Genomic DNA, 57,671 nt, shown 5'->3' on the forward strand with positions numbered 1-57,671 from the left:
GGCTACCTCGTTGGGCTCGAAACTGTCGGCCCGGGCCATCTGCCACATCCGCGAGTAGAACTCGCCGTTCACTTCGCCGGTCAGCAACTCCCCCGGCTTGAGGAACACGTGCAGCTGCGAGAACAGCTTGATCTCGGTCGCCGACATGCGTCGCACCAGATGCTTGGCCGACAACTGCGACGGATGCTCGAGGCCGGCGGCGGCGAGCATTTCCGCCAGGGCCTTGAGGGTGTTGCGGTGGAAGTTGTAAACCCGTTGGGCCTTGTCCGGCACCACCAGCGCGCGCTGGCGCAGGGTGTCCTGGGTGGCGACGCCGGTCGGGCATTTGTTGGTGTGGCAGCTCTGCGACTGGATGCAACCGATGGCGAACATGAAGCCGCGTGCCGAGTTGGCCCAATCGGCACCGATGGCCAGCACGCTGGCGATGTCGAAGGCGCTGACGATCTTGCCGCTGGCGCCGAGTTTGATCTTGTCCCGCAGGTTCAGGCCCACCAGGGTGTTGTGGACGAAAAGCAGGCCCTCGCGCATCGGCACCCCGATGTGGTCGGTGAACTCCACGGGCGCGGCACCGGTACCGCCTTCCTTGCCATCGACCACGATGAAGTCCGGGAGGATGCCCGTTTCCAGCATGGCCTTGGCAATGCCCATGAACTCCCACGGATGGCCGAGGCAGAACTTGAAGCCCACCGGTTTACCGCCGGACAACTCACGCAGTTGTGCGATGAAATGCATCATTTCGATCGGCGTCGAAAACGCCGTGTGGCGCGAGGGTGACACGCAATCCTCGCCCATCAGGATGCCGCGGGTTTCGGCGATTTCCCTGGTGACCTTGTGCTTGGGCAGGATGCCGCCGTGGCCGGGCTTGGCGCCCTGGCTCATTTTGATTTCGATCATCCGCACCTGTGGTGTGCGGGCTTGCGCGGCGAAGCGTTCCGGGTCGAAGCGACCGTCGCTGGTGCGGCAGCCGAAGTAACCGCTGCCCAGTTCCCAGGTCAGGTCGCCGCCGTGTTCCCGGTGATAGGGACTGATACTGCCTTCGCCGGTGTCATGGGCGAAATTGCCCAGCTTGGCGCCCTGGTTCAACGCGCGGATGGCGTTGGCACTGAGGGAACCGAAACTCATGGCCGAGATATTGAACACCGACGCCGAATATGGCTGGGTGCACTGCGGGCCGCCGACGGTGACGCGGAAACTGCTCGGGTCGCTCAATGGCGCCGGGCGCATGGAGTGGCCGATGAACTCGAAACCCGACTGATACACGTCGATCAGTGTGCCGAAGGGTTTGTCGGCGGTTTCGTTTTTGGCCCGGGAATAAACCAGCGAGCGCTGGGCCCGGGAGAAGGGCAGGGCGTCGCTGTCGGATTCGAGCAGGTACTGGCGGATTTCCGGGCGGATGCCTTCGACCAGATAACGGATATTGCCGAGGATCGGGTAATTGCGCCGCACCGCATGGGGGCTTTGCAGCAGATCGAACAGGCCGATCAGGCTGAGGACGCCGGTGACGGCGGTGATCGGCCAGAGCCAGTCATAGTCAAGAAAGGGCAGGCTGGCGAGGGTGAAGATCACGCAGACGGCAAAGAAGGCGTAGCGGCTCAGGAGTGACAGGCTCATACGGTTTCCTTGAGTTTTAAGGATCGCAGCCTTCGGCAGCTCCTACAGGGGAATGCGATCCATGTAGGAGCTGCCGAAGGCTGCGATCTTTTCAGGCATTTTGTGCCTGGAGAAAAATCGAAAACAGCTCGGACTGGGATTTGATCCCCAGCTTGCTGTACATGTGTTTCTTGTGGACTTTCACGGTTTCGACAGAGATTTCCAGCTTACGGGCGATTTCTTTGCTGGAGCAACCGCTGAGCATCAAACGCCCGACATCCAGCTCCCGTGCCGTCAACTGTGCGCCCTTGAGCTGCTGCACCGAAGCCTCCAGTTGCACCCGCCAGTCGGCTTGCGGCGGTGCGGGAGCGAGGGCCACCACTTCGTTGATTTCATAGGGTAGACGCTGGCGCAACAGGCCGAGCACCCATGGCTGGATCAACGACAACAAGGCGATCTGCTGGCCGCTGAAGCGCTGCGTGCTGCCCAGGGACAGGCACAGCGTGCGGTCGCCTTCGAGCTGACAATTGAACTGGATTTCGTCGGCCACCACATTCAGACGAAAGTAGCGCTGGTAATACTCGGTCAGCTCGAAGTGCTCCGGGGCCACTTCCGACAGGCGATACAGCCCGGTGCGCGACTGCTCGCGGCAGGCGATGTAGAAGGGGTCGAGCAGGTACAGGCCGCGCAGGTAATCCTGGAACAACTGGTCGGGGCTGCCGTCCTCGCCGGGGCATTCGGCGAACACCTGCGGGCGCTGATCGGCGCTGAAAAGCAGGGCCACCCAGCTGTCGAAGGGCACGTACTGATCCAGCAAACGGACAAGCTGGGTCCAGAAATTGGGCTTGTCCAGGGCGTCGATCAGTTGCCCCACCGAGCGGTGCCAGGCGATGTCGTCCAACGAGAGTGTCATGCATCTACCCCTATCGTGTTACCCCAGCGGCGTGATTCCCCGCCCGGTTGCTTGCTGCGCATACTGGCGCACAGACACCGACCGGGCAATCTTTCTGCCGCCCGGCCCCTGACAAGGAATACCCATGAAGGTCGAACTCGCCCAATTGGCAGGCCGTGACAACGACACGGCCTACAACCTCGAACGCACCCTGGCGGCCATCGCCGCATGCGCAGCCGACACGCAGCTGATCCTGTTCCCCGAAGGTCATTTGATGGGCTTCCCTTCGGCTGAGTCCGTGGCCGATGTCGCCGAATCGCTGGACGGTCCGTCCGTCAGCGCGGTAATCGCCGCCGCCCGCGAACGCAATATCGCGGTGGCCATCGGCATGGCCGAAAAAGACAACGGTCGCTTCTACAACACCACGCTGCTGATCACCCCTGAAGGCATCGCGCTGAAGTACCGCAAGACCCACCTGTGGGCCTCGGATCGCGGTGTGTACGAGGCGGGTGATCGCTACGCCACCTGCCTGTGGAACGGCGTGCGCGTGGGCCTGCTGATTTGCTACGACATCGAATTCCCCGAAAGCGCCCGCGCCCTGGCGCAACTGGGCGCTGAGTTGTTGATCGTCACCAACGGCAACATGGACCCCTACGGCCCGACCCACCGCACCGCCATCATGGCCCGCGCCCAGGAAAACCAGGCGTTTGCGCTGATGGTCAACCGGGTGGAAGAGGGGGATGGCGGTTTGTTGTTTGCCGGCGGCAGTGCGCTGGTTGATCCGCTGGGCACGCTGCTGTTCGAGGCCGGGCGCGAGGAAGGGCAGTTTGCGGTTGAACTGGACCTGAAGCGGTTGACGGCGGCGCGTCAGGATTATCGGTACCTGGACGATCAGCGGCTGAAGTTGCCGGGGGAGGTGGTTGAGCATGCTTGCGGATTGCGCGAGCTGCTGATTCCCAGGGGCTGAAGATCAAGAGATCGCAGCCTTCGGCAGCTCCTACAGGGGAATGCGATCCATGTAGGAGCTGCCGCAGGCTGCGATCTTTTAACAACCGCGAAAAACCCGGCTCTGCCATAAATCCAATAAAATTCGGAGTAGTCGCTCATGGCTCGTTTGCAACGCACCCTGTCTCTGGGGTCGGTGGTGCTGTTTGGCATCGCCTACATGACGCCGATCATTGTGCTCGGCACCTTTGGCATCCTCGCTCAATCCACCGCCGGCATGGTACCGGCCGCGTACCTCGCGGCGCTGGTGGCGATGTTCTTCACCGCCATGAGCTACGGTCGCATGGCCTCAGCCTTCCCGGTGGCCGGCTCGGCCTACAGCTATGTGCGCAAGGCCATCAGCCCGAAACTCGGGTTCATCGCCGGGTGGGCCGTACTGCTCGATTATCTGTTTTTGCCGATGGCGATCTGGCTGATCGGCGCGGCCTACCTCAACTCCGCGTTCCCGGCCGTGCCGCAGTGGATATGGGTACTGGCATTCATCGGCATCACCAGTGCGATCAACATCGTCGGCCTGAAACTGGCCAACGGCATCAACGCCCTGCTGATGCTGGTGCAGTTCCTGGTGCTGATCGCCTTCGTCGCGCTGTGCGTGCATTACGTCGGTGGTGATGCGAGCACGCCGTTGTGGTCGATCAAGCCCTTCTTCAATGGCGACATGCAGATGCCGTTGATCATGAGCGGTGCGGCCATCGCCTGTTACTCGTTCCTCGGCTTCGACGCGGTCAGTACCCTGACTGAAGAAACCCGCGATCCACGCCGTACCATCCCTCGGGCAATCATGTTGATCACTCTGATCGGCGGGCTGATTTTCGTCGGCGTGTCGTACTTCGTGCAGATCGCTCATCCGTCGTTCCAGTTCGAGAGTGTCGACTCGGCGGCCTACGAAATTGCCCGCAACATAGGCGGTGACCTGTTCGTCTCGATCTTCCTGATCGGCCTGATCGTCGGCCAATTTGCTTCGGGCCTGTCGGCCCAGGCCAGCGGTTCGCGGTTGCTGTACGCCATGGGCCGCGACGGCGTGCTGCCGAAGTCGTTTTTCGGCACCCTGCACGAACGCTTCGGCACGCCGATCAACAGCATTCTGCTGTGCGCAGTGGTGGCGTTGCTGGCACTGAAACTGGACGTCACCACCTCGACCTCGTTCATCAACTTCGGTGCGTTCCTGGCGTTCAGCCTTGTCAACCTGTCGGTGATCTTCCATTACTGGATCGGTGGTGACACAAAAGGCCTGCGCGAATTCGTGCTGTTCCTGCTGTTCCCGTTCATCGGTCTGGCAGCGGATTTGTGGTTGATGGTCAGCCTCGATCACCTGGCGGTGTATCTGGGGTTGAGCTGGCTGGCGATTGGCGTGGTGTACCTGGCGGTCTTGACCGGCGGTTTCCGTCGGCAGCCGCCGGAGATGGATTTCCAGGAAGCGCTCTGAGGCACCGTCAGGTTGCCGCTCGGGTCTGGCGCAGCGGCAGTTGTACGCGGAACGTCGTTCCGCTCCCCAACTCGCTGCTCACCGAAATGTCACCACCGTGTTTTTTCACAATGCCATAGGACAGGGACAGGCCCAGCCCTGTCCCTTGGCCCACCGGTTTAGTGGTGAAGAACGGATCGAAGATTTTTTGCAGGGTGTCGGGCGCGATGCCTGATCCTGTATCGGCGATTTCGATCCATGCCGTCTCGCCCTGTGTCCCTGTGCGAAGGGTGATGGTGCCGCGTTCGGGGCCCATGGCCTGCGCGGCGTTGACCACGAGGTTCATGATGACCTGGTTGATTTGCGATGGCAGGCATTCGATTTCCGGCAGTACCTGATAGTCCTTGACTACATCGGCCTTGTACTTGAGTTCGCTGGCGACGATGTTCAGTGTCGACTCGATGCCCTGTTGCAGATTGGCCCATTGCCATTCCTGATTGTTGTCGATCCGGGAGAAGTCTTTCAGGTCCCTGACGATCTGCCCGACCCGGTTGATTCCCTCCTTCGATTCCTTGATCAACAGCGGCACGTCCTCGCGCAGGTATTCAAGTTCGATCTGCTCGCGCATATGCTCCAGTTGCAACGCTGTCTGGCTGCCCGCCAGGACCTGTTCCGCACTGTAATAGGCGTCGAGCATGGTCAGCAATTTCTGAAAGTATCCGTCCAGGGTGCCAAGGTTGGAGGAGATGAACCCGATGGGATTGTTGATCTCATGCGCGACACCGGCCGCCAGTTGGCCCAGCGAAGCGAGCTTTTCCGATTGCACCAATTGGCCTTCCAGTTGCTTGCGCTCGTCGATTTCCCGCCGCAAGGCCTCGCTGGCCTGCTTGAACTGGGTTGTGCGCTGATCCACCAGGTGTTCCAGGTGATGCATCTGCAGCGAGGCCCGTTCAGTCATTTCCCATTTGGTCAGCAGGGTGTTGGCCATTTGCTGGACTTCGATGTTGTCGAAGGGTTTTTTCAAGATCAGCAGCCGGTCATGGGCATTCAGGCGATTGAGCAGGTCGTCCCAGGAGTAATCGGAGTATGCGGTACAGACCACCACCTGCAATTGCGGATCCTGCTGCCACAGGTGCTCGATGGTTTTCGCCCCGTCCCAGCCGTCGGGCATACGCATGTCGACAAACGCCAGCGCGTAGGGGCGTTGTTCCTGCAGTGCCCGGTTGAGTTTACCCAGGCCTTCTTCGCCACCATAGGCCGAATCCAGTTCGAACATCGGGCGCTTGGTTTTGGCCTGTTCGCCAAACAGTGCCGCCTCCATTTCGTCGAGTTCTGCCGAGTGAGCCTGGGGCGGGACGAGGATCTTGCGAAAGTCGTCGTGGATCGACGGCATGTCGTCGATCAACAGGATGCGGCGGTTCGAGAGCTCACTCATGCGTTCTCCGTTACGGCGATCAGCGGTATCTGCAAGGTAAACAACGCGCCCAGGCCCGGGCCGTCACTGTGGGCGGTGAGGTGTCCGTTCATCTCGATGGCTGCCAGCGCGCAGCTGTGCAGGCCGAAACCATGACCTTCCTTGCGGGTGGTGAAGCCGTGGGCAAAGATCCGCGTCATGTTTTCCGGGGCGATACCTTCGCCATCATCCCTGACGCTGATTTCCAGGAAAGCGTTGTCGACGACTCGCACACCGAGGGTCATTTCCCTTGACCTGTTGTCGAGATCGGACATGGCGTACTTGGCATTGCTGATCAGGTTGATCAGGATCAGCAACAAGCGGTGCTTGTCCCCCATCACCTGAGGCACCTCGCTGTATTCCCTGATTACCGTGACGTGATGCCGGGTCAGCGCCCCGGCATTCATGCGCAGGGCGTCTTCGAGCAGTTCGCTGATGTACAGCGGTTCGGTCATGCTGTTGGCCCCGGCATAGGATTGCTGGGTGGCAACGATGTCCTTGATGTGGTCGACGCTCTTGCTCATCAGCCCCAGTTCGTCGGCCATCTCCTGCTGTTCCTGGGCGATGGCGCCGACCAGTTGATTGAGATAACCGGGCAGTAGCTTGCCCTTGTCGTCCTCGGTCAGGAAATGGCCAAGGTCGTCCAGATGCCCGTTTATCAGTTGCATTGCCTTGCCCAGTCCGAGGGTCTTGCTGTTGCGAAGCTTTCGCGCAATCAGGTCGGCAGAGATATTCACGCTATTGAGCACGTTGCCGACGTTGTGCAGCACGTTGGTCGCAATCTCGGCCATGCCGGCCTGGCGCGCGCTGTCGAGCAGTTCGCTCTGGGCATTCCTGAGCTCGCGGGTACGTTCCTCAACCCGCTGTTCGAGCACGTCGTTGGCGGTTTGCAGAGCGTTGTTGACCCGGTTGATCTCGGCGAAGCTGCGGATCAGGCGAAATGCCAGCCACATCAGCAGCAACACCAGCAGGCCGGAAAACACCAGCAGGTAGAAATGGTATTTATTGCCGATTTTCTCGACCCGTTGCTGATCCTGGTTGAGCATGTTGGTGATGTCGTCCAGACGATCCGCCACGGGAATCGCTTCGATGTCTTCGAGCATACCGTTGACAAGCGGCTGCTCGCGCAAGATCAGGGCGACGTGTTTGCTGAGGATCCCGATCGGGGCATGAAATTCCCCAGGCAAGCGTTGCATGTTCACCGCCAGTTTGCTCAGCCCCAGTTGAATGTCGGCGGCTTTTTCGGCGGAGGTGACCTGGGCGAACTCCAGGGCACTGAGCAACAGGTCATAGGTATCGGTGGCGATGTTTTGCACCTGCAGCTTGTCGAGGTCAGGCAGGTCGGACAGTTGCGCCTGGATGTCGTCCTCGGCAGTGGGCAGGAAGGCCAGCGAGTTGCGCAACAAGGCGTTGTGCGACTTGAACTGCTCTACCAGGCGGGTCTTTTCCTGCATCGCCTGCAGAAAAGCCTTGTGTGCATCGTTCCATTGCCGTGATTCATGGCGCCCATGACCTGACTGCATGGTGTCGAAGCGCTCCCATAGCCGGTTCATCTCGGTCATTGGCGAAACCAGAGGGTCGTAGTTATACGAAATCGCTACCCGGGACTTGAGGATCTCGTTTTCCCATTGGGCGTCCTGCTGTTTCATCAGACGGATCAGATCCCGGGATTCCGAATAGGTCGCGGTCTTTTCCGAGTTGGAATTGAAGTATAGAAATATCAGGATCGAGGCGAGGAGCACGGCAACGAGCCCAAGCAACAGCAGGCTGACGCGGCGTGAAAGCTTTATCATGGCTTGCCCTTCCATTCGCCGGTCAGGGTCTTGAGAAACTGCACAATCAGCGCTTTGTCCTCAGCGCTCGGCATGCGCCCCAACTGATACTGGAACATCACGTCCACGGCTCTTTCGAGGGTGGGCGCCGAGCCGTCGTGAAAGTAGGGGGCGGTCAGCTCGACATTGCGCAGGCTTGGGACCTTGAACACCGAGCGGTCCGCTTCGTCACCGGTAATGTTGAACCGTCCCTGGTCGGTGACGGTGGGGTTGCCGCGATCGGCGATGTAATCACCGAACACCCCGAATTTCTGGAACATGTTGCCACCAATGTTCGCGCCCTGATGGCAGGCGATGCAGCCGTAATCCTTGAAGCGCTGATAGCCGTATTTCTCCTCGAGGCTCAGGATGTCCGTATCGCCCAGCAGGTATTGGTCGAAACGGGATCCGGGGGTCAGCAAAGTACGCTCGTAGCTGGCCAGGGCGCTCTGTATGTTGGCTTTGGTCACTGCATTCGGGTACGCCGCGCTGAAGCCTGCGCGGTAGTCTGCATCTTCGGTAATCCGCTGGACGATGGTGTTCCAGTCACTGCCCATTTCGTGGGGACTGGTAATGACGACGTTGCTTTGCGCCTCGAGCGTTTCGACGCGGCCGTCCCAGAATTGGCGGAAGTTGAGGCTGGCGTTTAACACCGTCGGTGTGTTGATCGATACCGGTTGTCCATCGAAGCCGAGGGAAAATGCGCGGGTATCGGCTCCGTTCTTCTGCAGTTGATGACAACTGGCGCATGACAGGGTGTTGTTGATCGACAGGCGCGGGTCACTGAAGAGTTTGCGACCGAGTTCAACCTGGCCGGGGTGCTGTTTCGGTAACTCGGGCAAAGGTTTGAGCGGTTCGTCCAGCGGCGCGGCACCCGCAACGGCACAGAGTGCATAAAGCAGGAACGCAGGCGCGTAATACACAAGAGGCATTGGCAATGGTCTGCCGAGCTTGCCGCCGGACCGACGTTTCTGGCTGTTCATGAGTCTTCTCGCTGTTCTGGCAGGCCGGTGGCCAGCAGTCGTGCAAAATCATCTGCCGGCAAGGCTTTGCTGAAGTAGTAACCCTGACCTTCCTCACATCGATGCGCCTTGAGAAATGCCAGTTGCTGCCCGGTCTCGACGCCCTCGGCGATGACACTCAGGTCGAGGCTCTTGCCCAGTCTGATAATCGCGCCGACCAAGGCTGCGTGGTTGTTGTCATTACTCAGGCCACGAATGAACGACTGATCGATTTTCAGCACATCGATGGGGAACCGGCGCAGATAGCTCAAGCTGGAATAGCCGGTTCCGAAGTCATCGATGGCCAGCCGCACCCCCCGCATCTTCAGCCGGTTCAACGCGATCATGGTCGCGTCGACGTTTTGCATCAGTACACCTTCAGTGATTTCCAACTCCAGCAGGCTTGGGGGCATTCCCGTGCGTTCGAGCACCTGTTCGATACCATCGACGAAATCACGCTGGCGAAAGTCGAGGGGCGATGTATTGACCGACATGCGGATCGCCGGGAGTCCGGCCGCTTGCCAGAGTCGTGCCTGGCGACAGGCCTCGGTCAATACCCACTTGCTCAGTGGCACGATCAGGCCGCTGTCTTCGGCCACGGGGATGAACTCGGAAGGATAGACCAGGCCATGCCCGGGTTTTTGCCAGCGCACCAGCGCCTCGGCACCAACCACCCGGCTGCTGTCCAGGTCGATTTTCGGCTGATAGTGCAGGACCAATTCGTGCCGTTGCAGGGCCTGACGAATCCCCGACTCGATGGTGTGCTGTTCCCGGGCGCGCTGGTTCATGGCTTCGATGAAAAAACCGATGTCGTTCGGGCCGCTTTCCTTGATGTTGCGCATGGCGGTTTCGGCTTTTTTTATCAGGTCGATGGCATCGAGTCCGTCATCGGGGTAAACGCTGATGCCCAGGCTCGCGGTGACGCTGACGTCATGGCCGGCGATTATTTGCGGGGTGCGGATGGCGCTCAGCAACTTTTCGGCGATACCACGGGTTTGCAGAGGGTGTTTGATATCGCTGAGGATCACCACGAATTCGTCGGAGCCATAGCGAAAGACCGAGTCGGACTCCCGCACGCACTTGAGCAGTTGTTGCCCGACCTGTTTGAGCATTTCGTCCCCGGCTGGGTGGCCCAGTGCGTTGTTGATGCGCTTGAATCGATCCAGACCGAGAAACATCACCACCAGATGCTTGGCATGGCGTCGGGAAACGGCCAGCGACTGGTTCAGGCGATCACCCAGCAAAGTGCTGTTGGGCAGCCCTGTGAGGGCGTCGTACTGCAACAGTTGCGACACCTTGAGCAGTTCGTGTACCCGTGCCTCGATGGTTTGTTCAAGGCTCAACAACTTCAGCGCCGCGTCCTGTGCCAGTTGCCATTTCCAGGTCAGGGCGTTGGCCATCTGGCGGATTTCCAGGGTGTCGAAAGGTTTTTTCAGAATCAGCAACTGATCACCGAACTCCAATCGTTCGGCCATGGCCTCCCAGCTGTAGTCGGTATAGGCGGTGCACAAGGCAATTTGCAGGTTCGGGTCGGCATTCCACAGGTGTTCAATGGTTTCCAGGCCATCCCAGCCGGGCGGCATACGCATGTCGATAAACGCCAGGGCATAGGGGCGGCCATCGGCCAGTGCGCACTCGACCAATTCCAGGGCTTCCTTGCCCTGATAGGCGGAGTCGAGCTGGAAGGTGAGGCGCGGTGAACGCCGAGTCCCGAACAGTGAGTGTTCGAGACTGTTCAGAACCGCCTCGCCGCCGGTGTCCGGGGTGAGGATTTTGCGAAAGTCATCATGGATCGCCGGCGTATCGTCGATGATGAGAATCCGTCGGTTGGTCTGGGGGAAAAGTGTTGTCATCCCTCATCCTCCAGGGAGGACAGGGGAGCCATGTTCCCGTCCTTGAGCAACCTGGTCGCTTGTTCAGGGCTCACGGCCTCGCTGAAGTAGAGGCCTTGCGCATTTGGCAGGGGGGCGGTTGCCGCTGGCGTGTGAGGCTGATCCGACGGCTGGAGGCCTTCGGTGATGATGCCGATGCCAAGATCCCGGGCGAAGTTGACGATTGCCCGAAGTGTGTTGGCGCCAGCTGCATCCTGGGTCGCGCCGTCGATAAAGGATTGGTTGAGCTTCAGGTGATTGACCCGGTAGGTTCTCAGGTAATCGAATGATGAGTACTCGGTGCCGAAATCATCGATGGCGATTTTTACCCCCAACTCCCGCAGGCGTGGCAGTACATCGTTTTGGGTCCACTTGGTTTGCGCCAGGGTCGCTTCGGTCACGTCGAAACGCAGGTCCCAGGGCGCGAGTTCCCAGCGCGCGGTGGAGCGCAGCACGTCGTAGATGAGCTCGGGACCACTCTTGAGTTGCGCCAGGGACAATTTGATCGCCATTACCGGTGGCGCCATTCCCTCGTTACGCCACAGGTGCATCTGCCGGCAGGCCTGATCCAGCACCCAGCGCCCGAGAGGGATGATGGCGCCGGTCTTTTCCGCGACGGGGACGAAGGCTGAGGCCGGCAGCACGCCGCGTCGGGGGTGGCACCAGCGCACTTGCGCTGCCATGCCCAGGATCCTGTCGCTGTGCATATCCACTTCCGGTACGTAATGCAGCGCCAGTTCATCGTTTTCGATGGCCGTCATCAAGTCATTGGCGATGGTTATGCGCTCGGCCACCTCCTGAGTGATCTCCTGCGAGTGGAAGTGATACTGATTGCGGCCCATTTCCTTGGCGCGGTACAGCGCCATGTCGGCCTGACTCAGCAGGCTGTCGGCGTCGAGACAGGCGACGCTGTAGCTACTGATACCGATGCTGACCGAAAGCCGCAGGGCATTGCCGGCGAGGTTATACGGCGTCAGCAGCGAATCGCGGATATTGGCCGCCATGGCGGCGGACTGGGTCGGGTCGCTGACGTCCAGTTGCAGGATCGCGAACTCGTCCCCGCCCAGACGTGCCGCCACATCGTTTTCCCGCACGCCGGATTTGATTCGCCGGGCTACTTCCTGCAACAGCAGGTCACCCACCGGGTGGCCGAGGGTGTCGTTGATCCGCTTGAAGTGATCCAGGTCCAGATAAAATACCGCGAATGCCGCTGCGCCTCGACGTGCGGCAGCAAAGGCCTGATGCAGACGTTCGATCAGGGTGGCGCGATTGGCCAGTCCGGTGAGCCCGTCCGTGCGGGCGAGCAGGGCCATTTTTTCTTCTGCCAGCCGACGCTCGGTAATGTCGAGAATGATCCCCTCGACTTCCAGCAGGCGACCGTCATGGTCGCGTACGGGAATGTAGCGGTTCTCCACCCAGCGCCATGCACCCTGGCCGGTGCGCAGGCGAAACTCGATCGAGGCGCCCAGCGCATGCCGGTCCAGCACCCGGGCCATGGCCGTATCGACACTGGCCTGATCTTCCGGGTGGATCAGTTGTTGGGACCAGTTGGCCGAACTCAGCAAGTCGGCAGCAATGTGACCGTAACGTGTGATGTTATGGGAAATGTACATCAGCGGAAACGACGGCTCGCCACGCAACCGGTAAAGGATGGTCGGGCTGTTCTGCACGATGATGTTGGCGTCGGACAATTCCCGGGTACGTTCCTGAACCGCTTGTTCCAGCAGGTTCATCTGGAGCGCGGCGTCTTCGGTCATCTGCCATTTGACCGTTAGGGCGCTGGCCATCTGGCGTATTTCGATCGCATCGAAGGGCTTCTTCAGAATCAACAGGCGGTCGTTCAGCGCCAGTCGCTGGTCGATGTCCTCCCAGGAGTAGTCTGAGTAGGCGGTGCACAGCGCCACCTGCAGTTTGGGATCGATCTGCCACAACCGTTCGATGGTTTCCAGGCCATCCCAGCCTGGCGGCATTCGCATGTCGATGAATGCCATGGCGTAGGGGTGATCGCTCGCCAGGGCGGCTTCGAGTTTGTCCAGGGCTTCGCGACCCTGGAACGCCGAGTCCAGCTCAAAGTGTTGAGCCTGCGCGGTGGACTGGGTGCCGAACAGGAGGCTTTCGGTTTGTCCCAGGCTGTCATCTTCGACAATGGCCGGGCTGAGTATCTTGGCGAAATCGGCATGAATCGACGCGGTGTCGTCGACAATGAGTACACGGCGATTGATGCGCCTCTGCCTGGTGTTCATGGCGCGGTATACGCAGGAATACACGCATTCATTATCGGGAGCATCCTTTTCCCTCGTCACATGCCTGCTCGCAGGCCAGTTGTACAGTCCATTGCGCTGAGCATAGTTGCCATTGGCCACTTTGCCCGTGGAACTCAAAAACAATAATTAGCGCGAGCGATGCGCAAAATCATCTAGCCTGTCATTCAAGCGTAGGCAGGAAGGACGGTAGTCCTACGCAGCCTGTCACAGTCAATGACTCGCTTGAGACCATGCCATGGAAGAGCAATCCGTACCGATATTGAACAATCGCCCCAAAATTTTGCTGGTCGATGATGAGGAGTCGATCCTCAACAGTCTGCGGCGCCTGTTGCGCGGCCAGCCTTACGAGGTGCTGCTGGCCACCAGTGGTGCCCAGGCGCTGGAAGTCATGGCGTTGCAGCCAGTGGATCTGGTGATGAGCGATGCACGCATGCCCAATATGGACGGCGCTACGTTGCTGGCCCACATCCGACAGGGCTATCCGGCGACCACGCGGATCATGCTCACCGGTTATGCCGACCCCTCGGCGATCATCAAAGCCATCAATGAGGGGCAGATCCACCACTACATCAGCAAACCCTGGAATGACGACGAAATGCTCCTGATCCTGCGCCAGGCCCTGGACCACCAGCATTCGGAGCGTGAGCGCCAGCGCCTGGAACAATTGACCCGGGTGCAGAACGACCAGCTCAAGTTGCTCAACAGCACACTGGAAAAACACGTCGCAGCCCGCACCGCCGAATTGCAGCAGACCGCCGACATGCTCGACCTGGCTTACGAGGAGCTCAAGCATAGTTATGTCACCGGCACTGAAGTGTTCTCGTTGCTGGCCAATCTGCGCCTGCCACCGGCCAAGCAGACCAATCGGCAGGTCATCGAACTGGTGCGCGGCTACTGCATGGAACACGGGCTGGACGAAGCTGCCAACCGCGACCTGACCATGGCGGCCGCTCTGTACAACATCGGCAAGCTGAGCTGGTCCGACAGCATGATGGTCACCCCTTCGGATCTGCTCAGGCACACTGAACGCGACCGCTATCGTGGTTATCCGAAGCAGAGCGAATCGCTGCTGATGTCCCTGGACCCGATGAGGGACGCGGCGCGGTTGATCCTGCACCATCAGGAACGCTGGGACGGCAGCGGTTTCCCCGACCGGCTCAAGGGCAACGCCATTCCGTTCGGATCGCGATTGCTGAAGCTGGCGGTCGACTTTGTCGAGTTGCAACGAGGATTGATTCTCGAACGACAGATGAACAGCGACGAAGCGCTGCTCTACCTGCGCCAGTATGCCGGACGGCTTTATGATCCTGACCTGCTCGAAGATTTCATTAAGGTATGCATCTCATTCCTGAGCGATATCACCCTGGCCGATCCGCAGGTCAAGGTCCTGACCACCCGGGAACTGACGGCCGGGATGATGCTGGCGCGCAATCTCAACGCCGATAACGGCATGCTCCTGCTCAATGCCGGCAAGGTGTTGAACGACCTGCTGGTGGAAAAACTGATCGCGTTCGAAGCCATGGAAGGCGGCAAGTACAGGATTTTCGTGAAGGTCCCGGAGGATACGCCGCAGCCACTTCAGGTCAAGGCATGACGGCGGACGGCCTGACATGGGATCCTTGTGGTTTCCATCAGGATCCATGGTTGACACATGACATCTGCATCCGCTGTTTCTCCGCGCATTATCCAGATCGCCGCCGCCCTGTTGATCGGCCCTGACGGCCGCACGCTGCTGGTGCGCAAGCGCGGTACCACGGCGTTCATGCAGCCGGGCGGCAAGATCGAGCCTCACGAGCTGCCGGTTCATGCGCTGGCCCGGGAGCTGGAAGAAGAGCTGGGTCTGGACATCGACCCGGCGCAGGCCGTTTACCTCGGTCACTTTTCGGCACCGGCGGCCAACGAACCGGGTTTTGTCGTGCACGCCGAGCTCTTTCAACTGAACATTGATTCGGATGTCACTCCGGCGGCGGAGATCGAAGAGGTGATCTGGATTGACCCGGTGACCGACGGCGGTGTCGTTCTGGCGCCATTGACACGGGACCTGATCCTGCCGTTTTATCGAGCATCGCTGACCGCGATCGCCTGATCATCACGCAAAGGACCTCGCCCATGATCCCGCTTCAAGACCTGCTGATTTTTGCCGCTGCCGCGTTGCTGATGGTACTGACGCCGGGGCCGAACATGATCTACCTGATCTCCCGTTCGATCTGCCAGGGGCGCAAGGCCGGGGTGATCTCCTTGCTCGGCGTGGTCGCGGGTTTTTTCGTGCACCTGTTTGCTGCGGCCGCCGGTTTGACCGCGGTGTTCCTGGCGGTGCCGATGGCCTATGAGGTGTTGAAGTGGGCCGGTGCGCTGTACCTGTTGTGGCTGGCCTGGCAGGCGGTCAAACCCGGTGCGCGCTCGCCGTTCGAGGCGCAGCAGTTGCCCCCGGATTCGTCGCGCAAGCTGATCACCATGGGTTTTTTGACCAGTGCCCTGAACCCGAAAATCGCCGTGTTCTATCTGTCGGTTTTTCCGCAGTTCATCACGCCGGAGCACGGTTCGGTGTTCAGCCAGAGCCTCATCCTCGGCCTGACCCAGATCAGCGTCAGTTTCTGCGTCAACCTGCTGATCGCCATGTTTGCCGCGGGGATCGCCTCGTGGTTCGTCAACAATCCGACCTGGCTGGCGATGCAGCGCTATTTCATGGGTTTCGTGTTGTCGGCACTGGCGCTGCGGCTGATGCTTGAGCAAAAACGGATGACCTGAGCATGTGGATCGAGCGACTGGATGCCAGCCATGCCCTGGACTATCGGGCACTGATGCTCGAAGCCTACGACCTGCACCCGCAGGCCTTCACCTCGAGTGTGCGCGAGCGGGCGGCGATGCCGCTGGGCTGGTGGGAGTCGCGCCTGACGAGCAAGCTGGATGTGGTGCTCGGGGCGTTCGAGGACGGCCGGTTGGCCGGCATTGTCGGCCTCGCCTTCGAGCCTCGGGAGAAGGCCCGGCACAAGGTGACGCTGTTTGGCATGTACGTGACCGCCGGGGTCCGCCAGCGTGGGCTCGGTTATGAACTGGTTCAGGCGGCACTGACCGAGGCGCAGCACCATGGAGGTTTGCGCCTGATCCAGTTGACCGTCACCGCCGGCAATGATGCCGCGTTCAACCTCTACCGGCGCTGCGGTTTCGTCCAGTTCGGCCTGGAACCGATGGCCGTGCGGGTGGGGGAGGATTACTTCGACAAGATCCACATGTGGCGCGAAATATAAGGGTCACCGGGATCCCTGTGGGAGCGGGCTTGCTCGCGAAAGCGGTGTGTCAGGCAACATCAATCTTGAATGTTATGCCGCTTTCGCGAGCAAGCCCGCTCCCACATTTGATCGCATTTCAGCGAACTGCACTAACGCCGTCGAGCGTTGAAAACGACGTGTCTTTGGCCGTCAGCAAGAAGTCGCGCATGTACGGTGCATCGAGCATGTCGGCGCGGATCGCCGCATACAGCGTGGCGAACAAACCCTTCTCACCCAGCCGCTTGCCTTTCACATAACCCCGCGAACTGTATTCATGCAGCGCCCAATGGGGCATGCCGCACACGCCACGACCGCTGGCCACCAGCTGCATCATCATTACCGTCAGTTCCGAGGTGCGGACCTGGGCCGGTTCGATGTCGGCGGGTTCCAGGAAGCGGGTGAAGATGTCCAGCCGGTCCCGTTCCACCGGGTAGGTGATCAGGGTTTCCGGGAGCAAGTCTTCGGGGACGATATAGGCCTTGCCGGCCAGGCGGTGCTGGTTGGCCACCGCGAGCATCGCTTCATAGGTGAACAGCGGTACATAGGTGATCCCGGCCAGATCCAGCGGATCGGAGGTCACCACCAGGTCCAGGTCGCCACGGGCCAGGGCCGGCAGCGGGGCGAAGGAAAAACCCGAGGCCAGGTCCAGCTCGACTTCCGGCCAGGCATCGCGGAACTGGTCGATGGTCGGCATCAGCCACTGGAAGCAACTGTGGCATTCGATGGCCATGTGCAGACGACCGGCGGTGCCCCCGGCCAGGCGGCTGATGTCGCGTTCGGCGGCGCGCAGCAATGGCAAGGTGGCGTCGGCCAATTGCAGCAGGCGCAAACCTGCGCTGGTGAAGCGCACCGGTTTGGTCTTGCGCACGAACAACGGCATGCCCATGCGCTCTTCCAGCTCCTTGAACTGGTGAGACAGGGCCGACTGGGTCAGGTGCAGGCGATCGGCCGCATCCACCAGGCTGTCGGCTTCGCGCAAGGCGTGCAGGGTCTTGAGGTGACGGATTTCAAGCACCGGAGGCTCCATGAGTAAAACTTGTAGATAAGCCGAAAAGATTGAGTTTGTCTCATGTTGATGTCGCTGTCCACGACGGGGCACATTGCGTGCCCCGTCGTTGTCATTTTACAGCGTGGAAAAGTGCTTGTTGCCCAGCGGTTTGCCGATGTCGCCGCGCCAGATCGCGTCGACCGTACCGCCACTGGCGGCCACGGCCTGCTGCCATTTCAGGCCGAGGTTGCGTTGTTCCGGCAGTTTCAGATGGCCTTTGACGAAATCACCGAATGCCGGCTGGGCCGAGGTGTAGTGGAAGTGCGCGTACCACAGGGTTTGCGCCGGTTCGCTGCGCAGGTCGCGCACCTCGTACTCCTGCAGGAAATCCCGTCGTCCGTCGGCGCGTTTGCCCAGGTCGCGCAAGCCACCTTCCTTGCGGATATCCACCCTCCGTTGTTCAACCAAATAGTCCAGATAGCCTTCGGTCGGGGTTTTGCTGCTCATGCTTTGATTGATGCGCAAGGTACGCCCCGTGCTCAACATCTCATCCGCGCGCTTGCGCAGTTGCAGCGCTACGGCATCGGTGGGCGACAAGCGTTCGATGGCCTTGGCACGCATGGTCAGCTCCGTGGCCTCGCTGCCCATCATGTGCTCAAGGTCGACCGGGAGCATGTCCTGCCGCGCATAGCCTTCGACTTTGCGGGTGTAGGCGTTTGCCGCCTCCAGCCTGTTCCTGGCTTCTGCCAGTAGCGGCCCGATATCGGTCGGCAGTTCCGGCTGCACGGAACCCGTTGGCTCGCTGAGGCGATATTTACCGCTGGAGCGCGGCAGCCAGGTTTCCGTGTGGCCATCGACCCCTTCGATGGTGATGCGCTTTTGTCGGGTGACGGCGTCGGTGCTGGCGATGCCGATCAGCAATTGGTTGTCCTCGGTCTCGAACAGTTGCTGTCCGGGCCGGCCTTCTTTGGGCACCACAGAAGGTCGCGTCTTGATGGCCCGGCGTGCAAAATCTTCAACCTTGTCCAGGTTGTCCAGAAACGCGGTGACCTGTTCCAGGTCCAGATGCTGCGGATAGCCGAGGGTCCAGGCGCCCAGCTGACGCCGGAACTCGGTATAGGTGGCCCGGCAGTCTTCGAGGACTTTACTGCGCTGGCTGACGCTGGCGCTCACCTGGGGTAGCTGATGTTGCGTCAGCAGCGCGCGGCCGACCTTGTTGCGGGCTGCTTTCAACTGCAATTGGAAGTACGTCCAGGACAGGTCGGTCACCGCGTCATAACGGGTGATGATTTCCAGGGTGTGCGCCGTTTTCAGGTAGTAGTGATTGGCCTCGCTGAGTTTCTCATTCACGTTCGTCATGGCCTTCGCAATCTCCTTTTTTTGCGTCGGGTTAGTGATGCGGCGGTTCCAGCGATTGGCTTCCTCGACCGTCGTATGCAGCTGATCGAAATCTTTGAGAAAGTTTTTGCGGATCTCCTTGCGTTGCGCCATGAACTGCAAGTGCGCGGCGGTATCGGTAATCGCTGTGGCATCTGACCGGGCGATCAGCTGATCGATACGATTGAGGTGTTCCACCAGCCGTTCCTTGGCCAGGCCGATCCGCCGCACCGAACGGTCGACGATGATCCAGGCGCAGCGACTTTGGATGCCTTCGATCTGCACGCGTTTGCGGCCATGGCTATACAGCATCAGCTCATCGAGATTCAGGTATTGGGCCTGGGCAAGGTCGATATCGTTCGCGCAGGCGACATCGGCACGGGAGCGAAGGGCTGGGCGCTGCTGGAGTTCGAGGCCGAAATAGTGCTCAAGCAGAGTGTTGCTGCTGCGGGTCTGGGTATCGAGCCGTAGCGTGTAGGCGTCGGCGGTATTGGTCAGGGTCAATTGCCGGCGCAAGGCGCGGTCGGTCCACCAGCGCGGCAGCCAACGGCGAATGGCGGCAGGCCAGAGTGGGTCAAGCCCGTCGGCCATGTGTCCGAGCACCGCGCCACCGCCCACGCCCCCCCCTTCGATCACGGTGCCGTACACGGCGTAGTGGGTGTTCCAGTGGCCTGACTCATCGAGGGCGACTGGCTGTTTGTAGGTCCGGCTGCTGGTGCCGCTCAAACGCCAACGGGGTGGTTCGCCTTCCAGCTCGATGCGATAGATTCGTCCCTGGCTGAGCATGAAGTCGCCGTCGGCGTGGCGATACACGTTGCGATAAATGCCTTCGCTGCCCGGTTGCAGGCCCGCGAGGGAAATCGGTTTTTCATATTCATAACCCTTGAAGCACTCCAGCGACCGCCGCGCCTGGGGTTGCGTCGATAGCTGCAGGGCTCGCGGACTTTTTCCCAGCGCCCGCCACTGACGACTGCGCGTGGCGACGCGGGCAGTAGCAGGGGTGGCAGTGGTGCCGGGGAGAATGTCCATGGCCGCGTCGATCAGTGACAACAGCACCGCCTCCACCTCGGCCAGGCCATGGCCGACTTCACCGCGCAGGAAGGCCGCCACCGCCAGGTTGGCGCTGTTCCAGGCGTCGTACAGGGCGATGGTCGTACCGACGAAGGGCAGCATGCCCACGGCCATTTTCAGGTAGTTGAACATTGCGCCGGACTTCAAGGCGACCTGCTCCAGGTACAACGCATCATTGGAGCGCGACGTCGCCCGATGGGCCTCCAGCAAACGGCCCATGTGTACATTCAGCAGATGCACCGCCAGGGAGGTGCTGGCTGGCCAGGGCGTACCGACGCCGATCAGCCCGTCGAAGTTTTTCAATAGGGCCTGGTTGATCCGACTGACGTGCTGGGCGACATCGCCCGTCAAGGCCCGGCCGGCCAGGTAGTTGACCATCGAGCTGCGCAGGCAATCGTTGAACAGTCGCATCCGTGCCTGTTCAAGGCTGTCGAACTGGCGCAGATAAACGCCGTCGGGGCTGTCGGGCAGATACAGCAGGGTCAGGCCGCTGACGTGCTCCACGATAAAGGTGACGCCGGTTAATGTGCTCGGTCCCTCGGCGTGGGTGTCCTTGCCGCCCACGGTCAGGTGCGCGGGCAGCAACTCGATGCGCTTGCCGTCGCTGGCAAAGGCTTCACGGCTGTTGGCGTCGATGGCGATTTCCAGCACTTGCCGGCCGTTGGCATCGATGTCCTTTGCCAGCTCGGCGAATTCGCCTTGCAGGCGAAGCATCAGGCGCCACGGCTCACTCAGGCATTCGCGCCGATATTCATTAGCGAACGTCGATGCCGTCGAGGTGCCGAGGAACGTCTCGCGGATCAGCCTTTCATATTGCCCGGCCAGATCCAGCTCGGTGACCAGCTTGCGCAGCCAGGACGTCGTGATGGCGCTGTTCAGCTTCTGCTGTTGTGCGGCGTCGGCACCGCTGACCTCGACCTGCATGAATGACAGTCGCCACCACATTTCCTGATCGATGTTGCCCAGCGCCAGCTCACCCAGGGACAGCTTGCTGCGCTGCTCGCTGGCGAACAGCACATTTTGCTGGGGGGTGCCCGGAGCTGCACCTTCAATGACTACTTTGCGCCAGCTGGTTGAGTCCGGAACGTCGAGTAGCACCTGCACCGCTTGAGTGAGGCCGAACTCCTCGCGCAGCCGGGCGTCGACAGCCTTGATGGCGAAGGCCTCCCGTGGCGGCAGTTCACGTTCGAGCCACGCGTGGGAGCGCTGCATCGCGGCGATCCAGGATTTGAGCAGTGTCTTGAGCCGGTCACGCCGCACGGCGGGCAGTTCGCGATGCCACGACGGCAATTGAGCGGCCAGCGCACTGCTCTGGTTTTGCTCGACGATGCGTGCGTACACCCAGCCCCGGGCGGCGGATGGGGGGACGGTCAGGCAGGCGAGGGTCTGCTCACGCAGTTTTTCCAGTTCGGCCGCACGCTGGATGGTACGAAGCGGAACTGGATTGGCTGCGATGATCCGGGCCGCTTGTTGTTCACAGCTGTGGAGCTGGATTTGCAAGGCGTATTTAAACGGCGAGCCGCTCAGCGGCCAAACGTGCACTGCCAGGGCAGGGTCGTTGACCGGGCGTTTGAACAACGATTGTTCCAGCAGCTGTCGAGAGGCAAACCGTTGCAGTCCACCGAAGCGTCCGGGCCAGTAGAGCAACAGGCTGTCGCTCGAATGGTCCAGCAGCGCCGAGGGTTTGGCAAACAGCAGAACGCCGTCCAGTTCTTCGGTTTGCGTGCGGCGGGTGTCGCCTTCGGTATCGGTTGCCGACAGTTCCAGCCGCGCGACCACCAGGTCGGCCGCTCGGGGCTGGTCGGGGGCATCCAGCACACTGATGAGCCATTGATGCTCTTCACTGTTGATCTGATTCAGGCTCAATTGCAGTTCGGCTTCGGCGCGCAAACCGTCCTGGCGTGCCTGGAGCAGGTCGGCGTAATGCGTCCCCGGTTGGTGGCGCAGTTCCAGCCATTTGAGGCCTTCGGCGCTGTCCAGCAGCGCCGTCGCGGCGGCGTTGCTGGCCTGCTCGGCAGCGTTGAGGCTCTCGAGTTGCTGGTGCAGGCGTTGCAGGCGTGGATCCTTGGCATCACCCGCAAAGTCATCGCCGAGCAGACGCTCCAGGGCTGTGCGTTGTTGTGCCAGCGCGCGGTGCCGCACACCCAAGGGAATATCGGGACTGAGCTGGCCGAACAGGGACGCGTTGTCGTCTGTCTCCACCCGTGGCAGGTCGGGTGGCGCGGCCAGCACGGCAGCATTGCCGGGCCGGTCCGCGGGGGCGATGGACAAGCGGGACAACAGGGCTTCGGCGCCGGTGTGCAGCACAGCCTTGTCGAGGACGGTGTAACCGACGCTGCCCTTGTCCATCGACAGTGGGGGCTGGTCGAACCGCTGTGGTTGATGCTCGGTCAACCAGCGCTCCAGTTCAATCCGGCTTTGAAAGGTCATCCAGACGGATGAGTGCGAAGGCAGGTACAACAGCTGAGCGACCGGTTGATCGGTATCCCGGGTGATGACCAGCGCGCCCGACAGTGGGGTAGACAGGCCGTTGTCATCGTTGAGATTCAACTGTTCGACGTACACCGGGTGCTGGTCCGGCGTTGGTGTTGGCGCTGGCGGGTCGATGAGCGCCAGTAACGTTTTGATCTGCCCGGCATCGAGTATGCCTTGGGCAAACGCCCATTGGCTCGACACCTCGAAATGCTGGCGATACAAGCGGACGGCTTGTTCCCGACGCGAGCGATCGGTGCCGAGCGCACGGGCGCTCCACCAGGCGGTGTCGAGCCGGGTTTGCGAGCTTTGCGCCATGAGGCTGAGCCACTGCTCGCAGCATTCTTCCCAGCGTGCCGAGGCGCTCAGGCTCAGGCCCTGGTCCGGGTTGGCGGGCAATGGGTAGATGAGGCCGAAATCGGCCGTAAGGGGGGTGGTTTCGTCAACCATGACGATGAGTCTCCAGAAGGCCGGGCCGTGCCGGCGGTGCGGGCATTAGGCGGCAGTCGACAGGAGGAGGGGCGGTACATAGTTATCGCCAAACCGGGTGTGACGCCGGATGACCGCCCGGCGCTCTTCATCAAACTGTCATGGAACTGTGGCAGCGCGCTTGAACAAACTTCATCAGACTCGCGCTCTACTGGGGTTCTGCGTTTTGGTGTTTTTCCATGGGTGCTGCATTCTTTTCACGAATCTTGTTTCTGGCCGCATTGTTGTTCGGCCTGCCGTCCCTGGCGGCCTCGCGTTGTGACGTCAATGTTCCGACCGAGCGGGTGGATCTGGCCCAGGTAAGCCTGGCGTACCAGAGCATCGGTCGTACGTCGGATCCGGCATTGCTGTTGGTGATGGGGCTGGGCGGGCAGTTGATCCACTGGCCGGACGAGGTGGTGGTCGCCCTGTGTCAGCAGGGGTTCCGGGTGATTCGCTATGACAATCGCGATGTCGGCCTGTCGACCTGGCGGCAAGCACCGGCCGAAGCCAACCTGACGTTCGAAGTGCTGCGCTACAAACTCGGATTGCCGGTGTCGTCGCCGTACTCGCTGACCGACATGGCCGACGATGGCCTGGGCTTGATGGATGCCTTGCACATCGATCAATTTCACGTGTTGGGCGCGAGCATGGGCGGGATGATCGCCCAGCACATGGCGGCCATGGCCCCGCAGCGGGTCGAGAGCCTGACCCTGATCATGACCAGCTCCGGGGCCGAAGGCTTGCCGGCCCCGAGTGCGGCGCTGGTGCAATTGCTGGCGCGACGTGGCGCACCGAACCGCGAGGTGGCCCTGGAGCAACAGGCCGACTTGCTGGCGGCGCTGGGCAGCCCGATGGTCACCGATGATCGTCAGGTGCTGCTGCATCAGGCGGCGCAGTCCTATGACCGGGCGTTCAATCCCGAGGGGGTAAAACGCCAGATCATGGCCATTCTCGCCGAGCCGAGCCGGGTCGCGCTGCTCAACCGGTTGCGGGTGCCGGCGCTGGTGGTGCATGGCACGGCCGACCCCTTGCTGCCGGTGATGCACGGGGTGCATCTGGCGGCGCATCTGCGGGGCAGTCAGTTGGTCTTGATTCCGGGCCTGGCCCATCGTTTCCAGGAGGCGTTCAAGGCGCCGTTGCTGGGGGCGGTGTTGCCGTACTTGCGCGAGCACCGTGAAGACACTTCGCACTGGGCGCAGATCGAGCCTGTGGCCGATCACAATCTCCTCTAACCCCCGATTCCCTGTAGGAGCTGCCGAAGGCTGCGATCTTTTGATTTTCAAGATCAAAAGATCGCAGCCTTCGGCAGCTCCTACAGGGGGGGGGGGCGATCAGGTTTGGCTCAATGGCTCAGGCCGTATTTTTTCACTTTGTCGAACAGCGTGGTCTTGGCCATGCCCAGTTCCTGGCTGGCCTGGGTCAGGTTGCCGCCGCTGCGTAGCAAGGCATCGCTGAGCAGATTGCGTTCGAAGGCTTCCACCGCTTCGGCAAACGCCAGGCCTTGATTGCTGCCGCCGGCACCGGTTTTCTTGAACGCCGGCAGGCCCAGGGCAAAGCGCTCGGCAACGTTGCGCAGCTCACGCACGTTGCCCGGCCAGTCGTGGCTCATCAGGTTTGAAACGGTCTGGTTGTCCAGCTCCGGTACCGCGCGGTCGAAGCGCAGGGACGATTGCTGCAGAAAGTGTTCGAACAGTTGCAGGATGTCCTCGCGGCGCTCGCGCAGCGGCGGCAGTTCCAGGGTCACCACGTTGAGGCGGTAATACAGGTCGCTGCGGAATTCGCCGGCCTTGCTCGACTCGACGAGGTCGGACTTGGTCGCCGCGATGACGCGGCAATCCACCGCCACGCTCTGGTTCGAACCGAGGCGTTCGAGGGTGCGTTCCTGCAATACCCGCAGCAGCTTGATCTGCAAGGGCAGGGGCATGCTTTCCACTTCGTCGAGGAACAGCGTGCCGCCGTCGGCGTGTTCGATCTTGCCGATCCGTCGTTTGCCCGCACCGGTAAAGGCGTTGGCTTCGTGGCCGAAGATTTCGCTTTCGAAGAGGTTCTCCGGCAGGCCGCCGCAGTTCAAGGCGACGAACTGCTTGGTGTGCCGCCGACTGAAATCATGCAGGCAGCGCGCGACCAGTTCCTTGCCGGTGCCGGTCTCGCCTTCGATCAGCACGTTGGCCGACGTATCGGCGACGTTGGCGATCAGTTCCCGCAGGTTCTGCATGGCCGGCGAGCGACCGATAATCCGCCCTTCGAGGGAGTCGCGCTCGGCCAGTTGCCGGCGCAGCGACGACACTTCCCGCGCCAGGCTGCGTTGCTCGAGGGCGCGGCGAGCCACGTCCACCAGGCGCTCCGGGGAGAACGGTTTTTCCATGAAGTCGTAGGCGCCTTTCTGCATCGCCCCGACGGCCATGGAGATGTCGCCGTGGCCGGTGATCAGCACCACCGGCAGGCTGCGGTCGCGCTCCTTGAGCCGGGTCAGCAACTCCAGGCCATCGATGCCCGGCAGGCGAATGTCGCTGACGACGATGCCGGCGAAGTTGTCGCCGACCCGTTCCAGGGCTTCTTCGGCGCTGCCCACCCCGATGCAGGGAATGTCTTCCAGGGTCAGCGCCTGCTGGCAGCCGAGCAGCACATGGGGGTCGTCTTCGACGATCAATACACTAAGGTCGTTGTTCATATTGGCTCGGCGGAAGTGGGGCTTACCAACGGTAAACTGAGGACGAATGCGGTACCACCGCTGGCCGGGTGCTCGACACCCAGGTGACCGCCGGTGGCGGCGGCCAGGCTGGCGGAAAGGGTCAGACCAAGGCCCAGGCCCTGTTCGCCGGGTTTGGTGGTGAAGAAGGGTTCGAACAGGTGCTTGCGCGCTTCGGCGTCGATGCCGTGGCCATTGTCACGTACGCGCAGCCGGTATTTGCCATCGAAGGTTTCGCCTTCGAGCCACAATTCCGGCAGCGGCTGCGCTTGCATCGCATCCAGGGCGTTGCCGATGAGGTTGACCAGAATCTGCTCCAGGCGGGTCTGGTCGATTTGCACCTGCACAGCGTCAAAATGGCGGTGCAATTGCAAAGGCGTATTTTCCACCCGCGCGCCGTGCAATTGCAGGGCCGCGTCCACCGCTTTGCCAAGGCAGGCCTGCCCCTTGTCGTCACCGCGGCGGGCGAACGAGCGCAGGCTGGCGGTGATGCGGCCCATGCGGTCGATCAGTTCATTGATGGTCTTGAGGTTGGTGCTGGCGACGTCGAGCTGGCCGCGTTCGAGGAAGCGCACGGTATTGCCGGACAAGGTGCGCAGCGCCGCCAGCGGCTGGTTCAGTTCGTGGGCGATGCTGGTGGACATCTGGCCGATGGCCGCGAGTTTTCCGGCCTGTACCAGTTCGTCCTGGGCGCGGCGCAAGGTCTCTTCGGCGTGCCGGCGTTCGCGGATCTGCCCCTTGAGCCGCTCGTTGCTGGCGCGCAGGTCGGTGGTGCGTTCGGTAATCCGACGCTCCAGCTGGTTGTTGGCTTCCTGCAAGGCTTCCCGGGCCGCGAGGCGGGTGGCGATCACCTTGCGCCGCTCGTTCCAGGCGATCAACAGGAAGGCGCAGAGGGCAAACGCCACGGCCACCAGAATCCCCTGGTTGATCGCTTCGCGGCGCAGGTCCTGGAGCGGCGTGAGCAGGGTGAAATTCCACGGCGTATCGCTCAAGGGCCGGGTTTGCGACAGGTAGCTGATGTTTTCATCGTCGGACACCAGTTCACTGTTGGCCGGGAACGTGAGTTTCTCCACGCCTTCGGATAGGGTTTCCCGGGCCACCGGCTGCAGTTCGTTGAGCGGGAACCAGTAGTACTGCAGGCTGCGGGCAAGTTTTTCCTTGGTGTCTTCGCTCAGCGGCACCACCGATTTCAAGCGTCGGGCCGGATCGCTGGAGAGAATGATGATGCCGTTCTCGTCGCTGACGAAGGCTTCCAGCCGCGCGCGCTGCCAGCGCTCTTCCATGGCTTCCAGGCGCACCTTGACCACCGCGACGCCGATGATCTTGCCGTGTTCTTCCAGGCCATGGGCCAGGTAGTAACCGGGTTCGCCGTTGGTGCTGCCGATGCCGTAGAAACGCCCCGGCTGACCGCGCACGGCGTTCTGGAAATAGGCGCGAAAGGACAGGTCTTCACCCAGGTAACTGTCGACATCGCGCCAGTTGCTGGTGGCCATGACGCGGCCGGTGGTGTCCATCACGTAGATGGCCCGACTGCGGCTGCGCCGGTTCAGGCCTTCGAGGTAATCGTTGACCGTTTGCCGGTGTTCCGGGGTCGGGTCGGCCAGCAACTGCGAAACACTGGTTTCGAGCTCAAGCAGGCTGGGCAGGTAAGTGTATTTGCTGATTTCGCTTTCGACGGCGCGGGCGTGCAGTTCCAGCTGACGCTGGCCGTTTTCGCTGAGGTTGCGAATGCCATAGTGCTCACTGATCCAGAAGCCGATGTAGCCCAGGCCGATCATCATGGCGATGATCAGTGGCGGCAGGAACAAATGACGAACCAGACGGGGTTTCACGGCGAGTGATGGCGACGCTGCGCGATAAATATTAGGGTCGCATTTCATCACAGATGCCTTGGGTCAACCACCACTACCGCCTTGACGCGTCCTTGTAGGAGCTGCCGCAGGCTGCGATCTTTTTGATCTTGATCTTTTGTGACCGGACGATCGCCAGAATCAAAAGCAAGATCAAAAGATCGCAGCCTGCGGCAGCTCCTACAGGGGCGGCGGTGTGGCTTTAGTGCTGCAGAATCTTGTTGAGGAAGTGCTGCGTACGCTCGGCACGGTGGCTGATGTCGCCGAAGAACTCTTCTTTCTTGCAGTCTTCGATGATCTTGCCGGCGTCCATGAAGATCACCCGGTCGGCCACTTTACGGGCGAAGCCCATTTCGTGGGTCACGCACATCATAGTCATGCCTTCGTGGGCCAGTTGCACCATCACGTCGAGCACTTCGTTGACCATTTCCGGGTCCAGCGCCGAGGTCGGTTCGTCGAACAGCATGACGATCGGGTCCATCGCCAGCGCACGGGCAATCGCCACGCGCTGCTGCTGACCGCCGGACAGTTGGCCAGGATGCTTGTGGGCGTGAGCCGAGAGGCCGACGCGCTCGAGCAGTTGCAGGCCTTTCTTGGTGGCTTCTTCCTTGCTGCGGCCCAATACCTTGATCTGCGCGATGGTCAGGTTTTCGGTGATGGTCAGGTGCGGGAACAGCTCGAAGTGCTGGAACACCATGCCCACGCGCGAACGCAGCTTCGGCAGGTTGGTCTTCGGGTCGGCGATGGAGGTGCCGTCGACCACGATGTCACCCTTCTGGAAGGGTTCCAGGGCGTTGACGCACTTGATCAGGGTCGACTTGCCGGAACCGGATGGCCCGCACACCACGATCACTTCGCCTTTTTTGACCTCGGTGCTGCAATCAGTCAGAACCTGGAAGTCCCCATACCACTTGTTGATGCTTTTGATAGAGATCATACGGCGAACCTTTTTTGCAGACGCTTGACCAGCTGCGAGGCGGCAAAGCTGATGATGAAGTACACGAGACCCGCGAAAATCAGGAACTCATTGGAGCGGCCAATGATGTCGCCACTGGCGCGCGAAGCATTGAGGAAGTCCACCAGGCCGACGGCGTAGACCAGCGAGGTGTCCTGAAACAGGATGATGCTCTGCTGCAGCAACAGCGGCGTCATCTTGCGGAACGCCTGCGGCAGGATGATCAGGCGCATCATCTGGCCGTAAGACATGCCCAGGGCTTGGGCTGCGCCCATCTGGCCCTTTGGAATCGACTGCACACCGGCGCGGACGATTTCGCAGAAGTACGCCGCTTCGAACATCATGAACGCCACGATGCACGAGGCGAACGCGCCGATCGGCGTGTCTTCGCCGGTGATCCAGCGCAACACGAACGGCACCGCCAGGTAGAACCAGGTGATCACCAGCAGCAACGGGATCGAGCGGAAGTAGTTGACGTAGGCGCCGGCCAGGTTCGACAGCAGTTTGCCGTGGGACAGGCGGCACAACGCCAGGATGGTGCCGAGGATGATCCCGCCGACCACGCCCATGGCCATCAGCTTGAGGGTCATGAGCATGCCGTTCCACAGGCCCGGCAGGGACGGGATGATGCCCGAGAAGTCGAATTCCATCATTTACCCCCTACGGAGATCAGGCCCGGTACGGCGACTTTCTTCTCGACCAGGCGCATCAGCAACATCAGGCTCATGTTCAAGGTGAAGTAGATCAGCGTGGCCAGGGTAAAGGCTTCGAACAGGTTGGCGGAGAACTCGGCGGTCTGTTTGGTCTGCGCAAGCAACTCCATCAAGCCGATCAGCGAGGCCACGGAGGTGTTCTTGAAGACGTTCAGGAACTCCGAGGTAAGCGGCGGAATGATGATCCGGTAAGCCTGGGGCAGCAGCACATTCCAGTAGATCTGCGGCAGCTTGAAACCCATGGCGCGGGCCGCGGATTCCTGGCCTTTGGGCAGGGCCTGGATGCCGGTGCGCACCTGTTCGCAGACCCGGGCGGTGGTGAACAGGCCCAGGCACACGACGACGCTGAGGAAGGCCGAGGTGGTCGGGTTCAGATCCTGCTTGTACCACTCTTGCAGGTCCGCCGGCAGCAGGTCGGGTACCAGGAAGTACCAGATGAACAGCTGAACCAGCAGCGGCACGTTACGGAAGAGTTCGACGTAGCAGGTGGCGATGCCCGATACGATGCGGTTCGGCACGGTACGCATGACGCCCAGGATCGAGCCCAGTGTCAGGGCGATGATCCAGGCCGCGATGGCGATGCCGATGGTCCAGCCCAGACCGGACACGTACCAGTCGAAATAGGTCTCGCTGCCCACGCCGGTGGACTTGAAGAACACGCCCCAGTCCCAGTTGTAATTCATTAGGGTCTCCCCTCGGATTCGATCGATGTACAAATGCCCGCTTGGGGGAAGCTCCGTTCCCGCCTGTCCTTGGGGGACAGGCACACGCGCTCGGCTCGACAGCCACCGGTTCGAGTGTTTCCAGAAATGCCAGCAGGGAGTGCATTCCCCTGAAAGGGCTACGGCCCTTTCAGGGGATAAGGTTAGTCAGAAATCAGGACTTCTTGTCGTCAGCCGCTTTATCAGTCGGATTGGCGATCAGGGCCTTGAGCTCGTCGCTCATCGGGAAGTTCAGGTTCAGGCCTTTTGGCGGGATTGGCTGCATGAACCATTTATCGTAGATCTTGTTGATCTCGCCCGATGCGTAGGTGGCCTTGATGGCGTCATCTACAGCCTTTTTGAAAGGCTCGTCGCCCTTGCGCACCATGCAGCCGTAGATTTCGTAGGACTGTGGAGTGCCGGTCACGGCCCAGTCGCTGGCCTTCTTGGCCTTGGCCGCTTCACCGGCCAGCAGGGCGTCGTCCATCATGAAGGCTACAGCGCGGCCGGTTTCCAGCATCTGGAACGACTCGCCGTGGTCTTTGGCGGAAATGACGTTCATGCCCATCTGCTTGTCGGCGTTCATCGCCTTGAGGATGCGCTCGGACGTGGTGCCGGCGGTGGTCACGACGTTCTTGCCGGCCAGGTCAGGGAAATCCTTGTACTTGGAGTCTGCCTTGGACAGCAGGCGAGTACCGATTTCGAAGATGCCGACGGAGAAGTCGACCTGCTGCTGACGCTCGACGTTGTTGGTGGTGGAACCGCACTCGAGGTCCACGGTGCCGTTCTGCACCAGCGGGATACGGGTTTGCGAAGTCACCAGGTTGTATTTCACCTGGAGGTTCGGCATGTCGAGGTCCTTTTTCAGGGCTTCGACGACTTTCAGCTGGATGTCGTGGGAGTAGCCGACCGGTTTGCCGGTAGCATCCGCAATATAGGAAAACGGAATGGAAGCGTCGCGATGGCCCAGGGTGATGGTGCCGGACTCTTTGATCTTCTTCAGGGTGCCGGTGAGTTCGGCGGCGAAAACCGGAGTGCTGATCAGAGCGGCAGCAATGGCTGCGCCCAGGATATGGGGAACGATGCGCATCAAATTTTCCTCGACTTTGTTTTTTTTATGGAGCCAGTTCATCGGCCCTTTTGTGCTGCAAAACACCTGAGCGCTACGATGAGTGAGCGCAAAGGACATTCGTCGAAGAAGTGTAGAGCATGACTCGTGCCAGACCAGCCGCTATTAGTCAAAGTGTTGATTTATAAGGAAATTAAGTTTTTATTGCGCTGAAGTATCAGTGAAATGATCCGGTTAACCGAACCGACCAACAGGTCGCGTTCGGAAAACCGAATGGTGGCAGGGTGCTACCTGATCATCAGGTGTACTTGCGCTTGTCCGGCGCTGGCGGGAAGTACTGGTACAACCAGGTTTCACTCAGCGTGCGGTCGTTGGTGCGGATGAACAGGCGCAGCTCGACGGGCTCCACGCTGTCATTGGTCGGGTACCAGTCAAACAGGACACGGTAACCCTTGATGTCATCGAGCTTGAGCACGCTGAAATCCTTGACCTCGCCATTCGAGCAAGTGACCACCGGCTCGATGCCCGCGCCCTCGGGCAGGCGGTCCAGACCGCCGCCGGTGAAGTCCACGGCAAAACGACGGGCCCAGACGGGCGGGTAATGCTCGCCCGGCGCCCAGCCTTCGGTGAAACCGCCCATCCCGGAACGGGTGGCGTTGACCCGCGCCAGCGGCGTGCCGACCGGTGGCAACGCGCTCCAGTAGAGCTTGTAGCCGTAGTTCAGCGAATCGCCGGCAGCCACCGGTTTCTTCGGAGTCCAGAAGGCGACGATGTTGTCCATGGTCTCGCCGGTGGTAGGGATTTCCAGCAGATCGACGGAGCCTTCGCCCCATGCGGTGGTCGGTTCGACCCACAGGCTCGGGCGGCGGCTGTACCAGTCGACGGTGTCCTGATAGCTGGCGAACTCGTGGTCGGTCTGCACCAGGCCGAAACCTTTCGGGTCCTTGTCGGCGAAGGCATTGAATTGCAGGGTCGCCGGGTTGTTCAGCGGGCGGCAGATCCACTCGCCGTTGCCGCGCCACATGGCCAGGCGGTCGGAGTCGTGGATTTGCGGGTGAATGGTGTCGCACATGCGGCGTTCGTGGGTACCGCAGCTGAACATGCTGGTCATCGGTGCGATACCCAGTTGATCGATGGCGGTACGGGCGTTGACGTGGGCATCGACCTCCATCACCACGCGCTCGGCCTGGCAGTCGATATCAAAGCGGTAGGCACCGGTGGCGCTCGGCGAGTCGAGCAGGGCGTAGACCACGAAGCGGGTGCTGTCCTTGTCCGGTGTCTCGAACCAGAACTTGGTGAAGTCGGGGAATTCTTCGCGCTTCTTGGCGTAGGTGTCGATGGCCAGGCCGCGGGCCGACAAGCCGTACTGGCCGGTGGCGTCCACCGCACGGAAATAACTGGCGCCAAGGAAGGACACGACGTCGTGCTTGTCCAGCTCCGGGGCCTTGAACAACTTGAAGCCGGAGAAACCCAGGTCGCCCTTGAGCTGTGCGGTGTCGACCGTGGTGTTTTCATAGTTGAACAGCGACGGGCGGAAATGCACCTCGCGGGCCATCCGGGTTTTCGGGTCGACGCTGTACATGCGCACCGGCTGCTTGAAGCCCATGCCGACGTGGAAGAACTGCACGTCCAGTTGGCCCTTGAGTTCTTTCCACAACGAATGATTGCCGTCGTAGCGGATCGCATTGAAGTTCTGCGGCGTCATGGTCGCCAGGGTCGGCGGCAACTGTTGCTTGGTGTCCTGGTAGCGATTGCTGGCGAGCTGTTTGGCCTGGAGCTTCAGCGCCTCGAAATCGAATGCGCTGGCCTCGCCATCAGCGGTGTCGCCGCTGGCGGCCCAGGCTTGGGCGGCCAACAGACCCGTGGCGGACAAACCGGTGTAGGCCGCGATGGCCATGGAGGCTTTGAGCAAGTTCCTGCGGTGCATAAATACAACCTGTCGTGAGCAATCCCGCGCCGTTCCTGGCACGTGCTGGATCAGAAAATACGGTTCGGACATGCCTTCGGCCAAACGCAACGGACTGTAGAACAGATGCCCGACAGCTTAAACCGTTCGATTGCAGAGCAAAATTGATTGATGGCACAGCGCCGGTTCGGCAATGAAACAAGACATGTCGGGAAACAATTCCGACAGGGGTTTCTGATTTACAGGGCATTTCTGCTTTTTTCGACTAATTACTCTAAAAACCGCTTTTCAGCGCCCGGAAAATTTCTATTCTGTGCACATGACCGGTTTATGCCCTTCGGACCGGTGCGGTTCAGCGGGCACCCAGCGGCTGCTGAAAAAGGGATAGGGCGATGCGGTTTTTGCAGTTTTCTTTGACGTATAGAGAAGGACATCGTCCATGTCGAAAGTACAAGGCATCACCGAAATGTTGGGAATCTTTCCATGCCTGGCCATCGGGCGACGCAGGCGCCGGCTTAATAACGAGGAAATGAAACTGGTGGAGCGGTATAGGGAGTTGTCGGAGAGCGACAGGATCGCGATGAGGTATCTGGTGGATGCGATGAGGAGTGTTTCGCGGTTTTGAAGCAGGGTGGGTTACCGTGAGAGCCATTTGGCTTTTACGGTAGCCAGATCCATCAACTTGCTGTGGCGAGGGAGCTTGCTCCCGCTGGGTCGCGCAGCGGCCCTCGCTTTACCTTCAAAACGAGGACTGCTTCGCAGTCCAGCGGGAGCAAGCTCCCTCGCCACAGGTCATGTATTCAAGCCCTAAAAGTCGAAGAAGGTCGCTGTCCGTGCATCAGCTCAGGCACATCACGCCACTTCACCCAGGCCTGTTGTTGCCAGTGCAGCAGCGGCACAGTGACGCCGGCCCAATGCACCGAACTCAGGCTCGGGCGGTTTTCCACAGGTGTGGCGCTGGTTTCCCGCATCATGGGTATGACTTCGTTGCTCAACCACTGGCGCAGGTTGCGGTTTTCCGGGACGAAGTGGTGAACCAGCAAGGCGTACATGCCTGATTCGCTGACCATCAGTGTTTCAACCGTTTTGCCGTCCTTGAGCAGACACACGCTGCGACGTTGGTCGGGATCGAGTTTCAGGGTCAGGCGTTCATTGAGTGGTTTGCCCATCAAGCGACCCAGATCCTGGGCGCAGAACCAGGCTTGGTTGTTTTGCATGAAAGCATGGAGGAAGCGGTTGTGACGGGTGAAGACTTTAGGGATGAAGCAGGAAGGAATTTCAGTCGGATGTGATGTGTGCTTGTGCATTTTTCGACTCCATGTTGAAAAAGGAGCCGCCACTAATCCTTCGACAGATTTGGGTGGCGGACCGTGCGGCGTTCGAAGTCGGAACATTCTCGATCAACATGGAAGCCGAGAGGCCCGCGCCACACGGCCCGCCATAACGCGAAACTGAAAGGCAAAAAAATGCCCCAGCTCATATGGGGGCGCGGATGCGCCATGTTGATAAGTTCCGGCTTCGACTCCGGGCCGCTGATTTGGCAGCGACGGAATGAAGCCTATCGGTCAGGCGCTCGCGGCGCCAAGTCTACTCTGGCGACGCCTGCTGTAGGAATCGGCGCCGCTATCCGAAGGTGCGATCTGTAGGATTTTTCTGTTTTTACATTGGCTGCAGAGAAGCGGCACCTGAAGCGCGTTTTTTCCTTTATGTATTCGAGTCCAGCAAACGAACTGCAGGTTTTTTCCATGCTGATCGAATTCTCGGTTTCCAATTACCGTTCGTTCCGTGACAAGCAAACCTTGTCCATGGCGGCGACTCCTCTCCTGAGCAAAACGCGTAATACATTCAAGCCGCCCTGCGCAGAAAAGCTCCCCGACCTGTTGAAGGTGGCTGCGATTTACGGCCCAAATGCTTCCGGCAAGTCTTCATTGGTCCGCGCGATGGGGGTCGTCGGGCGCTTGCTTGCCATGGAAACCAATCCAAGCGACGCGTTGCTATCGGTTTCGCCTTTTCGTTTTGATCGCGCGTTGAAGGATGCGCCCAGCGTATTTGAATACAACTTCATTCAAGGAGGGCAGCGCTATCGGTTTGTGCTGGGGTTAACTGGGCAGCGGATCGTCAAAGAGCAGTTGCTCTCTTATCCAGGAGGGAACGAAACGCTTCTGTATGACCGCCAATTCGACGCCGAAGGGGAGCGTTATGTTTTCGGGACGGCGCTGGAGGGCGGGAAAGAAGTGCATGGCGCCTGGCGGCGTCTGACGAGCCCAAAAATGCTCTTCCTCGCGCAGGCCGTGAAGAACAGCAATGAAGAAATGACTCAGTTGCGAATGCCGTTCAGTTGGTTCCAAACCGGACTTCTCGTGGTCGAGCAGAACAGCATGATGGAGCTGTCGACGGCGTCGATCCGATTTCTTCAGATGGTGTCGAGCCATACGAACGATCTTCGGGACTTTCTCAAGGCATTGGACATTCCGGTCTCTATCATTGAGCTCAATTCAGACGAGGTCGATGCCGTTCAGAACAATAAAGAACCTACCTTGAAGGAGATCTTCGCTGCGGTTCAAAAGAACAAGGTGACCCTCACACATTCCAGTCATTTAGGTGCTGCGGAGTTTGATTTTTCGGAGGAGTCGTGCGGTACAAAGAACCTGATTGGCTTTTGGTTGCCCTGGTTCATGATGAATCAAGCGGGGGGTAGCGGAGTGCTTTGTGTCGATGAACTCAACAGCAGCCTTCATCCCGACATCGTCGCTGACTTGATCGACAAGCATCTGGACAGTGGCCTCAATACCCAGCTGATTTTTACAACGCACGACACTCATCTGATGAACGAAAAGATTTTGCGGCGGGATCAGTTCTGGATTACCGAACGTGATGCCAATGGCGCGACCAGTTTGTTTTCCATTCACGATTTTGAGGGGGGCGAAAGTGAGGATGTCGAGAAGCGCTACTTTGAAGGCCGTTATCGCGGGCTACCGTTGATAAGGCAGGGCTGAGCAATGGTGAGTTCAGGCAAGTTATTTGATCGCAGGATTTCACGGTACAAGCCTCAACCTAAAGTGTTGGTGCTCTGTGAAGACAGCAAGTCAGGAAAACGCTATCTGGAGGAGGCTGCCTTTTATTTTCGGGCCAAGGCCCAAGTGGAAATTGCTCACTGCGGCGTCACACATCCGAGTGGCATTGTTGAGCGAGCAATCAGCCGGCAGAAGTACTTCGACAAAGTGTTTTGTGTATTGGATCGCGATACACACCTTTGCTTTCAGCGTGCATTGAATGTTGCGCAGCCTCATCCAAAGATCAAAGTCATTGCATCGTATCCCTGTTTTGAGTTTTGGCTACTGCTGCACTTTGGTTTCAACCGAAAGCCCTTCAGAGCTGTCGGGAAACATTCCCCTGGTGAGTTGGTGAGCAAGAGTTTGCGAGAAAAGCCAACCATGGAAAAATATGAGAAGGGCAAAGACATCAACTACTTTGCCCAGCTGTTGGGAGCGCCGTTCCAAACGGCAAGAATCTTGGCACCGAAGATCCTTGAGGACGTTGCCATCAGCGGCGAGCCAAACCCCAGCACCGAAATCCACTTGCTGATGGATGAATTCGAAAGCCTCTCCAAGCCGCAACCGATTTAACATCAAGCCCTGCCCGCATCGCTGTGGGCAGGGTGCTCAATCAGCCCACTTCCCCCCACCGCCCTATACGCCGCGTCCGAGTTGGCGATGCTCACCCGTCCAACCGGCTGACGGGCCAGGTTCATCAGTTTTTCGTTTTCGTCGGCATCGTCGTACAGGCTTTTGGAGAAGTACGCGTAGCCGTGTGACCAGCGGTTGACGGTGATGGCGAGGATGTCGGTTTCGCGGTTGAAGCCGCCAGGGCCGAGCATGCGTTGCAGTTGGTCACGCAGTTGCGTTTCCAGTTGCTCGAACGAAAAGTCGCGGCGGGTGATATCCATATTCAATCCTTGTTGATTCTTCAGATCGCCCCGGCACCACAACGGCACCGGGGCGAATGCCGTTACCGGCTGACTTTCCACGCATCGCCCGCCGGGGCGGTGCCGTGGTCATACGGCTTGGCGATCCACATGTAGAGCAGGCCCAGGCCAATCACGATGGCCGTGCTCAGTACCATGGCGTAGTTGATGTACCACGCGGCATCCGGTGTCCGTGGCCAGGCCATGTTGATAATGGCCCCGACACCATAGACCAGTGCGCCGATGTTCACCGCCCAGCCCCAGGCGCCGAGGGTGAATTTGCCGCTTGGTTTCCAGCCCTTCATGCGGGCGTACAGGGCCGCGAGCACGATCATCTGGAACGCCAGGTAGATGCCGATGGCCGCGAAGCTGACGATGGTGGCGACCGCATCCTGCAGGAAGAAACCGAGGATGATGATCAGCGCCGGCAGGACACCGGAGACGAACAGTGCGGCAACCGGAACCTGCGTCGTAGGGGAAATCTTCTTCAGCAGTCGGCTGCCGATGACCATTTCGTCACGGGCGTAGGAATACAGCAGGCGACTGGCCGCCGCTTGCAGACTGATGACGCAGGAGATGAAGGAAATCATCACCACGCCCATCACCACTTTCGAACCTACCGGCCCGAACGCGTTGTTGAGGATGGTGCTGACCGGGTCCTTGTCGGTGCCATTGATCACCGCTTGCATGTCCGGCACGGCCAGGATCAGCGCCAGGCAGGCGAACATCGCCGCGATGCCGCCGATGTAGATGGTCATGCGCATCGCCACCGGGATCTGCTTGCTCGGGTTCGGGGTTTCTTCGGCCACGTCGCCGCAGGCCTCGAAACCGTAGTACAGGAACATCCCCGCCAGTGAAGCGGTGAGGAAGGCCGGCAGGTACGAGCCGTCGACGCTGATATCGAAGGTGTTGAACAGCACGCTGATCGATTGATGACGCTCGAAGATCAGCAGGTAAACGCCCACGATGACTGCACCGACCAGTTCGCACAGGAAACCGAACATGGCGATGCGCGCCAGCACTTTGGTGCCGCTGAGGTTGACCAGGGTGGCGAACAGCGTCAGCACCAAGGCAATGACAATGTTGGTGTTGTTGTTCGGTTCAAAACCCATCATCGCGGCCAGGTACGGGCCGGCACCCACGGCAACCGCCGCGATGGTCACGCACAGGGCGATGGAGTAGATCCAGCCGACCATCCACGCCCAGCGCTTGCCCACCAGACGGCGGGCCCATGGGTACACGCCGCCGGAAATCGGGAACTGCGAAACCACTTCGCCGAAGATCAGGCACACCAGCAACTGGCCGCAACCGACCAGCAGATAAGCCCAGAACATCGGTGGCCCGCCCGCGGCCAGGCACAGGCCGAACAGGGTATAAACCCCGACGACCGGGGACAGGTAGGTGAAGCCCAGGGCGAAGTTTTCCCACAGGCTCATGCTGCGATTGAAGTTGGAGGTGTAACCCAGTTTGCGCAGTTGCTCGGCATCGCTGTCGGCAAGGACTGCAGAGAGATCGGGTGATGCACTCATGTGTGATTGCTCCGGAAAATCGGCAGATTTCGGATGTCCGAAACCGTGGCGGGGCCTTGAGGGCACCGCCAGGATCGGTGGTTATTGTTTTTTGGTGTTGCGGTGAATCCTTGATGTAAATCGCCGACATCATCCTTGTGTCTGCTGAAAAGATCGCAGCCTGCGGCAGCTCCTACAGGGTGTACGGCGCTCTTTGTAGGAGCTGCCGCAGGCTGCGATCTTTTCGCTGTTAATGCTTGAACATCACATGCCGCACAACGGTGTAATCCTCCAACCCATACATCGACATGTCCTTGCCATACCCGGACAACTTCTGCCCGCCATGGGGCATTTCGCTGACCAGCATGAAGTGCGTGTTGACCCAGGTGCAGCCGTACTGCAAGCGCGCCGACATCCGATGGGCGCGGCCGACATCGGCGGTCCACACGGAGGAGGCCAGGCCGTAGTCCGAATCGTTGGCCCAGCCCAGCACCTGCGCTTCATCGCTGAATTTGGTCACCGACACCACCGGCCCGAACACTTCGCGACGGACGATCTCGTCGTCCTGCTGGGCATCGGCCAGCACGGTCGGTTCGAAGAAGAAGCCATTGCCCTCGACAGCCTTGCCGCCAGTGATCAGGCGAATGTGCGGCTGGGCGATGGCGCGTTCGACGAAGCTGGCCACGCGGTCGCGATGTTGTGCGGTGATCAGCGGGCCGAGTTCGGTCGACGGATCGTCCTGCAAGCCGTACTTGATGCTGCTGACGGCGGCGCCGAGTTTCTCGACGAATTTCTCGTAGATGCCTGCCTGCGCGTAGATGCGGCAGGCGGCGGTGCAGTCCTGGCCGGCATTGTAGAAACCGAAGGTGCGGATGCCTTCGACGGCGGCGTCGATGTCGGCGTCGTCGAAGATGATCACCGGGGCCTTGCCGCCCAGTTCCATGTGCATGCGTTTGACGCTGTCGGCGGTGCTGGAAATGATGTTCGAGCCGGTGGCGATCGAACCGGTCAGCGACACCATGCGCACTTTCGGGTGGGTGACCAGCGGGCTGCCGACGCTAGGACCACGGCCGAACACCAGGTTGAGCACGCCGGCCGGGAAGATGTCGGCCGCCAGTTCGGCCAGGCGCAGGGCGGTCAGCGGGGTCTGTTCCGACGGCTTGAGCACCACGGTATTGCCGGCGGCCAGGGCCGGGGCGATTTTCCAGGCGACCATCATCAGCGGATAGTTCCACGGCGCGATGGAGGCGATCACGCCCACCGGGTCGCGGCGGATCATTGAGGTGTGGCCGGGCAGGTATTCGCCACCGGCCGAACCGCTCATGCAACGGCTGGCGCCGGCGAAGAAACGGAACACGTCGGCAATCGCCGGGATCTCGTCGTTCAGCGCGGCGCTGTAAGGCTTGCCGCAGTTGTCCGATTCCAGTTTGGCCAGCTCTTCGCCGTGGGCCTCGATGGCATCGGCGAGTTTGAGCAGCAGCAACGAACGCTCTTTCGGCGGGGTCTGCGACCAGCTGTCGAACGCGGCGTCGGCGGCGCGCACGGCGGCATCGACCTGGGCTTCGCTGGCTTCGTTGATTTCCACCAGTACACGGCCCAGTGCCGGGTTGAACACCGGTTGGGCGGGGCCTTCACCGTCTTGCAGTTGGCCGTTGATCAAGAGTTTGGTTTGCATGGCATTGTCCTCTTACAAGCTGTTCTTGTTTTTCTGTGGAAACCGGCCCCTGTAGGAGCTGCCGAAGGCTGCGATCTTTTGACTTTTCTTTTCAAAAACAAGATCAAAAGATCGCAGCCTGCGGCAGCTCCTACAGGGGGATTGTTGTGGGTTATTCGGTTATTTCCCGCCACTGCCCGCAACGCTTTCGCCGCCACGGGTCAGGTAATAGGCGCCGAGGATCGGCAGCATGGTCACGATCATCACCAGCATCGCCACGACGTTGGTCACCGGCACGTCTCGTGGGCGGCTGAGCTGGTTCAGCAGCCACAGCGGCAGGGTGCGTTCATGGCCGGCGGTGAAGGTGGTGACGATGATTTCGTCGAACGACAGGGCAAACGCCAGCATGCCGCCGGCCAGCAACGCCGAGCCGAGGTTCGGCAGGATGATGTAGCGGAAGGTCTGCCAGCCGTCGGCGCCGAGGTCCATCGAGGCCTCGATCAAGCTGTGGGACGTACGGCGCAAGCGGGCGATGACGTTGTTGTAGACGATCACCACGCAGAAGGTCGCGTGGCCGACGATGATGGTGAACATCCCCGGCTCGATGCCCAGTGTCTTGAAGGTCGCCAGCAACGCGATCCCGGTGATGATCCCCGGCAGGGCGATCGGCAGGATCAGCATCAGCGAGATGCCTTGCTTGCCGAAGAAGTCCCGGCGGTACAGCGCCGCCGAAGCCAGCGTGCCGAGGACCATGGCGATCAATGTGGCAATCGAGGCGATCTGCAACGACAGCTTGATGGCCTCGAGCACGTCCGGCCGGGAGAACGCCACGCCGATCCACTTCAGGGTGAAGCCCTTGGGCGGAAAGCTGAACGCCGCGTCTTCGGTGTTGAAGGCGTACAGGAAGATGATCAGGATCGGGAAGTGCAGGAACACCAATCCGCCCCAGGCGGCAATGCGCAGGCCTAATGAGGCTTTTTCAGAGTGCATCGAAGGCCCCCAGACGTTTGACGATGGACAGGTAGATGGCGATCAGCACGATCGGCACCAGGGTGAACGCGGCAGCCATGGGCATGTTGCCGATGGCGCCTTGCTGGGCGTAGACCATGCTGCCGACGAAGTAGCCGGGCGGGCCGACCAGTTGCGGCACGATGAAGTCGCCCAGGGTCAGCGAGAAGGTGAAGATCGAACCGGCGGCAATGCCCGGGATCGACAGCGGCAGAATCACTTGCATGAAGGTCTGGCGCGGCTTGGCCCCGAGGTCGGCGGAGGCTTGCAGCAGCGAGGGCGGCAGGCGTTCCAGCGAAGCCTGGATCGGCAGGATCATGAACGGCAGCCAGATGTAGACGAACACCATGAAGCGTCCCAGGTGCGAGGTCGACAAGGTGCTGCCGCCAACGCCCGGAATGCCCAGTACGAATTGCAGGACCGGTTCCAGCCCCAGGTGCTGCACGAACCACTGCGCCACGCCACCCTTGGCCAGCAGCAAGGTCCAGGCGTAGGCCTTGACGATGTAACTGGCCCACATCGGCATCATCACCGCGATGTAGAAAAACGCCTTGGTCTTGCCCGTGGTGTAGCGCGCCATGTAGTAGGCAATCGGGAACGCGACGATGGCGCTGGCAATCGACACGACAATCGCCATGCCCAGGGTGCGCAGGATGATGTCGAAGTTCGACGGCTGGAACAGCGCGGTGAAGTTCGCCAGGGTCAGGTCGGGGGTGACCGCCATGGTGAAGTCATCGAAGGTGTAGAAACCTTGCCACAGCAGCACCAGCAATGAGCCCAGGTAGATCGCGCCGAACCACAGCAGCGGCGGTACCAGCAGTAGCGACAGGTAAAAATTCGGCCGGCGATACAGCAGGTTGGAAAACCTGCGCAGCAGCGAGCCGCTGGCCGGAGATTGAGGGATAGCTACGGTGTTCATCTCACACCCCGCCTGCAACGGTGTCGTGCAACGGGATCATGGCTTCGCGTGCCCAACGTGCGCTGATGCGCTGACCGGTCTGGTGTTGCGCACTGGTGTCCAGCCACTGGTTGTTGGCCTTACTGATGTTCAAGGTCTGGCCGTTTTCCAGTTTCAGTTCATAGCGGGTGGCGCTGCCCTGGTACTGTATGTCGTGGAGCAAGCCGGTGACTTCGATTTCGTGGCTGGCCAGCGGGCCTTCGGCGAAACGCACGTGTTCCGGGCGAATCGAGAACGGCTGCGGATTGCCACTGATTTGCTTCGCCAGATCACCGCGGATCACGTTGGAGGTGCCGACGAATTCGGCGACGAAGGTGGTGGCCGGTTTCATGTACAGGTTGCGCGGGCTGTCGACTTGTTCGATGCGGCCCTTGTTGAACACCGCCACGCGGTCGGACATCGACAGTGCTTCGGTCTGGTCGTGGGTGACGAAGATGAAGGTGATGCCGAGCTGGCGCTGCAGTTTTTTCAGCTCGCTCTGCATTTGCTCGCGCAGTTTCAGGTCGAGTGCGCCGAGTGGTTCGTCGAGCAACAGTACGCGAGGACGGTTGACCAGGGCGCGGGCCAGGGCCACACGCTGGCGCTGACCGCCGGAGAGCTGCACCGGCTTGCGGTCGCCATAGCCGCCGAGGGCCACCATATCGAGTGCTTCTTCGGCGCGTTTCAGGCGTTCGGTCTTGCCCACGCCTTTGACTTTCAAACCGTAGGCGACGTTGTCGCGAACGTTCATGTGCGGGAACAGCGCGTAATCCTGGAACACGGTGTTCACGTCACGCTGGTACGGCGGCAGGCCGGCGGCCTCTTCGCCATGAATACGGATGGAGCCTGCGCTCGGTTGTTCAAAACCGGCAATCAGGCGCAAACAGGTGGTCTTGCCCGAGCCGGAAGGCCCCAGCATGGAGAAGAACTCGCCGTCCTGGATGTCGATGGAAACCCGGTCTACGGCTTTCACTTCGCCGAATTGACGGGAAACGTTGGTGAACTGGACTGCAAGCGTCATGGTGCGGTGCTCCAAAAAGGCGCGTTTTCTAAAAATTTGAATCAGTTGTGGCATCGAAAAGATCGCAGCCTTCGGCAGCTCCTACAGGATTTGCAGAAGGCTTCGGATCTTCGGCGCCTGCGGTCGCTGTAGGAGCTGCCGCAGGCTGCGATCTTTTGATCTTGAGAAGAGGGCTTAACGGCCGCCCATGATCGCGATGTAGTCCTGGGTCCAACGGCTGTACGGCACGAACTTGCCGCCTTCAGCCTGCGGGGTTTTCCAGAAGGCGATCTTGTCGAACTGGTCGAAACCGTTGGTCTTGCAGCCTTCGGCGCCGAGCAGTTCGCTCTCCTTGCACGCCGCCGGGACCGCTGGCAACGAGCCGAACCACGCCGCTACGTCGCCCTGGACTTTCGGCTGCAGCGACCAGTCCATCCATTTGTAGGCGCAGTTCGGGTGCTTGGCCTCGGTGTGCATCATGGTGGTGTCGGCCCAACCGGTGGCGCCTTCTTTCGGGATGGTCGAGGCGATTGGCTGTTTCTCGTTCATCAGGCCGTTGACCTGATACGGCCACGCGCCGGAGGCGACCACGCCTTCGTTCTTGAAGTCACTCATTTGCACGGTGGTGTCGTGCCAGTAGCGGTGGATCAACGGCTGCTGGGCGCGCAGCAGGTCGAGCACGGCCTTGTACTGGGCTTCGGTCAGTTCGTACGGGCTCTGGATGCCCAGTTCCGGTTTGGCGGTCTTGAGGTACAGCGCCGCGTCGGCGATGTAGATCGGGCCGTCATAGGCTTGCACGCGACCCTTGTTCGGCTTGCCGTCCGGCAGGTTTTCGGCATTGAACAGCACGCCCCAGGTGGTCGGCGCGGTCTTGAACACGTTGGTGTTGTACATCAGCACGTTCGGGCCCCACTGATACGGGGTGCCGTAGGTCTGCTTGTTGACCACGTACCAGGGTGCATCCTTGAGGCGTGGGTCGAGGTTTTTCCAGTTCGGGATCAACGCGGTGTTGATCGGCTGCACACGCTTGCCGACGATCAGGCGCAGGGAGGCGTCGCCTGACGCCGTCACCAGATCGTAACCACCCTTGGCCATCAGGCTGACCATTTCATCGGAAGTGGCCGCGGTCTTGACGTTGACCTTGCAGCCGGTTTCCTTCTCGAAACCGGTCACCCAGTCGTAGGCCTTGTCGCTCTCGCCACGTTCGATGTAGCCAGGCCAGGCCACAATATCCAGTTGGCCCTCGCCAGCCCCGACAGCTTTGAGCGGCTCGGCGGCCTGGAGGCTGGCACTGGCCAGCAGCGCGGTGGTGATTGCACTGAGCAGTGCGGTCTTGTGCACGAACATGGGAATTCCCTCTACTTTAATTATGGTCGGGGCAGTGTTTTGAACGTGGTGAAGCATGCCGTTGGTGGCTTGTTATTAGCGTAGTCAGAGATGCTCGCCATGGCGGGCCATGATGTGCCGCACCACGCTGTAGTCCTGAAGCGAATCGCTGGACAGGTCCTTGCCGTAGCCCGAACGCTTCAGGCCGCCATGGGGCATTTCGCTGACCAGCATGAAATGGCTGTTGATCCAGGTGCAGCCGTACTGCAGGCGCGCCGCGACCTGCATGGCCTTGTCGAGGTTCTGGGTCCAGACCGACGACGCCAGGCCGTATTCCGAATCGTTGGCCCAGTCCACCGCTTGTTCCAGTTCATCGAAACGGGTCACGGTGACCACCGGTCCGAACACTTCGCGCTGCACGATCTCATCGCTTTGCTTGCAGCCGGCCAACAGGGTCGGCTGGTAATAGAAGCCGGCGCCGGAATGCACGGCCGCGCCGGTCACCCGCTCGATGTGTGGCTGGCCGAGGGCGCGTTCGACAAAGCTGGCCACGCGGTCGCGCTGGCGGGTGCTGATCAGCGGGCCGATTTCGTTGTCGGCGTCGCGTTTGCCGGCGAAGCGCAGGCTGCTGACGGCCGCGCCGAGCTCGGCCACCAGACGGTCGTGAATCCCGGCCTGGGCATAAATGCGGCAAGCGGCGGTGCAATCCTGGCCGGCGTTGTAGTAGCCGTAGGTGCGCACACCTTCGACCACGGCCTGAATGTCGGCATCGTTGCAGACGATCACCGGAGCCTTGCCGCCGAGTTCGAGGTGGGTACGCTTGAGGGTTTTCGATGCGGCCTGGAGGATTTTCTGCCCGGTGACGATATCGCCGGTCAGCGACACCATGCGCACTTTAGGGTGGCTCACCAGGTGGCTGCCGACGCCTTCGCCACCCCCGCAAACGATGTTGATCACACCCCGTGGCAGGATCTCGGCCAGCGCGGGTGCCAGGGCCAGGATCGACAGCGGCGTATGTTCCGACGGCTTGAACACCAGGGTGTTGCCGGCGGCGAGGGCCGGGGCGATTTTCCACGCGGCCATCATGATCGGGTAGTTCCACGGCGCAATCGATGCCACCACCCCGATAGGATCGCGGCGCACCATGCTGGTGTAGCCCGGCAGGTATTCGCCGCTGAGCTGGCCGGTCTGGCATCGCACGGCGCCGGCGAAGAAGCGGAACACGTCGACCGTGGCACTCAGGTCATCCTGACGGGCCAGGTGCAGCGGCTTGCCGCAGTTCATGGATTCGAGGCGGGCCAGCAGGTCGGCGTTTTTTTCGATGGCGTTGGCGATGTCCAGCAACAGGTTCGAACGTTGCTGTGGCGTGGTCCGTGACCAACCGGCAAAGGCGCGGTGGGCGGCGAGGATCGCGGCTTCGACTTGCTCGGTGCTGGCTTCGGCGATCTGTGTGATGACTTCGCCGGTGGCCGGGTTGAGAATCGGCTCGACGCAGCCTTGACCGGCGACTAATTCACCATCGATCAACAATGCGGTGAACAACGGGGTCTGCGCGCCGGCCATTTTTCGGGTTCTCTTTTCTTGTGTGGCCATGGTGTTCCCAGTGGTTGGGACCCGGCCGTCTTATATAGATGTAACAAGACTAGTTCGCGGGCCCGAGGACAACAAATACTAAATACTGAAGGTGGCGTTCGATTAAATAGATGGCTTGCGCCCGCCATGGGGTTGTTCGCGAGCGACCGTCAGGAACGGGTCCACCAGCGCCGGCCGCGCCGTGCCGCGACGCCAGGCGAGGCCGACATCCAGGGTCTGGCTGAGGTCGGCAATCGGCCGTGCTTCGATGATGTCGCCCTCCAGTGACCACGGGCGATAGGTCATGTCGGGCTGGATGGATACGCCCAATCCGGCGGCCACCAGGCTTCGCACCGCTTCGGTCGAGGCCGTGCGCAGGGTGATGCGCGGTTGCAGCGAGGCTGCCGACCACATGCGTTGGGCGTTGCGGTCCATTTCGTCGACGTTCAATTGAATCAATGGCTCGCGGGCCACATCGGCGAGGTTGATGCTGTCGTGTTCCAGCAAGGGATGCTGGGCCGGCAGCCATAGCCGGTGCGGCGAGTGGGTCAGCACTTCGGTCTGCAGAGCGTGACGGTCTTCGAGGTTGGAGAGGATCAGCACGCCGACATCGATCTCGCCGCTGACCAGCAAATGCTCGATGTACGGGCGCTCGTCTTCCATCACGCGTATTTCCACGTTGGGGTAGGCGCGCTGGAAACGGGTGAGCAAGTCCGCCAGGTAATAACCGGCCACCAGGCTGGTCACGCCGACGATCAATTGCCCGGCGACCTGGTCGGTGCTCTGTTGCAGGCTGCGCTTGGCGTTGTCCACGGTGGCCAGGATCAAGTGCGCCTGGCGCAGGAATTGATGGCCCTGGTGGGTCAGGGTCATGCCCTTGGCGTGGCGGCTGAACAGGCTGACGCCGATTTCCTCCTCCAGTTGCTGGATGGCCAGGGTCAGGGTCGACTGGGAAATGAACGCGGTTTGTGCGGCGGCGGAGATCGAACCGGTCTCGGCCACAGCGATGAAATGGCGGATCTGACGCAAGGTCATCATGGGGGAAGCACCCGGTGGGCTGTGTTTATCGATTTATTGGAGTGTATATCTTTTTTTTCGATGGTCAGCGCCAGGTGGCCTGGCGATGCAACATCTGGAAGCACTCTCGCCCACGGGGCGTCGGCACTTTCGATCTAGGCTGGTGCCCTTGGTTTCAGGTTAAACGTCCTGTGGAGGCAGCAAATGAACACCCGTGGATTGCTCGATCAACTACTCAGGTCCGGCCAGGACCTGCTGCAGAACAAGGCCGGTGGCTCACAGCAAAAGGGCGCGAGCGGTGGCACCGGTGCCCTCGGTGGTTTGCTCTCAGGCGCGAGCGGCGGGGCATTGGCGGCAGGCGCCATGGGCTTGCTGCTCGGCAGCAAGAAGGCCCGCAAGGTCGGCGGCAAGGTGGCGGTCTACGGCGGCCTTGCCGCGTTGGGCGTGCTGGCCTACAAGGCCTACGGCAACTGGCAGGCCCAGCAGGGCACAGCGCCGGAAACCGAACCGCAAACCCTCGACCGCTTGCCTGCCGCGCAAGTCGAGCAGCACAGCCAGGCGATTCTCAAGGCGCTGGTGGCCGCGGCCAAGGCTGACGGGCATGTCGACGAACGTGAGCGCGCACTGATCGAGGGCGAGTTCATCAAGCTCGACAATGACCAGGAGCTGCAACACTGGCTGCATGCCGAACTCAACAAACCGCTGGACCCCAGCGACGTCGCCCGTGCCGCGCGCACGCCGGAGACCGCCGCCGAGATGTACATCGCGAGTGTGATGATGGTCGACGAGGAGAACTTCATGGAGAAGTCCTACCTGGATGAACTGGCGCGGCAACTCAAGCTGGAGCCGGGGTTGAAGGCTGAACTGGAGAAGCAGGTGCGCCAGGCTTCGATGTAATTGTGGGAGCTGGCTTGCCAGCGAAGGCGGTCATTCAGTCAGTAATCGGTTGTCTGACACGACGCCTTCGCTGGCAAGCCAGCTCCCACAGGTCCTCGTTTTCAGTCGCGCCACATCCCCAATGGCCGATCCATCGCCCGATTCTACCCAATCACCCCTAACACCCCTTCCCTCAATTAGCGGACAGTCCCACCCAGAGCCCATCCCGCCTTTTTTCAACGGGATGAGAGGTGGCGTGCATCCGTCTTATAAATGAAACACCGCCCTCGGCTATACTCCCCGCATTTCGAATCAGGCCTGAGGATTGACTGTGAAGAACTGGACATTGCGCCAACGCATTTTGGCGAGTTTTGCGGTCATTATCGCCATCATGTTGTTGATGGTGGTCGTCTCGTATTCGCGGTTGCTGAAGATCGAAAGCAGTGAAGCGAGCGTACGTGAAGACGCGCTTCCCGGGCTGTATTACAGCTCCATGGTTCGCAGCGCCTGGGTGGACAGTTACCTTCGGGCCCAGGAAATTCTTGGATTCAGTGAAGGGCAGGGGTTGAGTGCTGAACAGGCGGAGAACTTCAATACCTTCGAAACCCGTCTGCAAGCGCAGATGAAGAACTACAGCGACACGGTCACCACGGATGAAGACAAGGTCGAGTACGCCGCCTTCATAAAGCTTCACGACGACTACAGCAAAGTCCTGGCTGCGGTGCTCGACCTGCACAAGCGCAATCAGGCCGTCGAAGCGATCCGCTTGTTCAACGAACAATTGACCCCGGCCTGGACCGCGGGGCGCATGAAACTCAACGACATCATCAGCGAAAACAAAGGAGTGGCGGACCGGGATATCGCGGCCATCGACGATGCGGTACTCACCGCAAAAGTGATCATGGGCATTTCCCTGGTGATCGCCGTGCTGGCTGCCGGTCTCTGCGGCCTGCTGTTGATGCGCGCAATCATGGCGCCGATGAACCGTATCGTGCAGATCCTCGAAGTCATGCGTACGGGCGATCTCAGCCGCCGTCTCAACCTGGAGCGCAAGGACGAGTTCGGTGCGGTAGAGACCGGTTTCAACGACATGATGGCCGAGCTCACTTCACTGGTGTCCCAGGCACAGCGCTCGTCGGTGCAGGTGACCACGTCGGTCACCGAGATTGCCGCCACCTCCAAGCAGCAACAGGCCACTGCCACGGAAACCGCCGCCACCACCACGGAAATCGGCGCGACCTCCCGTGAAATCGCCGCCACCTCGCGGGATCTGGTACGCACCATGACCGAGGTTTCCACCGCTGCCGATCAGGCTTCCGTGGCTGCCGGCTCCGGGCAGCAGGGCCTGGCGCGCATGGAGGAAACCATGCATTCGGTGATGGGCGCGGCCGATCTGGTCAATGCCAAGCTGGCGATCCTCAACGAGAAGGCCGGCAACATCAATCAGGTGGTGGTGACCATCGTCAAGGTGGCCGACCAGACCAACCTGCTGTCGCTCAACGCCGCCATCGAGGCCGAGAAGGCCGGTGAGTACGGGCGCGGTTTTGCCGTGGTCGCCACCGAAGTACGGCGCCTGGCGGACCAGACGGCAGTGGCCACCTACGACATCGAGCAAATGGTGCGCGAGATCCAGTCGGCGGTCTCGGCCGGGGTCATGGGCATGGACAAGTTTTCCGAAGAAGTGCGTCGCGGCATGTCCGAGGTGCAGCAGGTCGGCGAGCAGTTGTCGCAGATCATCCATCAGGTCCAGGCGCTGGCGCCGCGGGTACTGATGGTCAACGAAGGGATGCAGGCCCAAGCTACCGGTGCCGAGCAGATCAACCATGCGTTGGTGCAGTTGGGTGATGCCAGCAGCCAGACGGTCGAGTCTCTGCGCCAGGCCAGTTTCGCCATCGATGAACTGAGCCAGGTGGCCGTCGGGCTGCGCAGCGGCGTTTCGCGATTCAAAGTCTGATGAGCGAAATCACGGCCAAGCGCTCTGCCGTGAAGCAGGCGCTGCATGCATTGTTTCTGGTGTTTCGCATCGGCAGCGAGCGCTATGCCTTGAAGGCTGTCGAAGTGGCTGAAGTGCTGCCGCGTCTGCCGTTAAAGCCCATTGCCCATGCCCCCGCCTGGGTCGCCGGGGTGTTTGCCTATCGGGGCGCCGTGGTGCCGGTGATCGACTTGAGTGCACTGACGTTTGGTGCACCGGCACAGGCCCGTACCAGCACCCGACTGGTGTTGGTCAACTACCGCCCGGATGAAGCCGGCGAGACACAACTGCTCGGGCTGATTCTGGAGCAGGCGACCGACACCTTGCGCTGCGATCCGGCGGACTTCCAGCCCTACGGCCTGGACAATCGCCAGGCGCCTTACCTGGGGCCGGTGCGCAAGGACGAGCAAGGTTTGCTGCAATGGGTACGGGTCAGTGATCTGCTGAACGATCAGGTGCGCGCCTTGTTGTTTCCTTCGCCGCCAATGGATCCGGCGCTGCTGCAGGAGCGGCCATGAACAGCGACCAGCGTTTTTTCGACTTTCTCAAGGAAACCATCGGACTCGACGTGACCTCGGTAGGACCGGCGATCATCGAGCGAGCGGTGCGCCAGCGCAGCATCGTTTCGCAAGCCGTGTCGGCCGATGAATATTGGCGCACCTTGCAGGGGTCACGGGACGAGCAACAGGCGTTGATCGAAGCGGTGATCGTTCCGGAAACCTGGTTCTTCCGCTATCCGGAGTCCTTCGCCACCCTGGCGAAACTGGCGAGCAAGCGTCTGGCTGAAATCAACAACCTGCGCGCACTACGGATTCTCAGCCTGCCGTGTTCCACCGGTGAAGAACCGTACTCAATCGCCATGGCGTTGCTCGATGCCGGGCTCAAGCCGCACCAGTTCAAGGTCGACGGCATGGACGTCAGCCCGTTGTCGGTGGATAAAGCCAGGCGAGCCTTGTACGGCAAGAATTCCTTTCGGGGCGACGACATCGCCTTTCGCGACCGCCATTTCATTGCCGAAGGCGACGGCTATCGCCTGGACCCGCGTGTGCAGGAGCAGGTGCGCTTGCAGGTCGGCAATCTGCTGGACCCGGCCTTGCTGGCCGGTGAGCCGCCATTCGATTTCGTGTTTTGTCGCAACCTGCTGATCTATTTCGACCAGCCGACCCAGAAGCAAGTCTTTGAAGTGCTCAAGCGTCTGACCCATGATGACGGCGTGCTGTTTATCGGCCCGGCCGAAGGCAGTCTGCTGGGGCGTCTGGGGATGCGCTCGATCGGTATCGCGCAGTCCTTCGCCTTCAGTCGACAAGGGACTGCGGAGCCTGTACCCCTGCCGACATTCGTTCCAACCCCCTTGCCTGTGCCGCAACCGTTGCGCAATCGACCAGCAGCGCCGGTGCGCAGCCGTCCGTTCGCCGGTGTCGTGCCGCTGGCGCCTGTGCCGAAAACCTCTGGCACCGATACGGCCGCGCTGCTGGCCAACATCGCCGGGTTGGCCAACGAAGGCAAAAGCGCCGAGGCAAAGGCCGCGTGTGACAGCTATTTGCGCAGTCATGAACCGGTAGCCCAGGTGTTCTACTGGCTGGGACTGCTCAGTGATGTAGCGGGAAATGTCCTGGAAGCCCAGGGCTTTTATCGCAAGGCGTTGTACCTCGAACCGCAACATCCCGAAGCGTTGATGCACCTGGCCGCCTTGCTGCAGGCCCAGGGTGACGCGGCGGGTGCCAGACGATTGCAGGAGCGTGCCGCCCGCAGCGCACGCGCCGCCGACAGTGAGCGTAAACGATGATCGCCTCCGACACCTTAAGCGTCACCCGGGATGCCCAGGCCATCGACGATTGCTGGAACCGCATCGGTATCCACGGCGACAAGTCCTGCCCGTTGCTGGCCGAACATATTCATTGCCGTAATTGTGCGGTGTATTCGGCCGCTGCGACGCGTCTGCTCGATCGTTATGCCTTGCAGCAGGAAGAGCGCGGGCCCGTGTCCGTCGGGGTCGAGAGCGAGGTGAAAACCCGCTCGTTGTTGATGTTCCGTCTGGGGGAAGAGTGGTTGGGCCTGGCCACGCGCAGCCTGGTGGAAGTGTCGCCGTTGCAGACGATTCACTCTTTGCCGCACCAGCGCTCCCGGGCCTTGCTCGGCGTGGCGAATGTGCGCGGCGCGCTGGTCGCCTGCCTGTCGCTGGTGGAGCTGCTCGGGCTCGACGGCACCGGCAATGTGGCACCGGGTGCGCGAGTCATGCCGCGCATGCTGATCATCGCGGCCCACGGCGGGCCGGTGGTGGTGCCGGTGGACGAAGTCGACGGGATTCACGCCATCGACGAGCATGTCCTCGATAGCGCATCGCGCTCGGGGGCCCAGGCCAGCGCCAAATACACTCGTGGCGTGTTGCAATTCAAAGGTCGCAGCCTGCGTTGGCTGGATGAAGAACAGCTGTTGTCCGCCGTGACCCGGAGCCTCACATGACCCCCGAGCAAATGCGCGACGCCTCTTTGCTGGAGCTGTTCAGCCTGGAGGCCGAAGCCCAGACCCAGGTCTTGAGTGCCGGCCTGCTGGCGCTTGAGCGCGATCCGACCCTGGCCGATCAGCTTGAATCGTGCATGCGTGCGGCGCACTCGCTCAAGGGCGCGGCGCGGATCGTGGGCGTCGATGCCGGGGTCAGCGTCGCCCACGTCATGGAGGATTGCCTGGTCAGTGCCCAGGAAGGGCGCCTGTTGCTGCGCCCCGAACACATTGATGCGTTGCTGCAAGGCACCGATCTGCTGATGCGCATCGCCACGCCGGGCAACAACCCGCAGGCCTCGGACATTGAGGCTTACGTATCCTTGATGGCACGCTTGCTGGATCCGACAGCGCCGCTGGTTGTGCCTGCCGAACCGGTCATGGCCGAACGGATTATTTCCGAGCTCATGCTCGAAGCACCTGCGCCCGAGGTCGAGCCGCCGGCGCCTGTCGTCGAGCCGTCTCCGGCGCCAGCCCCGCGCAAGACCAAACGCACCACCGAAAATGGCGAACGTGTGTTGCGCGTCACCGCCGAGCGCCTGAACAGCCTGCTCGATCTGTCGAGCAAATCCCTGGTGGAAACCCAGCGCCTGAAGCCGCACCTGGCGACCATGCAGCGACTCAAGCGCATGCAGAGCAACAGCCTGCGAGCGCTGGAAAATCTCAACGTTCATCTCAAGGATCACGCCTTGAGCCTGGAAGCCCAGGAAGCCCTCGAGGATGCGCGGCGCTTGCTCGCGCAATCCCAGCAGTTGCTCATGGAAAAGAACGCTGAACTCGATGAGTTCGCCTGGCAGGCCAGCCAGCGGGCGCAGGTGTTGTACGACACGGCGCTGGCTTGCCGCATGCGGCCCTTTGCCGATGTGTTGACCGGGCAGGTGCGCATGGTCCGTGATCTGGGGCGCGACCTGGGCAAACAGGTGCGACTGGAGATTGAAGGCGAGAAGACTCAGGTCGATCGCGACGTGCTGGAAAAGCTCGAGGCGCCGCTGACTCACCTGTTGCGCAACGCGGTCGATCACGGCATCGAACTTCCGGAACAACGCCTGCTGGCCGGCAAGCCGGCGGAAGGTTTGATTCGCCTGCGCGCGTCTCATCAGGCCGGTTTGCTGGTGCTTGAATTGAGCGATGACGGTAACGGCGTGGATCTGGAAAAAGTCCGTCGCAGTATCGTTGAACGAAATCTGTCCCCCGCAGAAACCGCCGCGCAGTTGAGCGAGGAAGAACTGCTGACGTTCCTGTTCCTGCCCGGTTTCAGTCTGCGCGACAGGGTCACCGAGGTGTCCGGTCGTGGGGTCGGCCTGGATGCGGTGCAGCACATGGTCCGGCAGTTGCGCGGTGCGGTGGTGCTGGAGCAGACGGCGGGCGAGGGCAGTCGCTTCCATCTTGAAGTGCCGTTGACCCTGTCGGTGGTGCGCAGCCTGGTGGTGGAAGTCGGCGACGAGGCCTATGCCTTTCCGCTGGCGCACATTGAGCGCATGTGTGATCTGGAGCCGGCGGACATCGTGCAGGTCGAAGGTCGCCAGCATTTCTGGCACGAAGGCCGGCATGTCGGGCTGGTGGCGGCCAGCCAGTTGCTGCATCGCCCGGCCAGCCAGAACAGCGGGCAAACCCTGAAAGTCGTGGTGATTCGCGAGCGCGATGCGATCTACGGCGTGGCCGTGGAGCGGTTTATCGGGGAGCGGACATTGGTGGTGCTGCCGCTGGATGAACGTCTGGGCAAAGTGCAGGACATTTCCGCCGGGGCCCTGCTCGACGACGGCTCGGTGGTGCTGATCGTCGACGTCGAAGACATGCTGCGTTCGGTGGAAAAACTGCTCAACACCGGGCGCCTGGAACGCATCGCCCGCCACAGCAATCAGGTGGTCGAGGCAGCCCGCAAGCGAATTCTGGTGGTGGACGATTCCCTGACCGTGCGAGAGTTGCAGCGCAAGCTGTTGCTCAATCGCGGGTACGACGTCGCGGTTGCGGTAGACGGCATGGACGGCTGGAACGCGTTGCGTTCGGAGGATTTCGATCTGCTGATCACCGACATTGATATGCCGCGCATGGACGGCATCGAACTGGTTACGTTGCTGCGTCGGGACAATCGCCTGCAATCGCTGCCGGTGATGGTGGTGTCCTACAAGGATCGTGAGGAGGACCGGCGCCGTGGACTGGATGCCGGTGCCGACTATTATCTAGCCAAGGCCAGTTTTCATGACGACGCCTTGCTCGATGCAGTGGTCGAGCTCATTGGAGGAGCGCGTGCATGAGGATTGCGATCGTCAACGACATGCCCATGGCGGTGGAGGCCCTGCGCCGCGCCCTGGCATTCGAGCGGACACACGAGGTGGTCTGGGTCGCCGGCAATGGCGCCGAAGCGGTGCGCCTGTGCGCGCAGGACACGCCGGACCTGATCCTGATGGACCTGATCATGCCGGTGATGGATGGCGTCGAGGCCACGCGGCGGATCATGGCCGAGAGCCCGTGCGCCATTGTCATCGTCACCGTGGATCGCCAGCAGAACGTGCACCGGGTGTTCGAGGCCATGGGCCACGGTGCGCTGGACGTGGTCGACACCCCGACCGTCGGCGCCGGCAATGCCCAGGAAGCGGCTGCGCCGTTGTTGCGCAAGATCATGAACATCGGCTGGCTGATCGGCGACAAGGGCAATCGCCCGCGCCCGGCGCCGGCACCGTTGCGCAGTTCGGGTTCACGCCAGAGCCTGATCGCCATCGGCTCATCCGCCGGTGGGCCGGCGGCGCTGGAAGTCTTGCTCAAGGGCCTGCCGCGTGATTTCTCCCCGGCCATCGTGCTGGTGCAGCACGTTGACCAGGTGTTTGCCGCCGGCATGGCTGAATGGCTCGGCAGTGCCAGCGGCCTCAACGTGCGCCTGGCCGAGGAAGGCGAGCCGCCGCAAAGCGGCACGGTATTGCTGGCCGGCACCAATCACCATATTCGCTTGCTGAAAAACGGCACGCTGGCCTACACCGCCGAACCGGTCAACGAAATCTACCGGCCCTCCATCGATGTGTTCTTCGAGAGCGTGGCCAGTTACTGGAACGGTGACGCCGTGGGGGTTTTACTCACCGGCATGGGGCGTGATGGCGCCCAGGGGCTTAAACTCATGCGCCAACAGGGCTACCTGACAATCGCACAAGACCAGGGCAGCAGTGCGGTGTACGGCATGCCAAAGGCGGCCGCAGCCATCGACGCTGCCGTGGAGATTCGCCCGCTGGACAAGATAGCGCCACGATTGCTGGAGATTTTCGCCAAATGAGCACTTTTTTCCTCATTCCTGGCTCAGGTAGTACTCAGGTGACCGCACATGAATGAATTACAGCTCGACGACTTCAAGACCGACGAAAACGCCGCCATGGTGTTGCTGGTGGACGATCAGGCCATGATCGGCGAAGCCGTGCGCCGGGGCCTGGCGAACGAAGAGAACATCGATTTCCACTTCTGCGCCGATCCACACCAGGCCATCGCCCACGCGGTGCGCATCAAGCCGACGGTCATCCTGCAGGATCTGGTCATGCCCGGCCTTGACGGTCTGAGCCTGGTGCGCGAATACCGCAATCACCCGGCGACCAAGGACATTCCGATCATCGTCCTGTCGACCAAGGAAGATCCACTGATCAAGAGCGCGGCCTTCGCGGCCGGGGCCAACGATTACCTGGTCAAGCTGCCGGACACCATCGAACTGGTCGCGCGCATCCGCTATCACTCACGGTCCTACATGACCCTGCTGCAACGGGACGCGGCGTACCGCGCGTTGCGGGTCAGCCAGCAGCAACTGCTCGACACCAACCTGGTCCTGCAACGCCTGATGAACTCCGATGGCCTGACCGGGCTGTCGAACCGTCGGCACTTCGACGAGTACATGGAACTGGAGTGGCGCCGCTCGCTACGCGAGCAGAGCCAGTTGTCGTTGCTGATGATCGATGTCGACTACTTCAAGGCCTACAACGACAGCTTTGGCCACCTGGAAGGCGACGAAGCCCTGCGCAAGGTCGCCGCGGCGATCAAGGACGCCAGCGCCCGCCCTTCGGACCTGCCGGCCCGCTACGGAGGCGAAGAATTTGCCCTGGTGCTGCCCAATACCTCCCAGGGCGGCGCGCGGCTTGTCGCCGAGAAGCTGCGCCAGACCGTGGCAGCCTTGAAGATCCCGCATAACTCGCCAGCCGAAGGGTCGAGCCTGACCATCAGCATCGGCCTGTCGACCATCACCCCGAAAGCGGGCAGCAACTGCCGCGACCTGATCCTGGCGGCGGACAAGGGACTGTATTCGGCGAAGAACAACGGACGCAACCAAGTGGGCATCGGGTAAGCACCACGCCCCTGTAGGAGCTGCCGAAGGCTGCGATCTTTTGATTTTGCTTTTTGCAGGCAAGATCAAAAGATCGCAGCCTTCGGCAGCTCCTACAGATCCTGGCGGCGGACAAGGGACTGTATTCGGCGAAGAACAACGGGCGCAACCAAGTGGGCATCGGGTGACCACCACGCGCCTGTAGGAGCTGCCGCAGGCTGCGATCTTTTGATTTTGCTTTTTGCAGGCAAGATCAAAAGATCGCAGCCTGCGGCAGCTTCTACAGATCCTGGCGGCGGACAAGGGACTGTATTCGGCGAAGAACAACGGGCGCACCAAGTGGGCATCGGGTGACCACCACGCCCCTGTAGGAGCTGCCGAAGGCTGCGATCTTTTGATTTTGTTTTTTACAGGCAAGATCAAAAGATCGCAGCCTTCGGCAGCTCCTACAGGTTTTCGTCGCAACCCCCAACCATTCGCCCCTAAAGCCGCCAAGCGGGCTGCCGTGGCAGCTTGATTGCGTTATACTCGCCGGCTTTCAAAAGTTCGCCAACGAGTGCTGCCCGTCATGGAAATCAACCCGATCCTGAACACCATCAAGGACCTGTCCGAGCGCTCCGAAACCATTCGGGGGTATCTTTGACTACGATCAAAAGCATGAGCGTCTGACCGAAGTCAATCGCGAGCTTGAAGATCCGAGTGTCTGGAATAAACCTGAATACGCCCAGGAGTTGGGCCGCGAGCGCGCTGCGCTGGCGCAGATCGTCGATACCCTGGACGAACTGAACACCGGTCTGGCCGATTGCCGCGACCTGCTGGACATGGCTGTCGAAGAAAACGACGAAGGCGCAGTGGACGATGTCGTCGCCGAGCTGGCCCGTCTCGAGGAAAGTCTGGCCAAGCTGGAATTCCGTCGCATGTTCAGCCACGAAATGGACCCGAACAACGCCTACCTGGACATCCAGGCCGGTTCCGGCGGCACCGAAGCCCAGGACTGGGCCAACATCCTGCTGCGCATGTACCTGCGCTGGGCCGACAAACGCGGTTTCGACGCGACCATCATGGAACTGTCCGCCGGTGAAGTCGCCGGGATCAAGGGCGCGACCGTACACATCAAGGGCGAATACGCGTTTGGCTGGTTGCGCACCGAGATCGGCGTGCACCGTCTGGTGCGCAAGAGCCCGTTCGACTCCGGCAACCGTCGCCACACCTCGTTCTCCGCGG

Annotated in this window: 44 protein-coding genes and 1 pseudogene (2 of these 45 cut by a window edge); 19 read left to right on the forward strand and 26 right to left on the reverse strand. The window is 60.9% G+C overall.

Features of this window, described 5'->3' with window-relative positions; translation table 11 throughout:
* Both C9422_RS20610 and C9422_RS20615 read right to left on the reverse strand, forming a co-directional pair.
* Positions 1 to 1,611, reverse strand: partial view of an FMN-binding glutamate synthase family protein gene (locus tag C9422_RS20610; RefSeq protein ID WP_116581945.1) — the 5' portion only. It extends 9 nt beyond the left edge of the window; 1,611 of the gene's 1,620 nt are visible here — the first part of the coding sequence; its start codon is at positions 1,609 to 1,611; its stop codon lies beyond the left edge, outside the window.
* 91 nt (positions 1,612 to 1,702) lie between these two features.
* A complete protein-coding gene (locus tag C9422_RS20615; protein WP_057716236.1) occupies positions 1,703 to 2,503 on the reverse strand; it encodes a LuxR C-terminal-related transcriptional regulator in 801 nt (266 codons plus the stop codon).
* A 124-nt stretch (positions 2,504 to 2,627) separates the two neighbouring features.
* On the opposite strand from C9422_RS20615, the gene C9422_RS20620 reads away from it, so the two are divergent.
* Together C9422_RS20620 and C9422_RS20625 are read left to right on the forward strand one after the other, a co-directional pair.
* A complete protein-coding gene (locus C9422_RS20620) occupies positions 2,628 to 3,449 on the forward strand; it encodes a carbon-nitrogen hydrolase family protein (protein WP_116581946.1) in 822 nt (273 codons plus the stop codon).
* A gap of 138 nt (positions 3,450 to 3,587) precedes the next feature.
* Entirely contained in the window at positions 3,588 to 4,913 is a 1,326-nt protein-coding gene (locus C9422_RS20625) for an APC family permease (protein ID WP_116581947.1), read from the forward strand.
* Positions 4,914 to 4,920: 7 nt separating this feature from the next.
* Here the strand turns inward: C9422_RS20625 and C9422_RS20630 are convergent, their stop codons facing one another.
* From C9422_RS20630 to C9422_RS20650, 5 genes are read right to left on the reverse strand one after another with little or no spacing between them, the layout of a single operon-like run.
* Positions 4,921 to 6,327 (reverse strand): ATP-binding protein, encoded by a 1,407-nt coding sequence (locus C9422_RS20630; protein ID WP_116581948.1) that lies wholly within the window; start codon positions 6,325 to 6,327, stop codon positions 4,921 to 4,923.
* Positions 6,324 to 8,138 (reverse strand): DAHL domain-containing protein, encoded by a 1,815-nt coding sequence (locus tag C9422_RS20635; RefSeq protein WP_116581949.1) that lies wholly within the window; start codon positions 8,136 to 8,138, stop codon positions 6,324 to 6,326. Before C9422_RS20635 ends, C9422_RS20630 begins: the two co-directional genes overlap by 4 nt.
* Positions 8,135 to 9,088, reverse strand: a complete 954-nt coding sequence (locus C9422_RS20640) for a cytochrome-c peroxidase (RefSeq protein ID WP_116581994.1) — start codon at positions 9,086 to 9,088, stop codon at positions 8,135 to 8,137. Before C9422_RS20640 ends, C9422_RS20635 begins: the two co-directional genes overlap by 4 nt.
* A 47-nt stretch (positions 9,089 to 9,135) precedes the next feature.
* The gene (locus tag C9422_RS20645; RefSeq protein WP_116581950.1) at positions 9,136 to 11,010 is read right to left on the reverse strand and encodes a bifunctional diguanylate cyclase/phosphodiesterase; all 1,875 of its coding nucleotides are present in this window, start codon (positions 11,008 to 11,010) and stop codon (positions 9,136 to 9,138) included.
* Entirely contained in the window at positions 11,007 to 13,271 is a 2,265-nt protein-coding gene (locus C9422_RS20650; protein ID WP_116581951.1) for an EAL domain-containing protein, read from the reverse strand. Before C9422_RS20650 ends, C9422_RS20645 begins: the two co-directional genes overlap by 4 nt.
* A gap of 256 nt (positions 13,272 to 13,527) precedes the next feature.
* Here C9422_RS20650 and C9422_RS20655 point away from each other — a divergent pair, with 256 nt between their 5' ends.
* Genes C9422_RS20655 through C9422_RS20670 form a run of 4 tightly spaced genes read left to right on the forward strand, consistent with a single transcriptional unit; the run spans position 13,528 to position 16,540 of the window.
* A complete protein-coding gene (locus tag C9422_RS20655; RefSeq protein ID WP_116581952.1) occupies positions 13,528 to 14,886 on the forward strand; it encodes an HD domain-containing phosphohydrolase in 1,359 nt (452 codons plus the stop codon).
* Between the two features lie 57 nt (positions 14,887 to 14,943).
* Positions 14,944 to 15,378, forward strand: a complete 435-nt coding sequence (locus C9422_RS20660) for an NUDIX domain-containing protein (protein ID WP_116581953.1) — start codon at positions 14,944 to 14,946, stop codon at positions 15,376 to 15,378.
* 23 nt (positions 15,379 to 15,401) lie between these two features.
* On the forward strand, positions 15,402 to 16,040 hold the full coding sequence (locus C9422_RS20665) for a LysE family translocator (RefSeq protein WP_116581954.1): 639 nt from the start codon (positions 15,402 to 15,404) through the stop codon (positions 16,038 to 16,040).
* 2 nt (positions 16,041 to 16,042) lie between these two features.
* Positions 16,043 to 16,540 carry a GNAT family N-acetyltransferase gene (locus tag C9422_RS20670; RefSeq protein ID WP_116581955.1) on the forward strand — a complete coding sequence of 166 codons (498 nt, stop codon included), beginning with the start codon at positions 16,043 to 16,045 and terminating at the stop codon, positions 16,538 to 16,540.
* A gap of 118 nt (positions 16,541 to 16,658) precedes the next feature.
* Here the strand turns inward: C9422_RS20670 and metR are convergent, their stop codons facing one another.
* Entirely contained in the window at positions 16,659 to 17,576 is a 918-nt protein-coding gene (gene metR, locus C9422_RS20680) for a transcriptional regulator MetR (protein ID WP_008000240.1), read from the reverse strand.
* A 108-nt stretch (positions 17,577 to 17,684) separates the two neighbouring features.
* Positions 17,685 to 22,919, reverse strand: coding sequence for a dermonecrotic toxin domain-containing protein (locus C9422_RS20685; protein ID WP_116581956.1), 5,235 nt, complete (start codon positions 22,917 to 22,919; stop codon positions 17,685 to 17,687).
* Between the two features lie 218 nt (positions 22,920 to 23,137).
* Here C9422_RS20685 and C9422_RS20690 point away from each other — a divergent pair, with 218 nt between their 5' ends.
* On the forward strand, positions 23,138 to 24,172 hold the full coding sequence (locus tag C9422_RS20690) for an alpha/beta fold hydrolase (RefSeq protein WP_116581957.1): 1,035 nt from the start codon (positions 23,138 to 23,140) through the stop codon (positions 24,170 to 24,172).
* Between the two features lie 110 nt (positions 24,173 to 24,282).
* Here C9422_RS20690 and C9422_RS20700 read toward each other — a convergent pair whose 3' ends face one another.
* From C9422_RS20700 to C9422_RS20730, 7 genes are all read right to left on the reverse strand, one after another.
* The gene (locus C9422_RS20700; RefSeq protein ID WP_007975084.1) at positions 24,283 to 25,611 is read right to left on the reverse strand and encodes a sigma-54 dependent transcriptional regulator; all 1,329 of its coding nucleotides are present in this window, start codon (positions 25,609 to 25,611) and stop codon (positions 24,283 to 24,285) included.
* Positions 25,608 to 27,509, reverse strand: a complete 1,902-nt coding sequence (locus tag C9422_RS20705) for a sensor histidine kinase (RefSeq protein ID WP_116581958.1) — start codon at positions 27,507 to 27,509, stop codon at positions 25,608 to 25,610. The genes C9422_RS20700 and C9422_RS20705 overlap by 4 nt, the downstream gene beginning before the upstream one ends.
* 172 nt (positions 27,510 to 27,681) lie before the next feature.
* Positions 27,682 to 28,416 carry an amino acid ABC transporter ATP-binding protein gene (locus C9422_RS20710; protein WP_007975082.1) on the reverse strand — a complete coding sequence of 245 codons (735 nt, stop codon included), beginning with the start codon at positions 28,414 to 28,416 and terminating at the stop codon, positions 27,682 to 27,684.
* Complete coding sequence (locus C9422_RS20715) at positions 28,413 to 29,084, reverse strand: amino acid ABC transporter permease (RefSeq protein ID WP_116581959.1); 672 nt, start codon at positions 29,082 to 29,084, stop codon at positions 28,413 to 28,415. Before C9422_RS20715 ends, C9422_RS20710 begins: the two co-directional genes overlap by 4 nt.
* Positions 29,084 to 29,830, reverse strand: coding sequence for an amino acid ABC transporter permease (locus tag C9422_RS20720; protein ID WP_007975080.1), 747 nt, complete (start codon positions 29,828 to 29,830; stop codon positions 29,084 to 29,086). The genes C9422_RS20715 and C9422_RS20720 overlap by 1 nt, the downstream gene beginning before the upstream one ends.
* A 193-nt stretch (positions 29,831 to 30,023) precedes the next feature.
* Positions 30,024 to 30,938: a glutamate/aspartate ABC transporter substrate-binding protein gene (locus C9422_RS20725; RefSeq protein WP_116581995.1), complete on the reverse strand. Its 915-nt coding sequence runs from the start codon at positions 30,936 to 30,938 to the stop codon at positions 30,024 to 30,026.
* A gap of 277 nt (positions 30,939 to 31,215) precedes the next feature.
* Positions 31,216 to 32,844 carry a glucan biosynthesis protein D gene (locus C9422_RS20730; protein ID WP_116581960.1) on the reverse strand — a complete coding sequence of 543 codons (1,629 nt, stop codon included), beginning with the start codon at positions 32,842 to 32,844 and terminating at the stop codon, positions 31,216 to 31,218.
* Between the two features lie 418 nt (positions 32,845 to 33,262).
* Between C9422_RS20730 and C9422_RS20735 the strand changes: the two genes are divergently transcribed.
* Positions 33,263 to 33,448 carry a hypothetical protein gene (locus tag C9422_RS20735; protein ID WP_007975077.1) on the forward strand — a complete coding sequence of 62 codons (186 nt, stop codon included), beginning with the start codon at positions 33,263 to 33,265 and terminating at the stop codon, positions 33,446 to 33,448.
* A 175-nt stretch (positions 33,449 to 33,623) separates the two neighbouring features.
* Here C9422_RS20735 and C9422_RS20740 read toward each other — a convergent pair whose 3' ends face one another.
* Positions 33,624 to 34,130, reverse strand: coding sequence for a Bro-N domain-containing protein (locus C9422_RS20740; protein ID WP_116581961.1), 507 nt, complete (start codon positions 34,128 to 34,130; stop codon positions 33,624 to 33,626).
* 438 nt (positions 34,131 to 34,568) lie between these two features.
* Between C9422_RS20740 and C9422_RS20745 the strand changes: the two genes are divergently transcribed.
* Positions 34,569 to 35,819, forward strand: coding sequence for an ATP/GTP-binding protein (locus C9422_RS20745; RefSeq protein ID WP_116581962.1), 1,251 nt, complete (start codon positions 34,569 to 34,571; stop codon positions 35,817 to 35,819).
* Positions 35,820 to 35,822: 3 nt separating this feature from the next.
* Positions 35,823 to 36,449, forward strand: coding sequence for an RloB family protein (locus tag C9422_RS20750; protein ID WP_116581963.1), 627 nt, complete (start codon positions 35,823 to 35,825; stop codon positions 36,447 to 36,449).
* A 2-nt stretch (positions 36,450 to 36,451) separates the two neighbouring features.
* Here C9422_RS20750 and C9422_RS20755 read toward each other — a convergent pair.
* From C9422_RS20755 to C9422_RS20800, 9 genes and pseudogenes are all read right to left on the reverse strand, one after another.
* Positions 36,452 to 36,745: pseudogene (locus C9422_RS20755) on the reverse strand (spermidine dehydrogenase); the annotation flags it as partial.
* Between the two features lie 86 nt (positions 36,746 to 36,831).
* Complete coding sequence (locus tag C9422_RS20760; RefSeq protein WP_116581964.1) at positions 36,832 to 38,316, reverse strand: APC family permease; 1,485 nt, start codon at positions 38,314 to 38,316, stop codon at positions 36,832 to 36,834.
* 229 nt (positions 38,317 to 38,545) lie between these two features.
* Positions 38,546 to 39,970 carry a gamma-aminobutyraldehyde dehydrogenase gene (locus C9422_RS20765; RefSeq protein WP_116581965.1) on the reverse strand — a complete coding sequence of 475 codons (1,425 nt, stop codon included), beginning with the start codon at positions 39,968 to 39,970 and terminating at the stop codon, positions 38,546 to 38,548.
* Positions 39,971 to 40,129: 159 nt separating this feature from the next.
* A complete protein-coding gene (locus tag C9422_RS20775; protein ID WP_102699051.1) occupies positions 40,130 to 40,939 on the reverse strand; it encodes an ABC transporter permease in 810 nt (269 codons plus the stop codon).
* Entirely contained in the window at positions 40,929 to 41,876 is a 948-nt protein-coding gene (locus C9422_RS20780) for an ABC transporter permease (protein WP_007975063.1), read from the reverse strand. The genes C9422_RS20775 and C9422_RS20780 overlap by 11 nt, the downstream gene beginning before the upstream one ends.
* Position 41,877: 1 nt before the next feature.
* Positions 41,878 to 42,915: an ABC transporter ATP-binding protein gene (locus C9422_RS20785; protein WP_007975061.1), complete on the reverse strand. Its 1,038-nt coding sequence runs from the start codon at positions 42,913 to 42,915 to the stop codon at positions 41,878 to 41,880.
* 174 nt (positions 42,916 to 43,089) lie between these two features.
* Entirely contained in the window at positions 43,090 to 44,241 is a 1,152-nt protein-coding gene (gene ydcS / locus C9422_RS20790; protein WP_116581966.1) for a putative ABC transporter substrate-binding protein YdcS, read from the reverse strand.
* Positions 44,242 to 44,325: 84 nt separating this feature from the next.
* Entirely contained in the window at positions 44,326 to 45,813 is a 1,488-nt protein-coding gene (locus C9422_RS20795) for a gamma-aminobutyraldehyde dehydrogenase (protein WP_116581967.1), read from the reverse strand.
* A 102-nt stretch (positions 45,814 to 45,915) separates the two neighbouring features.
* A complete protein-coding gene (locus C9422_RS20800) occupies positions 45,916 to 46,830 on the reverse strand; it encodes a LysR family transcriptional regulator (protein WP_007975056.1) in 915 nt (304 codons plus the stop codon).
* 183 nt (positions 46,831 to 47,013) lie between these two features.
* On the opposite strand from C9422_RS20800, the gene C9422_RS20805 reads away from it, so the two are divergent.
* The 9 genes from C9422_RS20805 to prfB all read left to right on the forward strand — a co-directional run.
* Positions 47,014 to 47,706 carry a tellurite resistance TerB family protein gene (locus tag C9422_RS20805; RefSeq protein ID WP_116581968.1) on the forward strand — a complete coding sequence of 231 codons (693 nt, stop codon included), beginning with the start codon at positions 47,014 to 47,016 and terminating at the stop codon, positions 47,704 to 47,706.
* A 310-nt stretch (positions 47,707 to 48,016) separates the two neighbouring features.
* The gene (locus C9422_RS20810) at positions 48,017 to 49,639 is read left to right on the forward strand and encodes a methyl-accepting chemotaxis protein (RefSeq protein WP_116581969.1); all 1,623 of its coding nucleotides are present in this window, start codon (positions 48,017 to 48,019) and stop codon (positions 49,637 to 49,639) included.
* Positions 49,639 to 50,175: a chemotaxis protein CheW gene (locus tag C9422_RS20815; protein WP_116581970.1), complete on the forward strand. Its 537-nt coding sequence runs from the start codon at positions 49,639 to 49,641 to the stop codon at positions 50,173 to 50,175. Before C9422_RS20810 ends, C9422_RS20815 begins: the two co-directional genes overlap by 1 nt.
* Positions 50,172 to 51,443, forward strand: a complete 1,272-nt coding sequence (locus tag C9422_RS20820; protein ID WP_116581971.1) for a protein-glutamate O-methyltransferase CheR — start codon at positions 50,172 to 50,174, stop codon at positions 51,441 to 51,443. The genes C9422_RS20815 and C9422_RS20820 overlap by 4 nt, the downstream gene beginning before the upstream one ends.
* A complete protein-coding gene (locus tag C9422_RS20825) occupies positions 51,440 to 52,120 on the forward strand; it encodes a chemotaxis protein CheW (protein ID WP_116581972.1) in 681 nt (226 codons plus the stop codon). Before C9422_RS20820 ends, C9422_RS20825 begins: the two co-directional genes overlap by 4 nt.
* The gene (locus C9422_RS20830) at positions 52,117 to 54,411 is read left to right on the forward strand and encodes a hybrid sensor histidine kinase/response regulator (protein WP_116581973.1); all 2,295 of its coding nucleotides are present in this window, start codon (positions 52,117 to 52,119) and stop codon (positions 54,409 to 54,411) included. The genes C9422_RS20825 and C9422_RS20830 overlap by 4 nt, the downstream gene beginning before the upstream one ends.
* On the forward strand, positions 54,408 to 55,418 hold the full coding sequence (locus C9422_RS20835; protein ID WP_116581974.1) for a chemotaxis response regulator protein-glutamate methylesterase: 1,011 nt from the start codon (positions 54,408 to 54,410) through the stop codon (positions 55,416 to 55,418). Before C9422_RS20830 ends, C9422_RS20835 begins: the two co-directional genes overlap by 4 nt.
* Positions 55,419 to 55,466: 48 nt before the next feature.
* Positions 55,467 to 56,468, forward strand: a complete 1,002-nt coding sequence (locus tag C9422_RS20840) for a PleD family two-component system response regulator (RefSeq protein WP_116581975.1) — start codon at positions 55,467 to 55,469, stop codon at positions 56,466 to 56,468.
* A gap of 547 nt (positions 56,469 to 57,015) precedes the next feature.
* A protein-coding gene (gene prfB / locus C9422_RS20860; RefSeq protein WP_095965010.1) for a peptide chain release factor 2 occupies positions 57,016 to 57,671 on the forward strand; the annotation gives its coding sequence in 2 pieces (ribosomal slippage) (positions 57,016 to 57,087 and positions 57,089 to 57,671; 1,095 coding nt in all); it runs 440 nt beyond the window's last position.

Origin of the sequence: Pseudomonas sp. B1(2018), assembly GCF_003097365.1 — a bacterium.
Classification (GTDB): domain Bacteria; phylum Pseudomonadota; class Gammaproteobacteria; order Pseudomonadales; family Pseudomonadaceae; genus Aquipseudomonas; species Aquipseudomonas laurylsulfatiphila.

What these genes read in the sequence shown, in the direction of transcription:
- C9422_RS20835 (WP_116581974.1), top strand. Translation starts at nt 54,408, where the DNA reads ATGAGGATTGCGATCGTCAACGACATGCCCATGGCGGTGGAGGCCCTG.
- C9422_RS20690 (WP_116581957.1), top strand. Translation starts at nt 23,138, where the DNA reads ATGGGTGCTGCATTCTTTTCACGAATCTTGTTTCTGGCCGCATTGTTG.
- C9422_RS20705 (WP_116581958.1), bottom strand. Translation starts at nt 27,509, where the DNA reads ATGAAATGCGACCCTAATATTTATCGCGCAGCGTCGCCATCACTCGCC.
- C9422_RS20725 (WP_116581995.1), bottom strand. Translation starts at nt 30,938, where the DNA reads ATGCGCATCGTTCCCCATATCCTGGGCGCAGCCATTGCTGCCGCTCTG.
- C9422_RS20800 (WP_007975056.1), bottom strand. Translation starts at nt 46,830, where the DNA reads ATGATGACCTTGCGTCAGATCCGCCATTTCATCGCTGTGGCCGAGACC.
- C9422_RS20730 (WP_116581960.1), bottom strand. Translation starts at nt 32,844, where the DNA reads ATGCACCGCAGGAACTTGCTCAAAGCCTCCATGGCCATCGCGGCCTAC.
- C9422_RS20745 (WP_116581962.1), top strand. Translation starts at nt 34,569, where the DNA reads ATGCTGATCGAATTCTCGGTTTCCAATTACCGTTCGTTCCGTGACAAG.
- C9422_RS20670 (WP_116581955.1), top strand. Translation starts at nt 16,043, where the DNA reads ATGTGGATCGAGCGACTGGATGCCAGCCATGCCCTGGACTATCGGGCA.
- C9422_RS20640 (WP_116581994.1), bottom strand. Translation starts at nt 9,088, where the DNA reads ATGCCTCTTGTGTATTACGCGCCTGCGTTCCTGCTTTATGCACTCTGT.
- C9422_RS20735 (WP_007975077.1), top strand. Translation starts at nt 33,263, where the DNA reads ATGTCGAAAGTACAAGGCATCACCGAAATGTTGGGAATCTTTCCATGC.
- C9422_RS20665 (WP_116581954.1), top strand. Translation starts at nt 15,402, where the DNA reads ATGATCCCGCTTCAAGACCTGCTGATTTTTGCCGCTGCCGCGTTGCTG.
- C9422_RS20620 (WP_116581946.1), top strand. Translation starts at nt 2,628, where the DNA reads ATGAAGGTCGAACTCGCCCAATTGGCAGGCCGTGACAACGACACGGCC.
- C9422_RS20780 (WP_007975063.1), bottom strand. Translation starts at nt 41,876, where the DNA reads ATGAACACCGTAGCTATCCCTCAATCTCCGGCCAGCGGCTCGCTGCTG.
- C9422_RS20635 (WP_116581949.1), bottom strand. Translation starts at nt 8,138, where the DNA reads ATGATAAAGCTTTCACGCCGCGTCAGCCTGCTGTTGCTTGGGCTCGTT.
- C9422_RS20820 (WP_116581971.1), top strand. Translation starts at nt 50,172, where the DNA reads ATGAACAGCGACCAGCGTTTTTTCGACTTTCTCAAGGAAACCATCGGA.
- C9422_RS20685 (WP_116581956.1), bottom strand. Translation starts at nt 22,919, where the DNA reads ATGGTTGACGAAACCACCCCCCTTACGGCCGATTTCGGCCTCATCTAC.
- C9422_RS20630 (WP_116581948.1), bottom strand. Translation starts at nt 6,327, where the DNA reads ATGAGTGAGCTCTCGAACCGCCGCATCCTGTTGATCGACGACATGCCG.
- C9422_RS20650 (WP_116581951.1), bottom strand. Translation starts at nt 13,271, where the DNA reads ATGAACACCAGGCAGAGGCGCATCAATCGCCGTGTACTCATTGTCGAC.
- C9422_RS20710 (WP_007975082.1), bottom strand. Translation starts at nt 28,416, where the DNA reads ATGATCTCTATCAAAAGCATCAACAAGTGGTATGGGGACTTCCAGGTT.
- C9422_RS20825 (WP_116581972.1), top strand. Translation starts at nt 51,440, where the DNA reads ATGATCGCCTCCGACACCTTAAGCGTCACCCGGGATGCCCAGGCCATC.
- C9422_RS20765 (WP_116581965.1), bottom strand. Translation starts at nt 39,970, where the DNA reads ATGCAAACCAAACTCTTGATCAACGGCCAACTGCAAGACGGTGAAGGC.
- C9422_RS20615 (WP_057716236.1), bottom strand. Translation starts at nt 2,503, where the DNA reads ATGACACTCTCGTTGGACGACATCGCCTGGCACCGCTCGGTGGGGCAA.
- C9422_RS20660 (WP_116581953.1), top strand. Translation starts at nt 14,944, where the DNA reads ATGACATCTGCATCCGCTGTTTCTCCGCGCATTATCCAGATCGCCGCC.
- C9422_RS20785 (WP_007975061.1), bottom strand. Translation starts at nt 42,915, where the DNA reads ATGACGCTTGCAGTCCAGTTCACCAACGTTTCCCGTCAATTCGGCGAA.
- C9422_RS20760 (WP_116581964.1), bottom strand. Translation starts at nt 38,316, where the DNA reads ATGAGTGCATCACCCGATCTCTCTGCAGTCCTTGCCGACAGCGATGCC.
- C9422_RS20840 (WP_116581975.1), top strand. Translation starts at nt 55,467, where the DNA reads ATGAATGAATTACAGCTCGACGACTTCAAGACCGACGAAAACGCCGCC.
- C9422_RS20645 (WP_116581950.1), bottom strand. Translation starts at nt 11,010, where the DNA reads ATGACAACACTTTTCCCCCAGACCAACCGACGGATTCTCATCATCGAC.
- C9422_RS20750 (WP_116581963.1), top strand. Translation starts at nt 35,823, where the DNA reads ATGGTGAGTTCAGGCAAGTTATTTGATCGCAGGATTTCACGGTACAAG.
- C9422_RS20740 (WP_116581961.1), bottom strand. Translation starts at nt 34,130, where the DNA reads ATGCACAAGCACACATCACATCCGACTGAAATTCCTTCCTGCTTCATC.
- C9422_RS20795 (WP_116581967.1), bottom strand. Translation starts at nt 45,813, where the DNA reads ATGGCCACACAAGAAAAGAGAACCCGAAAAATGGCCGGCGCGCAGACC.
- C9422_RS20830 (WP_116581973.1), top strand. Translation starts at nt 52,117, where the DNA reads ATGACCCCCGAGCAAATGCGCGACGCCTCTTTGCTGGAGCTGTTCAGC.
- C9422_RS20805 (WP_116581968.1), top strand. Translation starts at nt 47,014, where the DNA reads ATGAACACCCGTGGATTGCTCGATCAACTACTCAGGTCCGGCCAGGAC.
- C9422_RS20775 (WP_102699051.1), bottom strand. Translation starts at nt 40,939, where the DNA reads ATGCACTCTGAAAAAGCCTCATTAGGCCTGCGCATTGCCGCCTGGGGC.
- C9422_RS20625 (WP_116581947.1), top strand. Translation starts at nt 3,588, where the DNA reads ATGGCTCGTTTGCAACGCACCCTGTCTCTGGGGTCGGTGGTGCTGTTT.
- ydcS (WP_116581966.1), bottom strand. Translation starts at nt 44,241, where the DNA reads ATGTTCGTGCACAAGACCGCACTGCTCAGTGCAATCACCACCGCGCTG.
- C9422_RS20715 (WP_116581959.1), bottom strand. Translation starts at nt 29,084, where the DNA reads ATGGAATTCGACTTCTCGGGCATCATCCCGTCCCTGCCGGGCCTGTGG.
- C9422_RS20720 (WP_007975080.1), bottom strand. Translation starts at nt 29,830, where the DNA reads ATGAATTACAACTGGGACTGGGGCGTGTTCTTCAAGTCCACCGGCGTG.
- C9422_RS20655 (WP_116581952.1), top strand. Translation starts at nt 13,528, where the DNA reads ATGGAAGAGCAATCCGTACCGATATTGAACAATCGCCCCAAAATTTTG.
- C9422_RS20815 (WP_116581970.1), top strand. Translation starts at nt 49,639, where the DNA reads ATGAGCGAAATCACGGCCAAGCGCTCTGCCGTGAAGCAGGCGCTGCAT.
- C9422_RS20700 (WP_007975084.1), bottom strand. Translation starts at nt 25,611, where the DNA reads ATGAACAACGACCTTAGTGTATTGATCGTCGAAGACGACCCCCATGTG.